The sequence below is a fragment of the Synechococcus sp. CC9605 genome, from assembly GCF_000012625.1.
In the GTDB taxonomy this organism is placed as follows: Bacteria; Cyanobacteriota; Cyanobacteriia; order PCC-6307; family Cyanobiaceae; genus Parasynechococcus.
In genome coordinates this window covers 1-55,243 of the sequence record NC_007516.1, presented here as the reverse complement: position 1 = coordinate 55,243, position 55,243 = coordinate 1, and the positions used below count along the sequence as shown (strand labels likewise).

Annotated in this window: 59 protein-coding genes, 1 tRNA gene and 1 pseudogene (1 of these 61 cut by a window edge); 28 read left to right on the top strand and 33 right to left on the bottom strand. The window is 61.0% G+C overall.

The annotated features are described in order from the left end of the window. A protein-coding gene (locus SYNCC9605_RS00305; RefSeq protein ID WP_011363099.1) for a SpoIID/LytB domain-containing protein crosses the window boundary here: on the bottom strand, window positions 1–915 show its 5' portion. Its footprint begins 645 nt before the window's first position; only the first 915 of its 1,560 coding nucleotides appear in the window; it begins with the start codon at window positions 913–915; its stop codon lies off the left edge, out of view. Between the two features lie 57 nt (window positions 916–972). Here SYNCC9605_RS00305 and rpmI point away from each other — a divergent pair, with 57 nt between their 5' ends. The 3 genes from rpmI to SYNCC9605_RS00290 are packed head-to-tail and all read left to right on the top strand — an operon-like array spanning window position 973 to window position 2,104. Continuing rightward, window positions 973–1,170, top strand: a complete 198-nt coding sequence (gene rpmI / locus SYNCC9605_RS00300; protein WP_006852081.1) for a 50S ribosomal protein L35 — start codon at window positions 973–975, stop codon at window positions 1,168–1,170. A 56-nt stretch (window positions 1,171–1,226) separates the two neighbouring features. Further along, window positions 1,227–1,574, top strand: coding sequence for a 50S ribosomal protein L20 (rplT, locus tag SYNCC9605_RS00295; protein ID WP_011363098.1), 348 nt, complete (start codon window positions 1,227–1,229; stop codon window positions 1,572–1,574). A gap of 11 nt (window positions 1,575–1,585) precedes the next feature. Beyond that, on the top strand, window positions 1,586–2,104 hold the full coding sequence (locus SYNCC9605_RS00290; protein ID WP_011363097.1) for a hypothetical protein: 519 nt from the start codon (window positions 1,586–1,588) through the stop codon (window positions 2,102–2,104). A gap of 38 nt (window positions 2,105–2,142) precedes the next feature. On the opposite strand, the gene SYNCC9605_RS00285 is transcribed toward SYNCC9605_RS00290, so the two are convergent. Beyond that, window positions 2,143–2,688: a hypothetical protein gene (locus SYNCC9605_RS00285; protein ID WP_011363096.1), complete on the bottom strand. Its 546-nt coding sequence runs from the start codon at window positions 2,686–2,688 to the stop codon at window positions 2,143–2,145. Window positions 2,689–2,739: 51 nt separating this feature from the next. Here SYNCC9605_RS00285 and SYNCC9605_RS00280 point away from each other — a divergent pair, with 51 nt between their 5' ends. From SYNCC9605_RS00280 to SYNCC9605_RS00265, 4 genes are all read left to right on the top strand, one after another. Next, window positions 2,740–3,558, top strand: coding sequence for a thiazole synthase (locus tag SYNCC9605_RS00280; RefSeq protein WP_011363095.1), 819 nt, complete (start codon window positions 2,740–2,742; stop codon window positions 3,556–3,558). Between the two features lie 92 nt (window positions 3,559–3,650). Next, on the top strand, window positions 3,651–3,824 hold the full coding sequence (psb34, locus tag SYNCC9605_RS00275) for a photosystem II assembly protein Psb34 (protein ID WP_011363094.1): 174 nt from the start codon (window positions 3,651–3,653) through the stop codon (window positions 3,822–3,824). 74 nt (window positions 3,825–3,898) lie between these two features. Next, window positions 3,899–5,095 (top strand): NAD-dependent epimerase/dehydratase family protein, encoded by a 1,197-nt coding sequence (locus tag SYNCC9605_RS00270; RefSeq protein ID WP_011363093.1) that lies wholly within the window; start codon window positions 3,899–3,901, stop codon window positions 5,093–5,095. Window positions 5,096–5,108: 13 nt separating this feature from the next. Next, entirely contained in the window at window positions 5,109–6,254 is a 1,146-nt protein-coding gene (locus tag SYNCC9605_RS00265; protein ID WP_011363092.1) for a glycosyltransferase family 4 protein, read from the top strand. Here SYNCC9605_RS00265 and mrdA read toward each other — a convergent pair. From mrdA to cbiD, 6 genes are all read right to left on the bottom strand, one after another. Further along, a complete protein-coding gene (mrdA, locus tag SYNCC9605_RS00260) occupies window positions 6,251–8,038 on the bottom strand; it encodes a penicillin-binding protein 2 (protein WP_011363091.1) in 1,788 nt (595 codons plus the stop codon). The genes SYNCC9605_RS00265 and mrdA overlap by 4 nt on opposite strands. Further along, window positions 8,035–8,418, bottom strand: a complete 384-nt coding sequence (locus SYNCC9605_RS00255) for a hypothetical protein (RefSeq protein ID WP_011363090.1) — start codon at window positions 8,416–8,418, stop codon at window positions 8,035–8,037. The genes mrdA and SYNCC9605_RS00255 overlap by 4 nt, the downstream gene beginning before the upstream one ends. A gap of 9 nt (window positions 8,419–8,427) precedes the next feature. Beyond that, entirely contained in the window at window positions 8,428–9,039 is a 612-nt protein-coding gene (locus SYNCC9605_RS00250) for a hypothetical protein (RefSeq protein ID WP_011363089.1), read from the bottom strand. Between the two features lie 357 nt (window positions 9,040–9,396). Further along, window positions 9,397–10,287, bottom strand: coding sequence for a class I SAM-dependent methyltransferase (locus SYNCC9605_RS00245; RefSeq protein WP_011363088.1), 891 nt, complete (start codon window positions 10,285–10,287; stop codon window positions 9,397–9,399). Window positions 10,288–10,341: 54 nt separating this feature from the next. Beyond that, the gene (guaA, locus tag SYNCC9605_RS00240) at window positions 10,342–11,928 is read right to left on the bottom strand and encodes a glutamine-hydrolyzing GMP synthase (protein WP_011363087.1); all 1,587 of its coding nucleotides are present in this window, start codon (window positions 11,926–11,928) and stop codon (window positions 10,342–10,344) included. 32 nt (window positions 11,929–11,960) lie between these two features. Continuing rightward, entirely contained in the window at window positions 11,961–13,067 is a 1,107-nt protein-coding gene (gene cbiD / locus SYNCC9605_RS00235) for a cobalt-precorrin-5B (C(1))-methyltransferase CbiD (protein WP_011363086.1), read from the bottom strand. A gap of 38 nt (window positions 13,068–13,105) precedes the next feature. Here cbiD and SYNCC9605_RS00230 point away from each other — a divergent pair, with 38 nt between their 5' ends. Continuing rightward, window positions 13,106–14,254, top strand: coding sequence for a pyridoxal-phosphate-dependent aminotransferase family protein (locus SYNCC9605_RS00230; protein ID WP_011363085.1), 1,149 nt, complete (start codon window positions 13,106–13,108; stop codon window positions 14,252–14,254). A 32-nt stretch (window positions 14,255–14,286) separates the two neighbouring features. After that, window positions 14,287–14,358 (top strand) — tRNA-Gly (locus SYNCC9605_RS00225). 352 nt (window positions 14,359–14,710) lie between these two features. On the opposite strand, the gene SYNCC9605_RS00220 is transcribed toward SYNCC9605_RS00225, so the two are convergent. Together SYNCC9605_RS00220 and SYNCC9605_RS00215 are read right to left on the bottom strand one after the other, a co-directional pair. Next, window positions 14,711–14,929 (bottom strand): hypothetical protein, encoded by a 219-nt coding sequence (locus tag SYNCC9605_RS00220; protein WP_011363083.1) that lies wholly within the window; start codon window positions 14,927–14,929, stop codon window positions 14,711–14,713. 38 nt (window positions 14,930–14,967) lie between these two features. Beyond that, the gene (locus SYNCC9605_RS00215) at window positions 14,968–15,291 is read right to left on the bottom strand and encodes a hypothetical protein (RefSeq protein ID WP_041434305.1); all 324 of its coding nucleotides are present in this window, start codon (window positions 15,289–15,291) and stop codon (window positions 14,968–14,970) included. A 66-nt stretch (window positions 15,292–15,357) separates the two neighbouring features. Here SYNCC9605_RS00215 and SYNCC9605_RS00210 point away from each other — a divergent pair, with 66 nt between their 5' ends. From SYNCC9605_RS00210 to SYNCC9605_RS13520, 3 genes are read left to right on the top strand one after another with little or no spacing between them, the layout of a single operon-like run. Then, window positions 15,358–15,888 (top strand): AbrB family transcriptional regulator, encoded by a 531-nt coding sequence (locus SYNCC9605_RS00210; RefSeq protein ID WP_011363082.1) that lies wholly within the window; start codon window positions 15,358–15,360, stop codon window positions 15,886–15,888. Window positions 15,889–15,922: 34 nt separating this feature from the next. Continuing rightward, window positions 15,923–16,333, top strand: a complete 411-nt coding sequence (locus SYNCC9605_RS00205; protein WP_011363081.1) for a DUF6554 family protein — start codon at window positions 15,923–15,925, stop codon at window positions 16,331–16,333. Window positions 16,334–16,376: 43 nt separating this feature from the next. Beyond that, window positions 16,377–16,715, top strand: a complete 339-nt coding sequence (locus SYNCC9605_RS13520; protein ID WP_011363080.1) for a hypothetical protein — start codon at window positions 16,377–16,379, stop codon at window positions 16,713–16,715. On the opposite strand, the gene SYNCC9605_RS00195 is transcribed toward SYNCC9605_RS13520, so the two are convergent. Then, window positions 16,670–18,256, bottom strand: a complete 1,587-nt coding sequence (locus tag SYNCC9605_RS00195; RefSeq protein WP_083757037.1) for a DEAD/DEAH box helicase — start codon at window positions 18,254–18,256, stop codon at window positions 16,670–16,672. The genes SYNCC9605_RS13520 and SYNCC9605_RS00195 overlap by 46 nt on opposite strands. A gap of 179 nt (window positions 18,257–18,435) precedes the next feature. On the opposite strand from SYNCC9605_RS00195, the gene SYNCC9605_RS00190 reads away from it, so the two are divergent. Then, on the top strand, window positions 18,436–18,831 hold the full coding sequence (locus SYNCC9605_RS00190) for an HNH endonuclease (RefSeq protein WP_011363078.1): 396 nt from the start codon (window positions 18,436–18,438) through the stop codon (window positions 18,829–18,831). Window positions 18,832–18,834: 3 nt separating this feature from the next. Here the strand turns inward: SYNCC9605_RS00190 and SYNCC9605_RS13515 are convergent, their stop codons facing one another. Further along, window positions 18,835–18,960: a hypothetical protein gene (locus SYNCC9605_RS13515; RefSeq protein WP_256359513.1), complete on the bottom strand. Its 126-nt coding sequence runs from the start codon at window positions 18,958–18,960 to the stop codon at window positions 18,835–18,837. A 74-nt stretch (window positions 18,961–19,034) separates the two neighbouring features. On the opposite strand from SYNCC9605_RS13515, the gene SYNCC9605_RS00185 reads away from it, so the two are divergent. Continuing rightward, window positions 19,035–19,988, top strand: coding sequence for an SDR family oxidoreductase (locus tag SYNCC9605_RS00185; RefSeq protein ID WP_011363077.1), 954 nt, complete (start codon window positions 19,035–19,037; stop codon window positions 19,986–19,988). On the opposite strand, the gene SYNCC9605_RS00180 is transcribed toward SYNCC9605_RS00185, so the two are convergent. Next, the gene (locus SYNCC9605_RS00180; RefSeq protein WP_041434302.1) at window positions 19,942–20,127 is read right to left on the bottom strand and encodes a hypothetical protein; all 186 of its coding nucleotides are present in this window, start codon (window positions 20,125–20,127) and stop codon (window positions 19,942–19,944) included. The genes SYNCC9605_RS00185 and SYNCC9605_RS00180 overlap by 47 nt on opposite strands. Before the next feature lie 4 nt (window positions 20,128–20,131). On the opposite strand from SYNCC9605_RS00180, the gene pdxA reads away from it, so the two are divergent. Beyond that, complete coding sequence (pdxA, locus tag SYNCC9605_RS00175; RefSeq protein WP_011363076.1) at window positions 20,132–21,148, top strand: 4-hydroxythreonine-4-phosphate dehydrogenase PdxA; 1,017 nt, start codon at window positions 20,132–20,134, stop codon at window positions 21,146–21,148. Window position 21,149: 1 nt separating this feature from the next. Here the strand turns inward: pdxA and accB are convergent, their stop codons facing one another. After that, on the bottom strand, window positions 21,150–21,635 hold the full coding sequence (gene accB, locus SYNCC9605_RS00170; RefSeq protein WP_011363075.1) for an acetyl-CoA carboxylase biotin carboxyl carrier protein: 486 nt from the start codon (window positions 21,633–21,635) through the stop codon (window positions 21,150–21,152). Further along, window positions 21,632–22,195 carry an elongation factor P gene (gene efp, locus SYNCC9605_RS00165; protein ID WP_011363074.1) on the bottom strand — a complete coding sequence of 188 codons (564 nt, stop codon included), beginning with the start codon at window positions 22,193–22,195 and terminating at the stop codon, window positions 21,632–21,634. Before efp ends, accB begins: the two co-directional genes overlap by 4 nt. Window positions 22,196–22,260: 65 nt before the next feature. Between efp and SYNCC9605_RS00160 the strand changes: the two genes are divergently transcribed. Together SYNCC9605_RS00160 and thiL are read left to right on the top strand one after the other, a co-directional pair. After that, the gene (locus SYNCC9605_RS00160) at window positions 22,261–23,337 is read left to right on the top strand and encodes a peptidylprolyl isomerase (protein ID WP_011363073.1); all 1,077 of its coding nucleotides are present in this window, start codon (window positions 22,261–22,263) and stop codon (window positions 23,335–23,337) included. Beyond that, entirely contained in the window at window positions 23,334–24,320 is a 987-nt protein-coding gene (thiL, locus tag SYNCC9605_RS00155) for a thiamine-phosphate kinase (RefSeq protein WP_011363072.1), read from the top strand. Before SYNCC9605_RS00160 ends, thiL begins: the two co-directional genes overlap by 4 nt. 88 nt (window positions 24,321–24,408) lie before the next feature. Here the strand turns inward: thiL and gap are convergent, their stop codons facing one another. Next, window positions 24,409–25,434 carry a type I glyceraldehyde-3-phosphate dehydrogenase gene (gap, locus tag SYNCC9605_RS00150; RefSeq protein WP_011363071.1) on the bottom strand — a complete coding sequence of 342 codons (1,026 nt, stop codon included), beginning with the start codon at window positions 25,432–25,434 and terminating at the stop codon, window positions 24,409–24,411. 160 nt (window positions 25,435–25,594) lie between these two features. Between gap and murC the strand changes: the two genes are divergently transcribed. From murC to SYNCC9605_RS00135, 3 genes are read left to right on the top strand one after another with little or no spacing between them, the layout of a single operon-like run. Continuing rightward, a complete protein-coding gene (murC, locus tag SYNCC9605_RS00145) occupies window positions 25,595–27,004 on the top strand; it encodes a UDP-N-acetylmuramate--L-alanine ligase (RefSeq protein WP_011363070.1) in 1,410 nt (469 codons plus the stop codon). Continuing rightward, on the top strand, window positions 27,001–27,903 hold the full coding sequence (gene murB, locus SYNCC9605_RS00140; RefSeq protein ID WP_011363069.1) for a UDP-N-acetylmuramate dehydrogenase: 903 nt from the start codon (window positions 27,001–27,003) through the stop codon (window positions 27,901–27,903). Before murC ends, murB begins: the two co-directional genes overlap by 4 nt. Window positions 27,904–27,927: 24 nt before the next feature. Continuing rightward, complete coding sequence (locus tag SYNCC9605_RS00135; protein ID WP_011363068.1) at window positions 27,928–28,269, top strand: YbaB/EbfC family nucleoid-associated protein; 342 nt, start codon at window positions 27,928–27,930, stop codon at window positions 28,267–28,269. Here SYNCC9605_RS00135 and rsgA read toward each other — a convergent pair. Genes rsgA through grpE form a run of 4 tightly spaced genes read right to left on the bottom strand, consistent with a single transcriptional unit; the run spans window position 28,244 to window position 31,188 of the window. Continuing rightward, window positions 28,244–29,125 carry a ribosome small subunit-dependent GTPase A gene (gene rsgA / locus SYNCC9605_RS00130; RefSeq protein WP_198002491.1) on the bottom strand — a complete coding sequence of 294 codons (882 nt, stop codon included), beginning with the start codon at window positions 29,123–29,125 and terminating at the stop codon, window positions 28,244–28,246. The two genes, SYNCC9605_RS00135 and rsgA, sit on opposite strands and share 26 nt — an antisense overlap. A 25-nt stretch (window positions 29,126–29,150) precedes the next feature. Next, window positions 29,151–29,378, bottom strand: coding sequence for a sulfurtransferase TusA family protein (locus tag SYNCC9605_RS00125; RefSeq protein WP_011363066.1), 228 nt, complete (start codon window positions 29,376–29,378; stop codon window positions 29,151–29,153). Beyond that, window positions 29,375–30,511: a molecular chaperone DnaJ gene (gene dnaJ / locus SYNCC9605_RS00120; protein ID WP_011363065.1), complete on the bottom strand. Its 1,137-nt coding sequence runs from the start codon at window positions 30,509–30,511 to the stop codon at window positions 29,375–29,377. The genes SYNCC9605_RS00125 and dnaJ overlap by 4 nt, the downstream gene beginning before the upstream one ends. Then, a complete protein-coding gene (grpE, locus tag SYNCC9605_RS00115; RefSeq protein WP_011363064.1) occupies window positions 30,511–31,188 on the bottom strand; it encodes a nucleotide exchange factor GrpE in 678 nt (225 codons plus the stop codon). Before grpE ends, dnaJ begins: the two co-directional genes overlap by 1 nt. Window positions 31,189–31,278: 90 nt before the next feature. On the opposite strand from grpE, the gene SYNCC9605_RS15305 reads away from it, so the two are divergent. The 4 genes and pseudogenes from SYNCC9605_RS15305 (at window position 31,279) to SYNCC9605_RS14210 (ending at window position 34,888) form a co-directional block, all read left to right on the top strand. Continuing rightward, window positions 31,279–31,437, top strand: a complete 159-nt coding sequence (locus SYNCC9605_RS15305; protein ID WP_257929660.1) for a general secretion pathway protein GspE — start codon at window positions 31,279–31,281, stop codon at window positions 31,435–31,437. A gap of 90 nt (window positions 31,438–31,527) precedes the next feature. After that, window positions 31,528–33,128 (top strand): annotated as a pseudogene (locus tag SYNCC9605_RS00110) (GspE/PulE family protein). A gap of 10 nt (window positions 33,129–33,138) precedes the next feature. Then, window positions 33,139–34,221, top strand: a complete 1,083-nt coding sequence (locus SYNCC9605_RS00105; protein WP_011363063.1) for a type IV pilus twitching motility protein PilT — start codon at window positions 33,139–33,141, stop codon at window positions 34,219–34,221. A 19-nt stretch (window positions 34,222–34,240) separates the two neighbouring features. Beyond that, complete coding sequence (locus SYNCC9605_RS14210) at window positions 34,241–34,888, top strand: type II secretion system F family protein (protein WP_011363062.1); 648 nt, start codon at window positions 34,241–34,243, stop codon at window positions 34,886–34,888. On the opposite strand, the gene SYNCC9605_RS00095 is transcribed toward SYNCC9605_RS14210, so the two are convergent. Both SYNCC9605_RS00095 and msrB read right to left on the bottom strand, forming a co-directional pair. After that, window positions 34,863–36,131: an NAD(P)/FAD-dependent oxidoreductase gene (locus SYNCC9605_RS00095; RefSeq protein WP_011363061.1), complete on the bottom strand. Its 1,269-nt coding sequence runs from the start codon at window positions 36,129–36,131 to the stop codon at window positions 34,863–34,865. The two genes, SYNCC9605_RS14210 and SYNCC9605_RS00095, sit on opposite strands and share 26 nt — an antisense overlap. Continuing rightward, complete coding sequence (msrB, locus tag SYNCC9605_RS00090; RefSeq protein WP_011363060.1) at window positions 36,103–36,606, bottom strand: peptide-methionine (R)-S-oxide reductase MsrB; 504 nt, start codon at window positions 36,604–36,606, stop codon at window positions 36,103–36,105. Before msrB ends, SYNCC9605_RS00095 begins: the two co-directional genes overlap by 29 nt. Before the next feature lie 40 nt (window positions 36,607–36,646). Between msrB and dusA the strand changes: the two genes are divergently transcribed. Continuing rightward, window positions 36,647–37,642, top strand: a complete 996-nt coding sequence (gene dusA, locus SYNCC9605_RS00085; protein WP_011363059.1) for a tRNA dihydrouridine(20/20a) synthase DusA — start codon at window positions 36,647–36,649, stop codon at window positions 37,640–37,642. A 13-nt stretch (window positions 37,643–37,655) separates the two neighbouring features. On the opposite strand, the gene SYNCC9605_RS00080 is transcribed toward dusA, so the two are convergent. The 7 genes from SYNCC9605_RS00080 to SYNCC9605_RS00050 all read right to left on the bottom strand — a co-directional run bounded on the left by SYNCC9605_RS00080 (window position 37,656) and on the right by SYNCC9605_RS00050 (window position 44,808). Further along, window positions 37,656–38,177: an RNA recognition motif domain-containing protein gene (locus tag SYNCC9605_RS00080; protein WP_011363058.1), complete on the bottom strand. Its 522-nt coding sequence runs from the start codon at window positions 38,175–38,177 to the stop codon at window positions 37,656–37,658. A gap of 126 nt (window positions 38,178–38,303) precedes the next feature. Further along, window positions 38,304–39,722 carry an argininosuccinate lyase gene (argH, locus tag SYNCC9605_RS00075; protein ID WP_011363057.1) on the bottom strand — a complete coding sequence of 473 codons (1,419 nt, stop codon included), beginning with the start codon at window positions 39,720–39,722 and terminating at the stop codon, window positions 38,304–38,306. Between the two features lie 28 nt (window positions 39,723–39,750). Then, window positions 39,751–41,163: a PP2C family protein-serine/threonine phosphatase gene (locus tag SYNCC9605_RS00070; RefSeq protein ID WP_011363056.1), complete on the bottom strand. Its 1,413-nt coding sequence runs from the start codon at window positions 41,161–41,163 to the stop codon at window positions 39,751–39,753. Between the two features lie 35 nt (window positions 41,164–41,198). Further along, window positions 41,199–42,737 (bottom strand): signal recognition particle-docking protein FtsY, encoded by a 1,539-nt coding sequence (gene ftsY / locus SYNCC9605_RS00065; RefSeq protein WP_011363055.1) that lies wholly within the window; start codon window positions 42,735–42,737, stop codon window positions 41,199–41,201. After that, a complete protein-coding gene (gene nusB / locus SYNCC9605_RS00060; protein ID WP_011363054.1) occupies window positions 42,737–43,372 on the bottom strand; it encodes a transcription antitermination factor NusB in 636 nt (211 codons plus the stop codon). Before nusB ends, ftsY begins: the two co-directional genes overlap by 1 nt. Before the next feature lie 3 nt (window positions 43,373–43,375). After that, window positions 43,376–44,110 carry a DUF502 domain-containing protein gene (locus tag SYNCC9605_RS00055; protein WP_011363053.1) on the bottom strand — a complete coding sequence of 245 codons (735 nt, stop codon included), beginning with the start codon at window positions 44,108–44,110 and terminating at the stop codon, window positions 43,376–43,378. 50 nt (window positions 44,111–44,160) lie between these two features. Then, window positions 44,161–44,808, bottom strand: coding sequence for an HpsJ family protein (locus SYNCC9605_RS00050; RefSeq protein WP_011363052.1), 648 nt, complete (start codon window positions 44,806–44,808; stop codon window positions 44,161–44,163). A gap of 36 nt (window positions 44,809–44,844) precedes the next feature. Between SYNCC9605_RS00050 and queG the strand changes: the two genes are divergently transcribed. The 3 genes from queG to SYNCC9605_RS00035 are packed head-to-tail and all read left to right on the top strand — an operon-like array spanning window position 44,845 to window position 49,225. Next, a complete protein-coding gene (gene queG, locus SYNCC9605_RS00045) occupies window positions 44,845–45,810 on the top strand; it encodes a tRNA epoxyqueuosine(34) reductase QueG (protein WP_011363051.1) in 966 nt (321 codons plus the stop codon). 37 nt (window positions 45,811–45,847) lie between these two features. Further along, window positions 45,848–46,711 carry a tetratricopeptide repeat protein gene (locus SYNCC9605_RS00040; protein ID WP_257929647.1) on the top strand — a complete coding sequence of 288 codons (864 nt, stop codon included), beginning with the start codon at window positions 45,848–45,850 and terminating at the stop codon, window positions 46,709–46,711. Between the two features lie 45 nt (window positions 46,712–46,756). Continuing rightward, the gene (locus tag SYNCC9605_RS00035) at window positions 46,757–49,225 is read left to right on the top strand and encodes a DNA gyrase/topoisomerase IV subunit A (RefSeq protein WP_011363049.1); all 2,469 of its coding nucleotides are present in this window, start codon (window positions 46,757–46,759) and stop codon (window positions 49,223–49,225) included. 7 nt (window positions 49,226–49,232) lie between these two features. Here SYNCC9605_RS00035 and purF read toward each other — a convergent pair whose 3' ends face one another. The 4 genes from purF to dnaN all read right to left on the bottom strand — a co-directional run bounded on the left by purF (window position 49,233) and on the right by dnaN (window position 55,013). Further along, window positions 49,233–50,690, bottom strand: coding sequence for an amidophosphoribosyltransferase (gene purF, locus SYNCC9605_RS00030; protein WP_011363048.1), 1,458 nt, complete (start codon window positions 50,688–50,690; stop codon window positions 49,233–49,235). 61 nt (window positions 50,691–50,751) lie between these two features. Beyond that, on the bottom strand, window positions 50,752–53,058 hold the full coding sequence (gene purL, locus SYNCC9605_RS00025) for a phosphoribosylformylglycinamidine synthase subunit PurL (RefSeq protein WP_011363047.1): 2,307 nt from the start codon (window positions 53,056–53,058) through the stop codon (window positions 50,752–50,754). A gap of 40 nt (window positions 53,059–53,098) precedes the next feature. Then, complete coding sequence (locus tag SYNCC9605_RS00020) at window positions 53,099–53,854, bottom strand: hypothetical protein (protein WP_011363046.1); 756 nt, start codon at window positions 53,852–53,854, stop codon at window positions 53,099–53,101. Window position 53,855: 1 nt separating this feature from the next. Further along, window positions 53,856–55,013 (bottom strand): DNA polymerase III subunit beta, encoded by a 1,158-nt coding sequence (gene dnaN, locus SYNCC9605_RS00015; RefSeq protein WP_011363045.1) that lies wholly within the window; start codon window positions 55,011–55,013, stop codon window positions 53,856–53,858. Between the last annotated feature and the right edge of the window lie 230 nt (window positions 55,014–55,243).

Below are 55,243 nucleotides of genomic sequence, written 5' to 3'. Positions count from 1 at the left end.
GGTGGCTGCAATCGCCTCGCGCACAGCAGATCCCGCATGGCGGGGATCGCTGTAGACCTGGCATTGCGTGTCGCTGCAGAGGTGATAGCCATCGATGCTGAAGCGATGGCTGTTGGCCAGAGCCCAGGTGCGCGCCAGAACGGTCTGAGCCTGCAACGCCGCCATCGGCGAACCCGCACCGATCTCATGGGGCACCACCCCCTCGAGGTAGCGCTCCAGCGGCACCTGCTCCACCAGGGTCCAACTGCGGTAGGCATCCCGTTGCAGGCGGAAGGGCCCCTCAAAGCGTCCACCCGCCCAGAGCAACCCATCCGAGGCCTCAATCAGAAGAGGTCCCTGCAGGTTGCGTCCCCCCTCCGGCGTCTGCAACACCGGTTCGACGGTGCTGGTGAAGCTGCCTTGCCAATCACGCACGGCCAGACCCTCGGGCACAGGCGAACCTTCCGGCGCCCACACCTCCCATTCCTTGGGATGGGCCACCTCAGCTGAAACCCCCAGGTCTCGCCAGCGGGAGGCGACACGATCCGCCGACTCAAAACTGGCGTAGGGACCTGCGATCCGGCGGGCCAACGGCAGCGGTCGGTCCAAAGGCACGCTTCGCCAGGAGATCACGAACCCTGAACCACTGCCTTGCTCCCCGGTGGCGTCGCGAAGGCTGAGCGATCCAGCAAAGGCCCGCAGATTCAAAGCAGCTGCCGTTTGCGCAGCACCGAGATGATCTCCCAAGGCAACCCACAACACCGGTTCAGGACCCTCAACGGGCGGTGGGTCGGCCACGGAAGGATGCGTCGCCCGTTGAACCTGTTCCACCACAGCGGGCTCAGTCTCAGTGGGTTGGAGGGCATCAACCTCCTCGCGGGTGCGGCAGCCCAGACCCATGCAAAGCAGCAATGTGAGCGTCAGCAGCCGAATCATTCAACGGGGGGCACGTCGGGACGTATTGTCGTCGTTTGTGTCCGAGCGAGCAGACCAATGCCCAAGCTGAAGACCCGCAAAGCTGCCGCGAAGCGGTTCAAAGCAACCGGCACTGGCAAATTTCTGCGTCGTCGCGCTTTCCGGAACCACCTGCTGGACCACAAAACCCCCAAGCAGAAGCGTCATCTGGCCACCAAGGCTGTGGTGGACCGCACCGATGAAGAGCGCGTGACCCTGATGATGCCCTACGCCTGAGCACAGCAGCTCAGACGAGACCGTTCAACAAGACCTGATCCAACCCTTCCAACCTCATGGCCCGCGTCAAGAGAGGCAACGTCGCCCGTAAACGCCGCAACAAGATCCTGCGGCTGGCCCGTGGCTTCCGTGGTGGCAACGGAACCTTGTTCCGTACAGCAAACCAGCGGGTGATGAAAGCCCTCTGCAACGCCTACCGCGATCGTCGTCGTCGTAAGCGCGATTTCCGTCGCCTCTGGATTGCTCGCATCAACGCCGCTGCCCGTCTGAATGGTGTGAGCTACAGCCGTCTGATGGGCGGTCTTAAGAAGGCCGATGTGCGCCTGAATCGCAAGATGCTGGCTCAGCTTGCGGTCGTTGACCCCGGTAGCTTCACCAACGTCGTGGCTGCAGCTAAGAGCTGAATTTCCCAACTGTGAACCTGCTGCCCCAGACCTACCTGCTGGGCCTGGTCGGCCTGCTTGCCATCGTTGCGGTGGTGGTAGGCCGACAGTTTTTGCTTGTGCGTCGCGATGAAGCACGCCTGATCGAGCTCGAGAAATCCGACACGGCCTCGTCACGACAGGCGTCTGACCTCTACGAGCTCGGATCCGTTCAATTACGTAAGAGGCTGTATCCACAAGCAGCTGCCACCTTGAAGCAGGCCCTGAAACGCCTCAGTGGTGAGCCGGATGAAGCCCGTGCGCTGATCGAAAACGCTCTCGGTTTTGCTTTGGCCGCACAAAAGGATTACTCCGGGGCCACCAAGCACTACAAGCTCGCCCTCAAGGCGAAAGCGGATTACCCCGTCGCCCTCAATAACCTGGCTTTCGCCCAGGAAAAGTTGCTGAAGGACGCTGAAGCGATTTCCCTCTACGAGAAGACGCTTCAACTGGAACCCGACAACATCAGCGCAAAGAAAGGACTAAAGAAACTCAAGCGTCGGAACAGCTGAGTTCTTTCAGATGCCCTCAGAACCTCAAGAGATTGGGGTCACCATAGCGGCTGAACCGGAGGTTCTTCCTTGCAGCTGGGGGTCATTGCCAGGCGTCCACCCACTCCAGTGCTGGGGTCGGCCACATTGATCAATCGAGGTGTCTGCCAGCTGGTGGGACTGAACATTTGCAGGCCGAGAAAGACGCCGCCGGGCTCAACGCCCGCAATCAGGGGATCCGCCAAGGGGATGAGGTCCAGCTGATCCGACTTGGCATGGACATTGCCTTGAACCGGTGTGGTGACGGAACCAAGGGTCATCGTGCCCCGGAGATCCACCATCTGGCCCATCGCCGTCATCTGGGTGATGTCCAACGTGACCTCGACGGTGGGATTGCCATCAAAAGGCTCAAATGTGCCGCACCATTGACGGGGCAGCGATATCGCCAGCTCTGCAGCGCGTGCGACTGGGTCAAAGCTCTCCACTGAGCCTTGATCAATCTCCATAGGCACCGCCAACTGAATCGGATCCAGAGGCAACTGGGGATTGGTCTGGAACGACACCTGGCTGCCAGCCGGGAGATCCATGGCAAGCAGGAACGGCATGGAAGACGATGGATGATGAAGAAACGCTAGGCCCTTTTGCTCAGACGCGTCATGGATTCGCCCTCCCCCAACTCCGACCCCCTAACCATTGGCGGGCGTCAGTTCAACAGCCGTCTGTTCACGGGCACCGGCAAATATCCATCCATGACATCGATGCAGCAGAGCATTGAGCGATCCGGCTGCGACATGGTCACAGTGGCTGTGCGCCGGGTGCAGACCGTGGCTGCAGGCCACGAGGGCCTGATGGAAGCCATTGATTGGCAACGGATCTGGATGCTGCCCAACACCGCGGGCTGCACCAATGCGGAGGAAGCTGTCCGTGTCGCCAGGCTTGGACGGGAGCTCGCCAAGCTGGCGGGACAGGAGGACAACACTTTCGTAAAGCTGGAAGTGATTCCTGACGCCCGGCATCTTCTGCCCGATCCGATTGGCACCTTGAACGCTGCAGAACAACTGGTGAAAGAAGGCTTCACGGTGCTGCCTTACATCAATGCCGACCCTTTGCTTGCCAAACGGCTGGAGGAGGTGGGATGCGCCACGGTGATGCCTCTGGGCTCTCCGATCGGCTCGGGCCAGGGGCTCAACAATGCCGCCAACATCGGCTTGATCATCGAGAACGCCGGGGTGCCGGTGGTGGTGGACGCCGGCATTGGTGTTCCAAGCGAGGCGGCACAGGCCCTCGAAATGGGCGCCGATGCCGTGCTGGTCAACAGCGCCATCGCCCTGGCGGGCGACCCCGCCGCCATGGCCTCGGCCATGAGCCAGGCGGTGATGGCCGGGCGGACCGCCCACCTCTCCGGGCGCTTGCCGCGGAGGGATCAGGCCTCTGCCAGTTCACCGACCACGGGCCTGGTGCAGTCACCCCAATGAAGTGAAGAGACGTGAAGTGAGGTGAAGCCTGCTTCACAAAGGCAGGCAATGAGCATTTGGACCCATAAGGTCCGACCAGTCGCATTGGACCCATGTCGGTGACCACGGAAGACGGCGGTCGTCTCAACGCCTTCGCCAAGGAGCCACGCATGGAGGTGATGGACGTCAACACCAGTCAGAGCCGCAACCGCAGCTCAATGATGATGCTGGTCAGCGGTGGATTGATCGTGGCCGCGATGGTGGCGGTGACCGTCGCCATCAGCTGAGACGGTTCGCACTGAAAATCCCTGTAGTAGCTTGCCAGGATTGAGCATCACGCTCGTTCCAGCAGGAGTTTGGGGTGAAAGTTCTCGTTCTCGGCGGTGACGGCTTCTGCGGCTGGCCCTGTGCGGTGAACCTGGCGGATCAGGGCCACGATGTTCTGATCGTGGACAACCTCAGCCGTCGCAAGATCGACATCGACCTTGAAGTTGAGTCGCTGACGCCGATCGTGAGCATCGGTGAGCGCCTCAAAGCCTGGGAGGAGACCGGGGGCAAGCCGATGAGGTTTGTCCACATGGACATCGCCCATGAGTACCAGCGGTTGCTGGATCTGCTTCACGAGGAGCGCCCGGATTCCGTGGTCCACTTCGCTGAACAGCGGGCCGCCCCCTATTCGATGAAGAGCAGCGCCACCAAGCGCTACACCGTCGATAACAACGTCAACGGCACCCACAATCTGCTGGCCGCCATCGTTGAAAGCGGTCAAGACATCCACGTGGTGCATCTGGGCACCATGGGCGTCTACGGCTATGGCTCCCACCGCGGCGCCACCATCCCCGAGGGATATCTCAAGGTGGAAGTGCCCCAGCCCGACGGCAGCCGCTTCGAAGAGGAAATCCTCCACCCGGCAAGCCCAGGCAGCGTCTATCACATGACCAAGACGCTCGACCAGCTGCTCTTCCTCTACTACAACAAAAACGACAAGGTCCGCATCACCGACCTGCACCAGGGCATCGTCTGGGGAACCAACACCGATGCAACCGACCGTGACCCGCGGCTCACAAATCGCTTCGATTACGACGGCGATTACGGCACGGTGCTGAACCGCTTCCTGATGCAAGCCGCCATCGGCTACCCGCTTACCGTTCATGGAACCGGGGGCCAGACCCGGGCCTTCATCCACATCCGCGATTCCGTGCGCTGCGTTCAGCTGGCGCTGGAAAACCCTCCGGAACAAGGGGAGCGGGTAAAGATTTTCAACCAGATGACCGAAAGCCATCAAGTTGGCGAACTGGCCAAGAAGGTGGCCGCCCTCACCGGCGCTCAGGTCAATAACTTGCCGAATCCCCGCAATGAAGCGGTGGAGAACGATCTGATCGTGGACAACCGCTGCTTCATCGAGCTGGGCCTCAACCCCACAACCCTCGATGACGGCCTGCTGAAGGAAGTGTTGGAGATTGCCACCCGCTACGCGGACCGTTGCGACCGCAACCGCATCCTCTGCACCTCCGCCTGGACCAATACCCAGGCCCAGGCCATCGGCACCGCGTCCTGATCGAGCTTCATCCTTGAAAGTCGCCTTCTTCACCGAAACCTTCCTGCCGAAGGTCGATGGCATCGTCACCCGTCTGACCAAGACGGTGAAGCATCTGGTGGACGCCGGCGATGAGGTGGTGGTCTTCTGCCCGGAAGGCTGTCCGGAGGAGTACATGGGGGCACGCCTAATCGGCGTGCCGGCAATGCCGCTGCCGCTCTATCCCGAGCTCAAACTGGCCTTACCTCGCCCGGCGGTGTCCGACGCGATCGATGCGTTTCAACCCGATCTGATCCACGTTGTAAACCCGGCGGTGCTGGGTCTCGGCGGCATCTGGCTCGCGAAGAATAAGGGCATCCCTCTGGTCGCGAGTTATCACACCCACCTGCCGAAGTACCTCGAGCACTACGGTTTGGGAATGCTGGAGCCACTCCTGTGGGAGATGCTCAAGGCCGCCCACAACCAGGCCCTGCTGAATCTGTGCACCTCCACCGCCATGGTGAAGGAACTCAGCGACAAAGGCATTCAGCACACTGATCTGTGGCAGCGGGGTGTGGACACGGAGTTGTTCCGTCCCGAGCTGCGCAGCGCGAAGTTGCGCCAGCGGCTTCTCGGCGGGCGTGACGACCGCGGTGCGCTGCTGCTCTATGTGGGCCGCCTCTCCGCAGAGAAGCAGATCGAACGGATCCGCCCTGTGCTAGAGGGCCTTCCCGATGCAAGGCTGGCCCTGGTGGGCGATGGTCCACACCGCCAACAACTGGAGAAGCATTTCGAAGGGACAGCCACCACCTTCGTCGGTTATCTCGCCGGACAAGACCTGGCAGGGGCCTACGCAAGCGGCGATGCCTTCCTCTTCCCCTCCAGCACGGAGACGCTGGGGCTGGTGCTGCTGGAAGCCATGGCGGCCGGTTGTCCCGTGGTCGGGGCCAACCGTGGCGGCATTCCCGACATCATCACCGATGGCGTCAACGGCTGCCTCTATGAACCGGACGGCGCCGACGGCGGGGCCGCGAGCCTGATCGAAGCCACCCGCCGCCTGCTGGGCAACGACCTGGAACGTCAGGCCCTGCGCAGTGCTGCCCGTGCCGAAGCCGAGCGCTGGGGCTGGGCAGGTGCCACCGAACAACTGCGGACCTACTACCGCACGGTGCTGTCAGCGCCTCAACTCACGGCCGCCTAGCGCTGCCAGGTCCGCTCCCACTCCGTCAGCACTTTCTTGGCCATCGGCAAAGCGTGGACCGACCCACCTCCAGGGGTGTTCTGGGCAAAGGCCACCACCACGATCTTGCCGTCGGGATAGGGGGCATAGCAGCCGAACCAGGCATGGTCAGGCCCTCCCGTGCTGTCTTCTGCCGTTCCGGTTTTGCCCGCCGCCGGTCGAATACCAGGACCATTGAGGCCGGCACCGGTACCTGCCTCAACCACCTTGCGAAGGCCCTCCCGGATCGTCTGCAACGTCGACGGCTGAATCGCCACCTTGGTGCGGTGCTCCGGACTCATCCAGTCGATGTCACCAGCGGCGAGATGCGGCGTCACCAACCAACCGCCATTAGCGAACACCGCATAAGCACGGGCCAACTGCAGGGGGGTGATCTGCACAACGGACTGACCGATGGAAGCACTGGCCATGTCCTCAGGGATCCAGGGCACCGTGCCGGGCTCCGCCCAACCCCGGCCACGATCGGCCCAGGGCTCATCTCCCACCAGCCCGACACTCTCTTCCCAGCCGATCTCAATGCCAGTTTTCTGCTGAAACCCAAGCTGATCAGCAGCCTGCTTCAACGCCAGGGATCCAACCCCGACGCCCACCTGATAGAAGAACGTGTTGCTCGAGTGGCGCAGGGCATCGACATAACCGATGGTGCCGAAACCCTTGCCGTTGTGGTCCGGGAAGCAGTGGCCGCCGTAGGTGATGCAAGCCTTGGTGTGCAGCTTGGTGTCGGGCGGAAATTTGCCGGATTCCATGCCCGCCATCGCCGTCACTGGCTTCCAGGTGCTGCCGGGGTCATAGGGATTCATGGCCCGGGACAGCAACGGTTTTTTCGGATTGGAGAAGAGGGCGTCGTACTCCTTCTGGGTGGTGATCAGCTTGGAGAAAAAATTCGGATCAAAGCTGGGACGACTGGCGAGGGCCAGGACCGCACCTGTTGCGGCCTCGAGAGCCACAACAGCGCCACCTGGCTTGTCGGCCAGCGCCTGCTCCGCCACCCGCTGCAAATCCAGATCGAGGGTAAGTACCAGATCCTTTCCTGCTTGAGACGGTCGATCGCCCAGGTTGCGCTGCACTTCGCCCATGGCATTCACCTCGAGCATCTGACCACCCCACTTCCCGCGCAAATGGCCCTCGTAGGCCGCTTCAACACCGGTGCGACCAATGCGGTCTCGGATCTTGTAGCCCTTTTCCGCCAGGATCTCGAATTCGTTTTCCGTGATCGGCTGGGTATAGCCGAGGGCATGAGCCGCTAGGGTTCCGTTGGGATAGGACCGCAGAATGTCGACATCCACCTGGGCGCCCCGCAGCCCGAGAGCCTGTTCACGGAAGCGCAGCACCTGTTCCGGCTTGAGATCGAGGGCCAACGTGGTGCGGTAACCATCCCGATCCAGGCCCTTCTGCCGGCGCTGGTCGAGCAGATCAGGCTTCAAATTCAGCAGCCGCGCCAAGCGATCACGCAGACCAGGCCAGTCGTCATCGCTGACCAGACGCGGCTCAAGGTAGAGGGAGTAAGTGAGTTTGCTGGTGGCCAGCACCCGGCCTTTGCGATCAAGCAATCGACCGCGGATCGGCGAGCGGGGCACCAGACGAATGCGGTTTTCGTCCGCCAGTTCGCGAAAACGCGATCCCTCCAGCAGCTGCATCCACACCAGGCGACTGACCATGGCGCTGCAGAACAGCAAAACCAGCAGCAGCAGCACAAGGGGTTGCTGACGCAGACCGGTCTGACGCTGCTGGGCGGAACGGGTCATTCCTGCTGCTGCGCTGGCAAACGGCGGCGCAACTCCTCGAGGCGTTCTTCAATCCGCCGCAGGGTCGGCAGCAGGTCGTCGGGGCCGTCCTGTTGAACCACTGTTGGTTCATCCACGGAGACCGAAACCGGCATCACCGGATTGCCCAGCCCAGGGCTCACAGCATCCAGCTGTTCCCGCACGTCACGGGCCACCGGCTCACCTTCCTGGCGTAGGTCTGCAATGGGGTCCTCCGACCCCGCCGTGAACACCTCCACCACCTTTCCAGGCCCCCCCTTCCGGGCCCGCTCCAGCACGGCCAGCCCCACAGGGAGCACGTCTTGCATCAGGGACAGACGCAACTGGTCAAGCGGATTATCCGAGTTGGAATCAGCGGCCATTGGGCCAAATCAACGGACCCCAGTCTGTCCTGAAGGAAGCGCCAATGTCGGACAAGCGGAACGGTCAGCCGCCAGGGACCAGCCCATCACCCCGCTGAGCACCATCAGCATCACCACAGGCACCAGGGCTTTCTGGGTGGTGTCCAGCAGGATCCACTCGCGCCAGGCACGCCAGAAGCGGCTGCGCTCAAAGCGCCGATGCTCACGGGATTCATCCCGCTGACGCCGACGCATGGCCTTGTCCACCCAACGCTCAAAGGCCCGCTTCTTGGTGATCGTCATCTTGCGTTCCACCTCGAGCATCTGCCCGGAGCCCAGCTCGGGATGGAAGGTGCTGATCAGCTCCAGACTCTTAAGGAACATCTCCACAGCGCCATCGTGGACAGCGGTGGCGTGATCATCCAGCTGGCCCCAGTCAAGTTCGGGGTAAAACCGGCTGCGATTGGCCGTGATCTGATCCTCCGTCAGCTGACCGGGCTCCCGCAGCCAGCGATCGGTGTTGCTGTCGAACCGCCGCCAGTAAAGAAAGGGGTTCAGATAGATCGTGCGTCCACGCAGCTGAATGCTGTCCTGCTGCAACCGGCGCTGCAGCTGAAAATCCTGCTGTTGTGTCGCCGTCATATCCCAAAGGCCGGTGGCCCAAGGTATCGGTGATGCGGGGCCGTCGCCAGCCGTGGATCAGCCTGGATTTGAGACTAATCCCACCCAAACATGGAATACCTTTCAACAAAGCCAACACCCCCTTACTCCAAAAAAATCGATAAGCCCCTATTGCACTATGCACCGAAGCGAAGTGTTAACACCGAATACAAAAAATATGCAAAGCAAGGAAAATTCCTAAGCCTTAATAATGACACCCGGAACACAACTTAGAGCCCTTTAAAGGCAGCTTTAAATCGTCTACAAAAGCACAAATTTAAGACTTAAGCTCCAACAGAATCAGCGACAATTCTGTTACGAAACTCTAAAAAAGCTGATTTATTCAAAAGAAATCGCGACATAAAACTCGTCAAAGTTAGGGTATACCTTCAATTCATTGATGTTTGGAATGAAATCGAAAGCGGCCAGCTGACTTAAAATCTTTCTCATGCTTTCTGGAGTGAACTGCCAACAGTGAACATCAACATATTCATTACTAGAAAATTCATCAAAAGCCGATTCGATCCGCTTTCTCATGGAAGGCTGCAGGGAATCAAAAGGATTTACCCCATCCTGATAAGTATGCGAGGTAAAGACACGGTGCTCAAGAATAGACTTAAAAGACGGCTTTTCATACTTCAAATAATATGCGGCAATTACGTCAACTATCGTTGACTCTGATATAAAGAAGTCAAAACAACGATATTTGTGTGGCACCGAAAAGAAATACCAACCACCAGGACTCAAAATGGATGTTATTTTAAGTAAATGAGCAATCAAATCGGGCTGATGCTCGACACAGTGATGCGAAACTACTGCATCGTACAGAACATCTATCTGATCATAACCATCAGACAGAATCCATTTAATTTCGGGAACATTCTGGGGATTTCTTCCTACATCACTTGCTCTAGCAATTAATTCATCGCGACTCAAAAAATCAGCGTAATGTATCACAACTGATTCTTCGGAATCAGCAATAAAATCGAGAGTTGGATTATCAAATACGCCGATTTCAAGCAGATTTTTTTTGCCCTGCAGAAGACTCAAAAAATCTCTCTTACTGGAGATAGAAGTTGAAACTCTGTTTTCTTTTTTCCCGTAACTATCATAATGCTTAATTAATTCTTCGTCCGAAAAACTTTCGAGATCAGCGCTACTGGCTCTGTAAGCAGAAGCGGAAAACTGATCAGAAGGAAAACAACTTTCCACAGCTTTTCGGCAGGACAAGTAATCTATTATTAATAATAACCTATTTTACCTCTATTCATAGTTTGAAGCTAACTATTCCCACTCAATCGTGCCGGGAGGCTTGCTGGTGATGTCGAGCACCACCCGGTTCACCCCCTTCACCTCATTCACGATCCGATTGGAGATGGTCTCCATCAGGTCGTAGGGGAGGCGGGACCAATCGGCGGTCATCCCGTCCTCACTGGACACACAGCGCAGCACGATCGGCCAAGCATAGGTGCGCTTGTCGCCCATCACCCCAACGGAACGCACCGGCAGCAGCACTGCAAAGGCCTGCCAGATGTCGTGATACAGCCCTGCCTCCTTGATTTCCTGGCGAACGATCAAGTCGGCATCACGCAGACAATCCAGCTTTTCGTCGGTGACTTCACCCAGGATCCGTATGGCTAGACCAGGCCCCGGGAAGGGATGGCGGCGCACAATTTCCTCGGGCAGACCGAGGCTGCGGCCCACCTTGCGCACTTCGTCCTTGAACAGCTTGCGAAGGGGCTCCACCAGCTTGAACTGAAGATCCTTGGGCAGGCCGCCCACGTTGTGGTGGCTCTTGATCTTCACGGCAACCCGTTCACCCGTCTTCGGATCAACGTTGGTGCCGGCACTTTCGATCACATCGGGGTAAAGCGTTCCCTGGGCCAGGTAATCAAAGGGTCCGAGGCGCTTGCTCTCCTCTTCGAACACCCTGATGAACTCGGTGCCGATGATCTTGCGCTTCTCCTCCGGATCGGTGATGCCCTCCAGCTTGCCGATGAACCGCTGGCGCGCATTGATGTACTCCACATGGATGTTGAACTTCCGATCGAAGAAGTCCATCAGGAACTCAGGCTCGCCCTTCCGCATGAAGCCCTGATCGATGAACATGCAGGTGAGCTGATCACCGATCGCCTTTTTCAGCAGAAAGGCGAGAGTGGATGAATCCACACCGCCGGAGAGGGCCAGCAGGACGCGTTTGTCGCCCACCTGCTCCCGAACCAGGGCAACGGCTTCATCGATGAATGCCGCGGTGGTCCAATCCGGGTCACAACCGCAAACGTGATACACGAAATTGCGGATCAGGGCCATGCCGCAGGTGGAATGCACCACCTCGGGGTGAAACTGCACGCCGTAGAGCTTGCGTTGCAGGTGCGCCACCGCCGCTTCCGGGGTGTTGGCGGTGTGGGCCAAGCGCACAAACCCCTCGGGGAGGGCCTTCACCGAGTCGCCATGGCTCATCCACATCGTCGAGCCGTTGTCGACGTTGGTGAGCAGGTCCGTTGGGTCATCCACTTCCAGGGGCGCCTTGCCGTATTCGGCCTTGCCCGTGGCGGCTTCCACAACGCCACCAAGCTGCTGCACCATCAACTGCATCCCGTAGCAAACCCCCAGCACGGGAATGCCCAGATCCCAGATGCCGGGATCGCAGAGCGGCGCATGTTCGGCATACACGGAGCTGGGGCCACCGCTGAGGATGATTCCCTTCGGAGCCATGCGTCGCAGCTCCTCCGCCGAAGTGCTGTAACCGAGCACCACCGAAAACACCTCGGTCTCGCGCACCCGTCGGGCAATCAGTTCCGAATACTGGGAGCCGAAATCAAGAATGACGATGGCCGGCTGACGCTGAGTGTCGGACGAGGGCTGGGACATCGATCCTGGGAGGTACCGCTCGCAGACGAGCGTCAATCCCTCAATGTAAAGAAGCGCTTCTCCGCCTCAGGTCCCCACCAGCGCAGGGTGCGGCTCCGGTCGAACAGGGCAGCACCAATCCGCATCGACCAGGCGCCGTAGCGGGCCAAATAGGAATGGCTGCGCTGCTCCACGATCGCCGCCAGATGCTGCCCGAGGGCCCTGGCTTGATCAGGATCCAGCGCCTGAAAGGCTTCCTCAACTGAGGCAGCGCCGCGACATTGCAGCAATTCAGCCGTCGACAGGCCGGCATCCAGCCCCAGCGCCACCAGCACCTCCAAACGGCCATCGGCCAGGTGGTGATGGGTGTGAAAGATGCCGCCGGCCAACTTGATCAATTTGCCGTGGTAACCGAGCAGCAGCAGGTCACGGACACCAGCCTCCGCCGCGGCCACCAGCACCGGTCCGACCCAGTTCCCCACCTTGAGCACAGGCCCCAAACCTTGCTGACGGGCCAGGTCCAAGCCGTTCTCACCGATCACCAGAACGAGGCGTCCCTGAAACGCTGGATCCGCAGCGCGTGCCTCCAGCTCGGCAAGCACCTCCTGCAGCTGATCCGGCGCTGCGCTGCGCTGCACCTCCGCCTGGGTGCCAATCAAGGCCAAACCATCCACGACGCCGAAGGCGGCATTACTGGTGCGTTGGGCCAGGGAGCGGCCCCGCGGAAGAATTGGCTGCACCATCAAGCCCCGACCGGCAGGCAGCAGGGGAAGCAGATTGCGCTCCAGCAGCTCACGGGCGAAACCGGAGAGACAGATGTCTCCCTCGGGACCGAGCCGGCCCACACCTTCTCCGGGCTGCAGCTCAAGCACCGGCTGGGGTGTAGCGATCCAGGCCACCCGCACCCAGACCTCAAGATCGCGCGTCAGATCAAGTCCTGGCCCTGGATCACAGCGACTGATCCCCAGAGCCTGGCCATCGGATAAGGGGGCTGCCGAACAAACCGGGACCTGCAAAGAGGGTCGATCCGATCCCTGATTCAACTGCTGCTCAGCGTTGAACGGCTCATCAAGCAACACCTGCAGGGCTGCCTTCGCCGCCGCCGCCACCCACACCGGCAGGGTCAATCCAGGGCTGGAGGGGGCGATGGAACCGGACAAGCTGTTTTCTAGAGTCGCCGATTGGCATCCCCCGCGCCATGCAGGACAAGCTCACCCTGATGATTCCGGGCCCCACCCCGGTGCCGGAAACGGTACTGAAGGCCATGGGTCGTCACCCCATTGGCCACCGCAGCGGGGAGTTCCAGGCCATCGTGCGGCGCACCACCGAACAGCTCAAGTGGTTGCACCAGACGACGAGCGACGTCCTGGTGATCACCGGCAGCGGTACCGCCGCCATGGAGGCGGGAATCATCAACACCCTCAGCCGCGGCGAGAAGGTGCTCTGCGGTGACAACGGCAAATTCGGCGAACGTTGGGTCAAGGTCGCCCGCGCCTACGGACTGGATGTTGAGGTGATCAAGGCGGAGTGGGGCCAACCCCTCGATCCGGAGGCCTTCCGCTCAGCATTGGAAGCCGACAGCGCCAAAGCGATCAAGGCCGTGATCCTTACCCACTCGGAAACCTCGACAGGGGTGATCAATGACCTGGAGAGCATTGCCCGTCACGTGAAGACCCACGGCACGGCGCTGACCCTGGCGGACTGCGTCACCAGCCTGGGTGCCACCAACGTGCCCATGGACGCCTGGGGACTGGATGTGGTGGCTTCAGGCGCACAAAAGGGCTACATGCTCCCGCCGGGCCTCAGTTTTGTGGCCATGAGCGCACGGGCCTGGGAGGCCTACGAGCGCTCCGATCTGCCCAAGTTTTATCTGGATCTGGGCCCCTACCGGAAAACAGCGGCGAAGGACAGCAACCCCTTCACACCGGCAGTGAACCTCTACTTCGGCCTGGAAGCTGCTCTGGACATGATGCAGAAGGAAGGCCTGGAGGCGATTTTTGCCCGCCATGCCCGCCATCGCGCCGCCGCCCAGGCAGGTATGAAGGCCATGGCCCTGCCTCTGTTTGCCGCCGAGGGTTACGGCAGCCCGGCCATCACCGCGGTGGCTCCCGAAGGCATCGACGCCGAACAGTTACGCAAGGCCGTGAAGGAGAAATTCGACATTCTTCTGGCTGGAGGACAAGACCATCTGAAAGGGCAGGTGTTCCGTATCGGCCATCTCGGCTATGTCTGCGACCGGGATGTTCTGACCGCAGTCGCTGCGATTGAAGCCACCCTTCAGTCCCTCGGCCTGCACAAAGGCAGCATGGGAGCAGGTGTCGCTGCAGCCTCGGCTGCTCTGGGTTAAAACACAGGTGGCGAGAGCGATCTCGCCCCTTTGCGGGTGTAATTCAGTGGTAGAATGTCAGCTTCCCAAGCTGAACGTCGCCGGTTCAAATCCGGTCACCCGCTTGGAAAATTTCAGGTTTTCATCAAGAACGAGACTTGACGAGCTGAAGAACCTGAGGTCTGGCAGACCCAGCACGTCGCTCGTGGCCCAAGGCCTGCAAGATCAACGAACCCGCTTCATTGATTCGGCCATCCTCTGCACATTGACGAGCACTTGCAAATAAAGCTTGGGCTGCAGTTTCATAATCCTGACGATGTTGAGCGGCCGTCTCAGATTGTTTTGTTGTCGTAAGCGTCAAGGCCAACGTTCGAATCCCTTTCTCAACAAAACAATAGCTCTAATTGATATTTAGACCATCTCAGACGCGAAACTCGGAGCTGCTGAACAACAACCGTTCGATTGCTTGAAGTCAGGTCAGGTTCCTGGTTCTTCAGCGTTGCCCCCCAGATCGGCAATCCGGTCCCGCAACTGAGAGCAGCGGCGTTGATCGCCTTTGGCTTCAGCAAGAGCAAGCGCAAACTCCAGCTTCTCGAGCTGATGCCCCCCTTCAAGGAAACCTGACCGGGTCCAGATGGTCATGCCATGCAGGGTGCGAGAAGCACATGCATTGGAGGCAGGGATGGTGATCGCCATAGTTACCTTTCTTTTTATTTTGGCACCGCGCGCCACCCCTACGCGACATCGCAGCTCGCTTCCGTTTCGGCCTCCTGACCCCAGGAATCGTGCTGAGAGGAGTCTTCAGCCATTTCAGGCTCTGTGATCGGAGCTGTGCTGTCCAAAAGCTCACGCGTTTCCCGCAACAGAGCTTCAACACCCTCCAGGGTGGTGATCTCTTCGTTGGGGACAGCATTCAGATCCTTCTGCTGCTGGCGCAGTTGGAGCTCAAGCGCTTCCTGACGCTGTTCCAGTTTCACCAAGCGCTGCGATAGAGCCGTGATGGTTTGCGCGAGATCTTCCGCAGTGCGGGTGATCCGAAAGGACACGGAGGACGTCATCACCGAAAAGCTGGTGGTTGCGCTGATAACAACACAGGAGCGCCGCTGTCTCAAGATCAAGCAGACATGACGCAATCGAGACAGATGCCTTCCTTGGCAACGCTGGCGCTCTACCTGTTGGCGGGAACCGCCATCGGACTGCTGGCTCTGTTCAGCGGCATCCCCGCCGCACCTCTGGCTGGAGCTCTCTTGGGTGCTGGCATCGTCAGCATGAGTGGCCAGTTGGAACCAGCCACCTGGCCACAGGGAACGCGCACGGTTCTTGAGATCGGCATTGGGACTGTGATCGGAACCGGCCTGACGCGAGCATCCTTGGAACAACTGCAAGTTCTCTGGAAGCCTGCGGTTCTGATCACCCTGGCCCTGGTACTGACAGGACTCGTCGTCGGCCTCTGGACCAGCCGACTGCTCGGCATCGATCCCATCGTGGCCTTGCTTGGTGCTGCCCCAGGAGGCATCAGTGGCATGAGCCTTGTCGGTGCCGAATTCGGTGTTGGTGCCGCGGTGGCCGCCCTCCATGCCGTGCGGCTGATCACCGTGCTGCTGGTGCTGCCGTTGGTGGTACGACTGATCGTGCCCTCGACAGCCGGAAGCTGATCGATACCTTGGGGGCCACTCCACAACTGACGTCATGGGTCCCATCAGGTCATCGCTGGTTCTCTCCGCCGCGGCCCTGATCGGCGCTTTCAGCAGCGTTACGCCAGCCCTGCAAGCGGCCGAACCCACTGAAGACAAGGGAGCCAAGATCTATTGCTATTTGCGATCCAGCGGCAACAACCACAAGGTGAGCTGGAATGCCGCCTACGCCGTGATCAAGCGCCAGGGCAGGAGCATGTTCAAAACATCCCCGGAACATGCCTCGGTGATGATTACGGAAGCCGTCGTCAACGACCCCGGCAATTTCCCCGACTGTGGCCAGTTCCTTGGTGATCTGTTCGGCGGAAACACCCAACCAGCCACAGCTGCCACCCTTGGAAAGTCCTCAACCATCTCCGAAAGCACCATCGAAAGCACTGACGACACCACGCGTTACAGCTACTGAGACGCCAAAGCTTCTGGGGCTAACTCTCCTGGGTGCCGTGTTGATGGCTGGCTGCCAAAGCAAGCAGTCCCCGACAACTACCAACACATCAACGCCACTCGTCTCCAGTTGCCTCGGCGACTTCCGGATGCGTGACCTGGAGCTGCTGGTTGAAAGCTGCGATGAGGCCATCGAGCAGACGCCGAATCAGGCCGATCTGCACCGCGACCGAGCCCTTGTCTTGACCCTGCGCGGCGATCAAGCCAAAGCCTGTGAGGACGTCGAGGTGGCACTTTCGTTGCTGAAGCAGTCGAAACAACCCGTCGACCCGATGCTGCAGCACGAACTCCAGGTTCGTCAGAGCACCTGCAAACAATCCCCCACCATGGCGGAGAGTGACTGACGTTGCAGCGAGAAGCGCCGGGGGCCCAGCAACACCTCGATCCGTTCCGCCTTGCTCGCCAACAAACCATCCACCAGCTGATCCGCTGCGCCGAGCTGCAGCCAATGACAGGTCAGACCGTCCCCCATGCCAAGACGATGACAGCGATCTTCAGCTTGGTCGAGGTCGCCTGGCGTCCAGGGGCGTTCCAGCAACACCACATGACGGGCCCGGTGCAGGGTGAAGCCAAGGGCACCGGTGCCGAAGGTGGCCAACAGACAATCGTTCTGACCCTGCTGAAACCGATCCACACTCTCCTGACGTTCAGCTGGGCGCTGGCGACCGGTTAACAACTCGCCGCCGAGGGTTTGCTGCAACAAGTGCAACGGGGCAACAAAGCCACTGAACAGCACCACCGCCTCGCCTTGCCGGCGGAGTGACTCCACCAGCTGCTGGGCCGCCGGCAATTTGAATTCCGCAGCGATCTGACGCATGGAGGTGAGCAGAGCCAGGTGCTCAGCATCCCGTCGCACCTCTCCGAGACGGGCCCGACGCCGGTAGTCATCCAGCACCAGCTCGACACGATGGTCGAAACCTGTGAGCTCAGCCTCCGACAGCATCACGGGGTGTAGACGTCGCTGCTTGGGAGGAAGATCCACCACCTGCTGCTTGCGGCGATGCAGGATCAACGGTCGACTCAAGCGCCGCAGCTCCTCCAGCTGACTCGCCCCGGAAGCCTGCCAGCGTTTGCCGGTTCGACCCTCCCGCCAGTGCCCCTGGCAGTAGCGCTCCTCGAACTGGCGTTGATCCCGCGCAATCGGATGGTCCATGGCCGCAAGCAGGGGATACAACTGGGACGGGCGACCGTTCTTCATTGGGGTTCCCGTAAGCATCCAGATCGCCCGTAGGCGGGGATGACGGGCCAGACGCAGCAAGGCAGCCGTGCGCTGCGCCTGAAGCGACTGGGCGTAATGCGCCTCATCCACCACCAGTAGCGTTCCCGCAGGCGGCAGGGTGTCGGGCAGGCGAGCCCAGCTGACCAACTCCAGCTCAACGCCAAGGGCCTCTGATTCCCGGCGCCAGTGAGGGTGGAGGCCGACGGGAGCCACCACCAGCAACCGCACCTCAGCGCAGCGCATCAGGGCACGGGCCGCCAAGAGGGCTGTGAGGGTCTTCCCCAGCCCCATCTCATCGGCCAGAACGGCGCCGCGACGGGCCAAAAGCCAACGGACCCCGGAGCGTTGATGGCGCAGAGGTCGGCGACCATCCTGCAGGGCTTCGTCAAGATCTGCTGCGGCTACAAGGGTCCGATGCGGCGGCAGCGGTGGCAGGGGGTGCTGGCACCAATCAAGCCACTGCTGCAAAGCAGCGGTGACAGGAAAACGACGCCCGAGGGTCTGCTGAAGTGCACCGGCTGCGGCCAAGGGGAAATCCCAGCCATGGCCGGGGCCGATCCAACGCCCCCTGGGCTTGATCCGACGCAACTGGGACTGGGTTACCGCATCAAACGGGCTGACCACCCGGACCAGTCCTGCCGGAGAGAGATCCAAGCAACAGGTCATTGTGGGTTTTGACGGCACCAACAGGCCCCCACAAACAATTACCTTAGTGAACTCAGATCAGCGCGCAAGCATTGAGATCAAGATTCACATCGCAGGTCAAAAAATTGTCGAAAATGCAGCGCTCGACACATTGACGAGCTTTTCGTTCAAGGCAGAATCACCCCAACCGATTCACTCGGATGCATAGCAAGGACGCGGTTTTTCTCGACGAACTCTGTCCCAAATTGCGCGTCCGAAGATGGCGACAGTCTCTTCACACTTTCACCGGCCAAAGTTGCATTTACTGCGGCAAACCTTCCGAATCAATTGATCACATTCACCCCCAAGCCAAAGGGGGTTCAAGCGTTACTGAAAACTGTGTCCCGGCCTGCTTGTCTTGCAACGGCCGCAAATCTGACTCCGACGTTTTCGACTGGTATCGGCGACAGCGCTTTTATGACCCACGCCGCGCCATGGCTATTCGAGCCTGGATGGATGGCGACCTGCGACTCGCCGTTCGCCTGCTGCAGTGGGCCCAACCGGAACAGCCCATCAACGAGCCGCACGATTTCTCAATTGCAGCTCAGGCTGCCTGAGGCTCACCAAACCCTGCAGACATCCGAGGAGTGGTGACGTTGGCAGATGGAGGCCTGAACGCCAGGGTCTTCAGGCGCCAGCACCACAGCACCGGCGAGCAGGGCAGCCGTCAGGATGGCCCGGAGCACAATGGGTCTGGAGCGGGAGCGATGGAGAGACGACGACGTCACAACAGTACATTTGATCTAATACAGGTGTACTGATGCTCGCCGATCTTGTCAAGCGGTCACGGCCGCTGTCGGCTGACAGCAAGCTGCTGGTGCTGGGCGGCGGATACAGCGGACGTTGTCTGGCCGGCCTGGCCCGAGCCCTGGGAACACCGGTGCTCTGCACCCGGCGTTCCCTCGACTCTGCCGAGGCTGATCTGCTCTTCGACAGCAACGGTCAGGACCAGCTCGACCCTGCTTCCCTCGAAGGCATCACCCATCTGCTGTCCACCATCCCACCGGATCGCGACGGCAACGATCCAGTTTTGTTGAAGCTGCTGCCAACGCTCGGAAACCTGCCGCTGCGCTGGGCGGGCTATCTCTCCACCACAGGGGTTTACGGCGATCGTCAGGGCGGTTGGGTGTCGGAGCATGACGACCCGGCGCCGGCGCTGGACCGCAGCATGCGCCGCTTGAACTGCGAACAAGCTTGGTTGCGCTCGGGTCTGCCGATCCAGATTCTGCGTCTGCCAGGCATCTATGGCCCGGGCCGATCAGTGCTCAACGGCTTAGAGCAAGGGCGTGCCCGCTTGATCGACAAGCCCGGCCAGGTGTTCTGCCGCATCCATGTGGAAGACATCGCAGGGGCCTGCTGGCACCTCATGCATCGCGCTGAACAAGGTGTTCCAGCAAGCCCAGGAAATGGGAGCATCGTGAATGTGGTGGATGACCTCCCGGCTCCCACCGCCGAACTGATGCGACATGCGGCAGACCTATTGGGTTGTGCTCTGCCACCGCTCAAACCGTTCGACCAGATCGTGGAGAGCATGAGTCCAATGGCTCAGTCGTTCTGGAGCGAGAACCGCCGCGTCAGCAACCACAAGCTCTGTCAAGAGCTCGGTTATGCATTGCTGCACCCGAACTACCGCGTCGGGCTGCAGGATTGCCTGAACCAGGACAAACTCAATTCGCTTGACCTGGGTTCTCCCCCTCGATCAGCCAACGGTTGAAATCGAAGCCCTCGCCTTCCTCAGGCAGGGAAAGCCCCACATCCTCAAGAAAACGGGAGAGGTGCAGTTCGATCCAGCCATTGCTCAAACCAGCGGCCAATCCCACCAACAGACACCCCAGCAGCAGCAAGCGCAGCACAGCGATGGGCCCCCACGATTCAACGAACCCTAGGCACGAGCTGGTGATCGCTCTCGGCGATCCCGCAGGCATCGGCATGGAAGTGGTGCTGAAGGCCCTCGCCTCACCCACGCTCCCCCCCGCGCTCCAACCCCTGCTGGTGGGTTGTCGACGCACGTTGATCAGCACCCACGCGCGACTGCAGCGGCAAACGAGCCACCCCCTTGCCGACCCTGCAGCCCTCAGAATTGACGACCATCCGCTGGAAGCGGGCGTTCAGCCAGGACAACCCACCACCGGAGGGGCCGATGCGGGGTTTCGCTGGCTCACCCGCGCCGTGGAACTGCTGCAGGAACGAGGGTCCCGCGCCCTGGTCACCGCCCCCATTGCCAAACACCTCTGGCATGCGGCCGGCCATCGCTATCCCGGGCAGACCGAACGGCTGGCTGAGTTGGCTGGACGCCAGCACTCCTCAATGCTGTTCACCGCCGTCTCTCCAACCAGCGGCTGGCGCCTGAACACCTTGCTGGCCACCACCCACATCCCCCTCAACCAGATCCCTGAGGCGCTGACCCCAGAGCTGGTGCACCACAAACTGAACGTGCTGGAGGAGTTCTGTCGACGCTTCACGAGCACACCCCATCTGCGCATTGCCGGCCTGAATCCCCATGCCGGTGAAGCCGGTCAACTGGGCCACGAAGAAGCCGAATGGCTGCTGCCGCTGCTGGATCAATGGCGGAAGGAGCATCCTCAGGTGCAGCTGGAGGGACCCGTTCCTCCCGACACCTGCTGGATCAGCGCTGCTCGCGCTTGGCAGATGCCAAACCAGGCAGGGCCCGACGGGATCCTGGCCTTGTATCACGACCAGGGACTCATTCCCGTGAAGCTGCTGGCCTTCGACGCTGCGGTGAACACCACCTTGGAACTGCCGTTCCTGCGCACGTCCCCCGACCATGGCACCGCCTTCGACATTGCAGCCCAAGGCATCGCCAGCCCTGAAAGCACAACGGCAGCCATTCAGGCCGCCTGGGACCTGAGCTGACTCAGGCCGGCTTGACCCGCATCAGCACCTGACCGAATTCAACGGGGGTGCCGTTGTCCACCAGGATCTCCACCACTTCACCGCCAACCTCAGACTCCAGCTCATTCATCAGCTTCATGGCCTCAAGGATGCAGACGGTCTGGCCGACGTTGATCCGACTGCCCACCTCAACAAAAGCGGGTTCACCCGGAGCGGGAGCGCGGTAGAACGTGCCCACCATGGGAGCGGTGACTTCGAGCAGGTCACTGCGGGTTGCGGTGGATGCAGGCGGCGCAGCTGCGGGCTCGGCGGACGCAACTGGCGCTGGTGCAGCAGCAGCAGCAGCAACAGGGGCGGGCATGACCGGGGCCATGACGGCCTGAGCCGGCAGGTTGCGACGGATTTCCAGACGGAAGTCATCCCCTTCCAGCCGGAACTCTTGGATATCGCTCTCCCCGAGCGCCTCCAACAGGCGGTGCAGTTGTTCGTGATCCAGCTGCATGCTCATCCGTTTTCGCGCCCGAGGTAGCTGTCGTTGCGGGTGTCCACTTTGATCTTTTCTCCCACAGAAAGGAAGAGCGGCACCATCACTTGTGCACCGGTTTCAAGAATGGCGGGCTTCGTGCCACCGGTGGCGGTATCGCCTTTGACGCCAGGATCGGTTTCTTTGATCTCCAGAACCACGGAGTTGGGCAGTTCAACCTCGAGGGGGGTGTCGTTCCAGGACACCACGTTCACCTCCATGCCCTCCTTGAGATATTTGCGGCTCTCACCGATCTGGTCTGCGCTGAGGCGTGTCTCCTCATAGGTGGCCATGTCCATGAAGACGTAGTCCTCACCTTCCATGTAGGTGTGCTGAAGCGAGGACTTCTCCAACATCGCCTGGGGAAGCATCTCCCCGGCGCGGAAGGTTTTCTCCACCACGTTGCCGGATTTCACCGCCTTGAGCTTGGTGCGCACGAAGGCAGATCCCTTGCCGGGCTTGACGTGCAAGAACTCGACAACGCGCCAAACGGCCCCATCGATCTCAATCGTGGTGCCGGTGCGGAAGTCGTTACTGGAGATCATTCCCACCGAACGGATCAACGGACTATACGGCTGTGCCAAAGTCCCGTCAGCACTGGGGTTCCCCCTTGGTCCATCAGCGTTTGAACGCCGTCCTTGCTGTTCTGATCAGCTTTGCTCTGATCACAATCGCCGCCCCTGCCTGGGCCGCATTGCCCCAGGGCAATGCTGTTAAGGACCCTGCCGCGATTCTTCGGGACGCGCTTCCCTTCGATCAGGACGACATCCGCGAACTGCAGCATCGGCTGGAACTCACCAGTGACGATCTGCGGGCCAAACGCTGGACAGCCCTCGGCAAGACGGTGTCGCGCACTGAATCGCTGCTCAACACCCGCCGCGACACCATCCTGAACGCGGTCCCTGAAGCCAAGCGCGGTACCGCTGAAGCACTGTTTGAGAGCGTGGATCAGGGCCTTGAAGACCTCAAAGAGAAGGTCAAAGCCATTGACAAACCAGGCTTCATCGCCGATCGACGCCGGACGCTGCGCTACATCGGTGATGTGGAGGCCCTGCTGGTGCCCGACGGCTTTGAACGGGAGATCCCCGCAGAATTCGACGCCCTGCCGAGGCTGCAGGGACGAGCCACCCTCAGCGTGAGCACCACCCAGGGGGAATTGACCACCGTGGTGGATGGCTACAACGCTCCACTCACCGCAGGTGCCTTCGTGGATCTCGCCCTCAAGGGCTTCTATGACGGACTGCCCTTCATCCGGGCCGAGGACTTCTACGTGCTCCAGAGCGGTGATCCGGAAGGGCCGGAGATCGGCTACGTGGATCCAAAGACCAAGCAGGAGCGCCATGTGCCTCTGGAGATACGTGTGCCAGGCGAAGACGACACGATTTACAACGAAACCTTTGAAGACGTGGGCCTGTTCATGGCCACACCAACCCTTCCGTTCGCGACCCTGGGCACCCTTGGCTGGGCCCATTCAGACCAGGCCCTCGACGACGGATCCTCGCAGTTCTTCATGTTTCTCTACGAGGCGGAGCTCACCCCGGCTGGTCTGAACCTCGTGGATGGCCGCAATGCAGCCTTCGGCTACGTGGTGGATGGATTCGATGTTCTGGAGGAATTGGGCGTCGATGACCGGATCACCGCCGTGAAGGTGGTTAACGGAGCGGAGCAGCTCAAAGCCCACGCATGAGCCAAACCCTGGCGGAGCTGACTGAAGCGGAGCTGCTCAGGCGGCTGGCTCACTTCGCTCCGCCCGATCAACTCAGTGACGACACTGCAGCCCTGGCCGCCGACGCCCGACCACTGCTGGTTAACACCGACGTTCTGGTGGATGGCATCCATTTCAGCGATGCCACCACAACGGCCGTAGACGTGGGCTGGCGCGCCGTTGCCGCCAACCTATCCGATTTGGCCGCCAGTGGTGCCGTCGACATCGATGGAATCACCGTGGCCCTGGTCGCTCCAAGCCACACCCGTTGGGACTGGGTGGACGGGGTGTATCAAGGCATCAGTGCCGCCTTGGAGGAGTACGGCGGCGTTCTGCTGGGAGGTGACTGCTCCAAAGGAGAGCAGAGACTGCTCTCGATCACGGCACTCGGTCGTCTCGGTCCCCTTCGTCTGCATCGCAACGCAGCCCGCCCTGGCGATGTGCTGGTCACAAGTGGGCCCCATGGGCTCAGCCGACTAGGCCTCGCCCTCCTGCAGGACGACCCAAGGGTGCGTGACATCGCTTTGTGCTCAACCCTGCGGGATCAGGCGGTCACACGCCACCAACGCCCGACACCACGGCTGAAGGACGTCCAACAGCTGCTGGCCTGCAAACCGAAGCATCTGCCCTGGCGGGCTGGGGGAACCGACAGCAGCGACGGACTGCTTTCTGCCGTTGCAGGTCTCTGCAGCAGCAGCGGCTGCGGAGCGGTGCTGCGGCACGACCAGCTTCCTACGGCCGAAGGCTGGCCTGAGGGCGCTCCATGGACGGATTGGTGCCTCGCCGGAGGAGAGGACTTTGAGTTGGTGCTGAGCCTTCCGGAGGCCTGGGCCGATGTGTGGCAGCGATGCGTCTCCGAAAGCAAGCGCGTCGGCCAGATCAATGCTGAAGCGGGCGTCATCCGCTGGGCCCACAACCACGAACCAGTGGACACCAGAGGATTTGATCACTTCGGCCAGTCCTAAGCAGCCCTGAACGACCCGCTAAGCGACCGTACCTGACAAAAAAAATCCCTCCCAGATCGGGAGGGATCAAAAAGCAATAAACTGGCGATCACTTCCAGTTCTTGGCCACCACCTCGGCGAGGTCAACAACACGCTGGCTGTAGCCCCACTCGTTGTCGTACCAGGCCAGGATCTTCACAGCCTTGTCACCCATGGCGTAGGTGAGGTCGGCGTCAAAGATGGTGGACTCGTTGGTGCCGGCGTAGTCGGTGGACACCAGGGGCAGATCGCCGTACTTGATGATCCCCTTCATGCCGTTCTCGGAAGCCGACTTTATGGCGGCCTTGATGTCGTCAACGCTGGCGGCGCGAGAGGGACCGAAGGTGAGGTCAACAGCGGAGACGTTCGGGGTGGGAACGCGCATGGCGAAGCCGGTGAGCTTGCCCTTCACCTCGGGGTAAACCAGAGCCACGGCCTTGGCTGCACCGGTGGTGGTGGGAACCATGTTCAGAGCTGCAGCACGGGCACGGCGCAGGTCGCGGTGGCTGTTATCCAAGATCCGCTGGTCGCCGGTGTAGCTGTGGATGGTGGTCATCAGACCCCAGTCAAGGCCGAAGTTCTGGTCCAAAACCTTGACGATCGGGGCCAAGCAGTTGGTGGTGCAGCTGGCGTTGCTGAGGATGTCCCAGTCCTCGTGGCGGTACTGGTCGTCGTTGACGCCCACAACGAAAGTGCCGACGCGATCACCCTTGCCAGGGGCGGTGAGGATCACCTTCTTGGCGCCAGCCTGGATGTGCATGCTGGCCTTCTCATCGGTGTTGAACACACCGGTGGACTCGATCACCAGGTCAACACCCCACTCCTTCCAGGGGCAGTTGAGGGGATTGCGGTCGGCGAAGAACTTGATCTCCTTACCGTTGACGAACATTGAGCTGTCCGTGGTCTTGATGTCCACCGAGGGATCAAGACGTCCAAGGATGGAGTCGTAGGTCAGCAGGTGAGCGCTGGTGGCGGGGTCGGAGGTGGAGTTCATCCCCACGATTTCCAGGCCGGTGTCAGCGCCACGGCTGATCCATCCCCGCAGAACATTGCGACCGATCCGGCCGAATCCATTGATCGCAACGCGCAGGGTCATGGCAGAAGCGGCAAAGCCGCGCAAGGGTTTTGGCCGCCGATCATACAGAAATCAGCAGAAATACCTTGATCCACCCCGCTTCAATCAGCTCGATCCGGCCCTCAGCACGGCAGACAAGCAGCTGCGACTGACTTATCTTTCACCAGACCGAAACCCTCCGTTGCCGCGCCTGCTCGACCGTCAGACACCAGTCCACTTCATCGGTGTCGGCGGAATTGGTATGTCGGCTTTGGCCCGGATTCTCGTCGACCGCGGTCACTCGGTCAGCGGCTCAGACCCGCGTGACAATGCGACAACACAACAACTGAAGACCCTTGGGGTGAAGGTCTTCCGTCAGCAGGACGCCACCTGCATTGACGCCGTCACGGGAAGAACAGCCGCTGACTCACCGGTTGTGGTGATCAGCACAGCCATCCCCGAAAGCAATCCGGAACTGCAGCGGGCCCGACAGCAAGGGCTGGAGATCTGGCATCGCTCCGATCTCCTGGCGGCTCTGATCGAGCAGCAACCCTCCATTGCAGTCGCCGGCAGCCACGGCAAGACCACCACCAGCACCTTGATCACCACCTTGCTGCTGGAGGCCGATCAGGACCCAACCGCTGTGATTGGAGGCATCGTCCCCAGCCTCGGCAGCAATGGCCATTCCGGCCAGGGGAAGCTGCTTGTGGCCGAGGCGGATGAATCCGACGGGTCCCTGGTGAAGTTCAGCCCCAGCCTGGGGGTGATCACCAACCTGGAGCTGGATCACACCGATCACTACTCCTGCCTCGACGACCTGATCTCCACCCTGCAACGCTTCGCGGGGGGTTGCGATCGCGTGCTGGCCAATCACGACTGCCCGATCCTGCAGGAACACTTCCAGCCAACGGCCTGGTGGTCCAACCAAAGCGACGAATCTGTTGACTTCGCCGCCCTGCCCTTAAGCCTGGACGGTGATCGCTGCGTCGCCCGTTTCTATGAAGCCGGCCAGCCCGTCGGCGACTTCACCCTGCCGATGGCTGGGCTGCACAACCTGAGCAATGCGACAGGCGCCTTGGCTGCCTGCCGGATGGAAGGGCTCCCCTTCAACCAGTTGGTAGAGGGCCTCGCTGGCCTGAAGGCACCGGGCCGCCGCTTTGACCTTCGGGGCACCTGGAAGGGTCGTCACATCGTTGATGACTACGCCCACCATCCCAGTGAGGTGCAGGCAACCCTGGAGATGGCACGCCTGATGGTGCGCAGTGGCCGCAGTCCACTCCCCTCAGCACCACAGCGGCTGCTGGCGGTGTTCCAGCCGCACCGCTACAGCCGCACCAGGCAGTTCCTCGATGGCTTCGCCAAAGCCCTGCAGAACTGTGATCTGCTGCTGCTGGCTCCCGTCTATCCCGCAGGAGAGCAACCGCTGCAGGGCATCAGCAGCAACGCCCTGGCGGATCGGGTGCGCAAGCTGAAACCGGATCTGGAGATCGCCGTCGCAGAAAACCTCGATCAACTCACCGAGCTGGTGATTCAGCACAGCCTCGAGAACGATCTTGTTCTGGCCATGGGTGCTGGCGACGTGAATGGACTGTGGTCAAGGCTGACGTCATGACCCAGTGCGATGCCCGCCTGCCCCAGGGCGGAGTCAAGCTGGCGGACTACACCACCTGGCGGGTGGGAGGAGCGGCCGAATGGCTGGCGGAACCCGCCAGCCTTGACGAAACCCAGGCCTGGATCGAATGGGCTGCTCACCAGGGCATGCCCTGCCGCGTGATCGGCGCTGGGTCGAACCTGCTGATTCACGATGACGGCCTGCCAGGACTCTCGCTCTGTCTGCGCAAACTTCAGGGGCTACAGCTGGATGCCACCACGGGGACAGTGGAGGTGCTTGCCGGCGAACCAATCCCATCACTGGCAAGACGCGCTGCACGCGCTGGATTGCATGGTCTAGAGTGGTCGATTGGCATCCCGGGAACCGCTGGCGGTGCGGCTGTGATGAATGCCGGAGCCCAGGGAGGCTGCACAGCGGAATGGTTGGAGTCGGTGCGGGTCGTGCCCCTGGAGGGGGGCAACTGCTTCGAGCTGCAGCGGCATCAACTGGACTTCGCCTACCGGCACAGCCGTCTTCAAGAGGACAACCTCGTGGTGTTGTCGGCACGGTTCCGCTTGCAGCCCGGTCACGATCCGGATGAACTGAAGCGGGTCACCACTGCGAACCTCAGTCACCGCACCACGACGCAGCCTTATCAACAACCCAGCTGCGGCAGTGTCTTCCGCAATCCCGAACCGCTCAAGGCCGGACGGCTGATCGAAGAGCAGGGGCTGAAAGGAACCCGGATCGGCGGCGCCGAAATCTCAACCGTGCATGCCAATTTCATCGTCAACACCGGTGATGCCCAGGCGAAGGACATCGCCCAGTTGATCCACCTGGTGCAGGACCGCATCGAGGCCAAACACGGAATCCGTCTGCACACTGAAGTGAAGCGGCTGGGATTCGCTTCGGCGGCTTAACCTTCCGGCTCCCACAGGATCGCCATGGCAGGGTTCGGACTCCCCAATTTCGGCCAGCTCACCGAAGCCTTCAAGAAGGCCCAGGAGATTCAACAGAACGCTCAGGCCCTGCAGGACGAACTGGACGGGATGGAGATCGAAGGCAAGAGCAGCGATGGTCGTGCCAGCGTTTGGCTGTCGGGCAACCAGCAACCCCTGCGGGTGCGACTGGACCCAGCCCTGCTGCAGGAGGGACAACAGGCCAGCGAAACGGCCACCCTGGAAGCCCTGCAGGCGGCCTATGAGCAATCCACCGCCACGATGAAGGGCCGGATGGAAGAACTCACCGGTGGCCTGAATCTCAACCTCCCCGGGATGGGCGGCTGAGGCTGCTCTGCTCGATCAACGCGGCCTCGTACAGGGAATAGCGTTCCCAGTCAGTGGACACACCGCAACCGGGCTCACCGCGATGCAGGCAGTCGCGGAAGCGACAGGGCCAGGGATCGAGTTGTTTCCGCAGCTCCGGAAAAAGGACCCCCAATTCCTGGGGATCCTCAGGAAGATCGGGGCGGTTGAAGCCGGGGGTGTCAGCCACCCTTGCGCTGGGTCCCAGGGGAAACAGCTCCACGTGGCGGGTGGTGTGGCGCCCGCGCTGCAGCCGACCGGACACCGCAGCCGTGCGCAGTTGAAGGTCAGGACACAACTGGTTCAGCAGACTGCTCTTGCCCACCCCAGAAGGCCCACACAGCACCGACAGCTGCGCACCAGCCAAACGCTGCCGTAAAGCATCAATGCCCGTTCCGGCTGCACTGGAGAACGCCAGCGGGTCATAGCCCCACCCCTGCAACCGGGTGACAAGCCGCTCGAGCGCTGCAGCTGAGAGGAGGTCTGTCTTGGTGAGCAGCAGGATCACCTCCAGCCCGGTCCGTTCCGCCGTCAACAGGAAGCGACTGGCCTGATCAGGGTCAAAGCTGGGCTGTTCCACCGCCAACACCACAGCCACCAAGGAGACGTTGGCCACAGGTGGGCGTGTGAGAAAGCTGTGGCGTGGCTCGACCTCGGCCACCACGGCACGCCCCTGGCCTGGATCAATCGCCTCCACGCGAACCCGATCGCCCACATAAACGGCTTCACCCCGATGGCTGAGCCGGGTGCGGCGGGTGCAGAGCAGCCGCCCTGGGCATCCATCAGGTGCGACATCCAGCTCAACCTCCAGATAGTTGGCCTGGAGCGCCACCACCATCCCGGATGCCACCGAACGAGCGGTGTCAGCCACCGCAGATCACCTCGATGGTGACGGCATCCGGCGTTTGATCAGTGCACTCCACACGATGACCTGCATCCCTCAGACCGGGAAGGACCATGGCCTCAGGCTCACCTCGATCGAGACAGACCTCCAGGCAGTCACCGCTGTTCATCTGCTCGAGGGTGAGCTTGCAGCGAATGAAATTCACCGGACAGGGCGTTCCCCGCAGATCCAGGGAACGCCTGCTCATCCCTTCTGACCGAACAAACGAGCGAACAGACCACTGTTGTGGTGGTGGTGTTGCTTGCCGCGGGCGGAATGGTGACCTGCCAACTGCTCGAGGAGCTCCCGCTCCAGATCACTGATCCGCTTCGGCAGATCCACGGTGACCGTCACGCGCTGATCACCCCGTGCCACCGGATTCCCGAGCTTGGGAATGCCCAGGTTCGGCAGGGTGAGCACCGTGCCGGGCTGGGTGCCGGCGGGGATGTCCAGCTCCTTGCTGCCATCCACCGTCTCCACCTCGATGGTGTCGCCAAGAATCGCCTGGAGGTAGCTGACCTTGACCTCCGAGAAGATGTTCAGGCCATCCCGCTGCAAGCGCGGATGATTGCGAACGGTGAGGAAGACGTAGAGGTCACCGGATGGGCCTCCCCGGGGTCCGGCGTTGCCTTCACCGGTCACACGAAGCCGTGTTCCGGTGTCCACCCCGGCAGGAATGTTGATCCGCAGCTTCTTGCGCACCTGTTTGACACCCTGGCCACCACAGGACCCGCAAGGATCGGAAATCACCTGGCCCGTGCCTCCACAGTTGGGGCACTCGGCGACCTGGGTGAAGCTGCCAAAGGGAGTCCGGGTGGCACGGCGCACCTGCCCGGCACCGCCGCAGGTGCCGCAGGTGGTGGGCGCACTGCCCGCTTTGGCACCGCTGCCGCCGCAGGTGTCGCAGGTCTCCAGATGCGGGATCTTGATCTCCTGCTCCTGACCGAACACTGCCTGCTCGAAATCAATTGTCAGGTCGTAACGAAGGTCATCCCCCTGCTGAGGGCCCTGACGCCGCGGCCGACCAGCTCCAGCACCCCCGGGTCCACCGAAGCCCTGGAAAAACGTCTCGAACAGGTCAGCGAATCCGCCCATGTCTCCCATATCGGGAGCACCGGCCGCACCGCCGAGGCCGGCTTCACCGAACTGGTCGTAACGGGCCCTGGTCTGGGGATCACTGAGCACCTCATAGGCGCGACCGATTTCCTTGAAACGGTCTTCGGCGCCCGGATCCTTGTTGATATCGGGGTGGTACTGACGCGCCATGCGCCGATAAGCCCGCTTGAGGCTGTCGGGATCCACATCCCGGCTGACGCCGAGCAGGTCGTAGAAGTCGGCCATCAGGCCTCCTCCGCCGTCTGATCCGGTGCCGCTGCCGCTTCAGCAGGCGCTGAGCCTGGATCGGATGGTCCTGGACCCATCGACACCTTCACCATGGCGTGGCGCAGCACACGCCCGTCGCGGTGGTAGCCGCGCTGAAGCTCCTCGCTCACCACGTCCTCAGCGAACTCGCTGCTTTCCTCCCGCAGCACGGCCTCATGCAGATTCGGGTCGAACTCCTGACCAACCACATCCATCCGGGCCACCCCCTGCTGCTTCAGCACCTCCACCAGTTGCTTGTACAGACCCTGGTAACTGCGATGCAGCGCCTGGGCTTCCTCCCCTTCAGGATTCAGCTGCTGACGGGCTCGCTCGAAGTTGTCGACGACGGGGAGAATCTCCGTGAGGGTCGAGCAGACCAGCTGTTTACGCATGTCGTCCTGGTCGCGGCTCTGGCGCTTGCGGAAGTTGTCGAAATCCGCCGCAATGCGCATGTATTGGCTGTTGAGCGTGTCGTGCTCCTGCTTCAACGCGCTCAATTCCTGCTCGAGCTGCTGCATCCGATCCGCCGGATCCACCGCTGCAGAGGCCTGTTCAGACGTCGCCTCGGGCGCATCCGGAGAGGACTCCCGCGTGGCTGGAACAGCACCGGACACAACGTTCTGGTCCTGCTCTGGGGTGGAGGCGTCGCCGCTCATGCTGACCGCTCAGGGATTTCTGTTTAGACATGTTGAAGGGCAACGCTTACCTCCCACAAGCTGCGGAAGCCCGCACCTCGGTCGCCATCCATGACTCTGACGCTGCCCACCCCCGATGCCGGCGACACGGCACGTCAGCGTTTCCCCCTTGAATTGCTGTTGCAGCAACCGGTTCCGAGCCCAGAGCAACTGCTGGCAAGCCGCAACCTGCTCAACGACGCCCTCCCGGACGTCGGCCCGGATCAATGACGGGCACTGCAAGCCATGCCGATCGCCATCGGTGCTGACCACCTGGACATCGCGATCCCCAGCCAGTGGCGAGACCAGGAATGGCAGCGGCTGATCGATCAGCTGCCGGACCAACACCGCACGATCCGCCTGCACCCCGCGATCGAAGCGGATCTGCAGCGAGCCTTGGCCACAGAAACGAACCAGCCAACGACAGAACCAAAACCGCCAGCCACAGAAGAGTTAAGCAACCCTGCTCCGGCAGAGACAGCAAGCACGCTCGATGTGAATGCTGAGTCCTTTCTGCACGACTTCAACCCCGATGGGGTGTTGGAGAGCGACGAGGACAACGACGCCCAACTGGCTCAGGATGCCATTGACCTTGAGGCCAGCCTCAAGGATGCGGAAGCCTCGCCCGTCGTGACGCTGGTGGACCGAATCCTGCTGCAGGCCATGGCCGTGGGGGCCAGTGACATCCACGTGGAGCCGCAGCAGAAGGGCTTGCGTCTGCGGTTCCGCCAGGACGGTGTGCTCCAGCAACACGTGGAGCCGCTCCCCAGTCGCCTGGTGCCAGCGGTGACATCCCGCTTCAAGATCCTGGCGGATCTCGATATTGCTGAACGTCGACAAGCGCAGGACGGACGCATTCGCCGCAAATACCGCGACCGGGTGATCGATTTCCGCGTCAACACCCTGCCCAGTCGCTTCGGTGAAAAGGTCTGTCTGCGCCTGCTGGACAGTGGAGCGACCCAACTGGGGCTGGACAAACTAATCGACGATCCCGATGCACTGGCCCTGGTGCGAGAACTGGGGTCCAAACCCTTCGGAATGATCCTGGTCACCGGACCAACGGGATCCGGCAAGTCGACCACCCTCTGCTCACTTCTCGCCGAGCGGAACGATCCGGGCATCAACATCTCCACAGTGGAGGACCCAATCGAATACACCCTGCCAGGCATCACCCAGTGCCAGGTGAACCGAGACAAGGGCTTCGATTTCGCCACGGCACTGAGGGCGTTCATGCGCCAGGACCCAGACGTTCTGCTGGTGGGAGAAACCCGTGATCTCGAAACCGCAAAAACAGCAATCGAAGCCGCACTGACCGGTCACCTGGTGCTCAGCACCCTGCACGCCAACGATGCCCCCAGCACCATTGCCCGCCTGGAGGAATGGGCGTGGAGCCCTTCATGGTGTCGGCTTCCTTGATCGGAATCGTTTCGCAGCGCTTGCTGCGGAGGGTCTGCCCTCACTGCCGGGAGCCCTGCCGGCCGAATGAATGAGAGCTGGGCCGCTTCGGCCTGATGGCAAGCCGGGAAGCGGATGTCACCTTCTTCAAGGCCCACCATCACAGCCCCAACGAACCGATCTGCCCCAATTGCCAGGGGAGCGGCTACAAGGGCCGCGTCGGCATTTATGAAGTGCTGCGGATCCAGGAGGAGATGGCCACCGCCATCTCCAAGGGCGCCAGCACCGATGTGATCCGCCAGCTAGCCCTGAAATCAGGAATGGTGACCCTGCTCGGCTACAGCCTCGAATTGGTGCGACGGGGCGAGACCACTCTGGAAAAGGTGGGACGGATGGTGCTGACGGATTCGGGACTGGAATCCGAGCGCGGAGCTCGCGCTCTCAGAACAATGACTTGTGAAGGATGCGGTGCCGGCCTGCAGGAAGGTTGGCTCGAGTGTCCCTATTGCCTGACACCACGCCACTGAGGAGCCGGTCATGGATCTGATGATCGAAGCCTTGATGGAACAACTGGTGCAGGGCGGTGGCAGTGATCTGCACCTGGCCACCGGTCAACCGCCCTACGGCCGCTTCAGTGGTGAACTGCGTCCGATGACGGACCGACCCCTGGCCGAGGAGGAATGCAACAAACTGATCTTCTCGATGTTGAACAACAGCCAGCGCAAGACGCTGGAGCAGACCTGGGAACTGGACTGCGCCTACGGCCTCAAGGGCGTTGCACGCTTCCGCGTGAACGTCTACCGCCAGAAAGGCAGCTATGCCGCCTGCCTGCGAGCCCTTGGCAGCACGATTCCCAGCGTTGAACTGCTGAACCTGCCTCCTGTGGTGCTGGAGACCAGCGCGCGGCCCCGGGGTCTGGTGCTGGTGACGGGTCCAACAGGCTCAGGGAAGACAACAACCCTGGCGGCTCTGTTGGATCTCATCAATCACACCCGCAGCGAACACATCCTCACGATCGAAGACCCGATCGAATTCGTGTACCAGAGCGACAAAAGCCTGGTGCACCAACGCCAGCTGAACGAAGACACCCGCAGCTTCGCCAACGCCTTGCGCGCCGCCCTGCGGGAGGACCCGAACGTGATCCTGGTGGGTGAGATGCGGGATCTGGAGATGATTCAACTGGCGGTGAGTGCCGCCGAAACCGGACATCTCGTCTTCGGAGCCTTGTATACCAGCTCCGCCGCCCAGACCGTGGACCGCATGGTCGACGTCTTCCCACCGGAACAACAGACGCAGATCCGTGTCCAGCTCTCGGGCAGTTTGGTCGCTGTGTTCTGCCAGACCCTTTGCCGGCGTCAGAACCCGTCAGAAGGACAGTTCGGTCGGGTGATGGCCCAGGAGATCCTGATCAACACACCTGGACCTGGCACCGCCAACATGATCCGCGAGGGGAAAACAGCCCAGCTCTATTCCCAAATCCAGACGGGGACAGAACAAGGTATGCAGACCCTGGAGAAAGCCTTGGCCAACCTTGTGCTCAATGGGGATGTATCCCGCGCCGAAGCGATGGGCAAAGCCAGCAAACCAGGCGAATTGCAGCGCTTGATCGGTGAAATCTGAAGGGTGGGAGTAAGCATCGATGACCGCCTTCATTGCCTCCTACGCCGGTCCCACCGGACAACCGCGAACGGTGACGATCAAGGCAGCCAATCTGGCTGAAGCCAAAAAGCTGCTGCGGCGTCGGGGCATTCGTGCCGAAGAGCTGCGGCCCGTCAGCCTCGGAAACACCCAGGACGGCAAAGCTAATGGGGCCGACGCGGCAGGTCTCAGATCAATCGACCTCAACCGCTTGTTTGAGAAAGCGCCGGGCGTCAAGGAGAAGGCCGTGTTCGCCAGCAAGCTGGCGGCCCTGGTCGATGCCGGAGTGCCGATCCTGATGTCGATGGAGATCTCGAGCGAAACCGCCGGCAACGCGATCATTTCCGATGCGATCCTTGCCTCGCGGGGCATGGTGCAGGAGGGCGTGCTTCTGAGCAATGCGCTAATCCGCCAGAAGGTGCTGCCCGACATGGCTCTGAACATGCTGGCCATCGGCGAGGAAACTGGCGAGATGGACAAAATGCTCAGCAAGGTGGCGGACTTCTACGAAGACGAAGTCGGCGCCATGGTCAAGGCGCTCACCTCAATGCTCGAGCCCGCGATGATTGTGGTGGTGGGGGGAATCGTGGGATCCATCCTGCTGGCGATGTACCTTCCGATGTTCACCGTGTTTGATCAGATCCAGTAATCACTGCAGCGATGGCATGGCCCGCCAACCAACCACCACTCCAGCAAGCCTGAAAGTTGAAACCTCCGGTCACCCCGTCCACATCCAGCAGTTCACCCGCCAGGTAAAGACCAGGACAGCGGCGGCTCTCCATCGTGGCCAGGTTGACGTCCCCCAGGGCGATACCGCCGGCGGTGACGAACTCCTCCCCAAAGGGTCCGCGTCCCTGGATCGGCACACGCTGCGCACAGAGCAGCTCCACCAATCGACGCTCCGCCTTGATCGGCAGATCCGCCCAACGGCGCTCTGGCTCCACCCCAGCCATGGTCAAAAAGGCTTGCCACAACCGCCGCGGCAGATGCTTGCAGGGCTTCGCTGTTGAAAGGGTTCGCCGGGCCTGCTCCTGTCGCCATTGCTGAAACCGCTCGGTCAGCCCCGACCGCCCCAACCCAGCACTCCAATCCAACTTGAGCTCACCCTTGTAACGGTTCTGATGCAGGGCCCTGGCGGCAAAGGCTGACAGGCGCAACGTGGCGGGTCCACTCAGACCACGGTGGGTAATCAGCACCCGCCCGGTCTGGTGGAAGCGCTGATCGCCCAGCTTGAGATCAAGGGCCACATCGTCGATGGCAATGCCACTGCAGGCGGTCAGGGCCGGTGCCTGCAGGGCGAGGCTGAACAGGGATGGCACCGGCGGCACCACCTGGTGGCCGAGGGCTTCCGCCAGGTTTCGGCCACTAGGATGCCCCCCCGTGGCCAGCATCAAGCAGCCCCCATGCAAGGGCTTGAGGCCGCGGCCCTCGAGCACAAACCCCCCCTCTGGGTGAACGCGCACCTGCTGGACCATGGCCTTCGTGCGCAGCTGGACACCCGATGCCCTTGCCGCCTTCTGCAGGCACTGAATCACGGCCTCAGAACGGTTCTGCTGCGGGAACATCCGTCCATCGGGTTCCTCCACCAGAGTGAGCCCATGCTCGTCAAACCAGGCGATCGCATCACCGCAGGCGAAGCGACTGAAGAGCCCCCGCAGGGGTCGACTGCCACGTGGGTAATGGGTCGCCAGTTCACGGGGGTCCCAGCAGGCATGGGTCACATTGCAGCGACCGCCACCACTGATGCGCACCTTCTGGAGGGGCTCAGGGGTGCCTTCCAGCACCAGCACCTTCCGAACCCCCTGCTCGGCTGCAGTGATCGCCGCCATGTACCCGGCAGGACCACCGCCAACAACGATCAGATCAAGCAGGCTGGAAGCGGAGGGCGACACCGTTGTTGCAGTAGCGCTTGCCGGTGGGTCGCGGTCCGTCATTGAACACATGGCCCTGGTGCCCACCACAACGGCTGCAGTGGTATTCCGTGCGCGGCAGGATCAATTTGAAATCTACTTTCGTGGCGATGGCTCCATCCAGGGGCTGCCAGAAGCTGGGCCAACCGGTGCCGCTGTCGAATTTGGCCTCCGACGAAAACAACGCTGCATCACAACCAGCGCAGTGATACGTGCCGGAACGCTTCTCGCCATTGAGCGGACTGGTGAACGGGCGTTCGGTCCCCTCATTGCGCAACACGTCATAGGCCTGGGGAGACAAACGCTCACGCCACTGGTCGGCATTGAGATCCCAGGAGGGATCACCCGCTTTGGACGCCGCCAGCACAGGCTGAGGTCTCCAGAGACTGCCAAACACCCCTGCCATTGCCGCCAACAGCATCGATCGACGGGACAGAACGGCGGCACTCAAGCTCATCGGTGCTGAAGCGGGGATCACGGGCGGTTCTAATGGATTGATGACTGCCTCCGGATCCACCGCTGCCTACCGCTTCAGTGTGGCCCCGATGCTGGATTGCACCGACCGTCACTTCCGGGTGCTGATGCGGCAGATCAGCCGCAGGGCGCTGCTCTACAGCGAAATGGTGGTGGCCCAGGCGCTGCACCACAGCAAGCGACGCAACAAGCTGCTGGACTTTGATCCTGTGGAGCATCCCATTGCCCTGCAGGTGGGGGGAGACGACCCAGCCCTGCTGGCCGAGGCGGCACGACTGGCGCAGGACTGGGGCTACGACGAGATCAACCTCAACGTGGGTTGTCCCAGCCAGAAGGTGCAGGCCGGGAATTTCGGAGCCTGCCTCATGGCGGAACCGGATCTGGTCGCCCGCTGCGTGGAAGCCATGGTGGGCGCAGGGGGACTCCCCGTGACCGTGAAGCATCGGATCGGCATTGACGATCTCGACAGCGATGTGCTGCTGATGAACTTCGTCGATCGGGTGGCACTGGCTGGGGCCAGCCGCTTCGCTATTCATGCCCGTAAGGCCTGGCTGGAGGGCCTCGATCCCAAGCAGAACCGAACGATTCCTCCGCTGCAGCATGAGCGCGTGGTAGCTCTCAAACAACGTCGCCCTGATCTGGTGATTGAACTCAACGGGGGGCTGGAATGCCCTGAAGACTGCCTTCAGGCACTGGAAGGCTGCGATGGCGCCATGGTGGGCCGAGCGGCCTACAGCCATCCCCTGCGCTGGACCAGCGTCGATGCCTTGATCTTCGGGGAGGAATCACGCCAGATCCTGGCGTCAGACATTGTGGACGGGCTGCTTCCCCATGCGGCCGCTCACCTGGAGCAAGGGGGCCGACTCTGGGACCTTTGCCGCCACCTGGTGCAACTCGTTGAAGGCGTCCGTGGTGCACGGCACTGGCGCCGGGAGCTGGGGGAGAAAGCCCAGCGCCCAGGGGCCGACCTGAAAGTCTTGGTCCAAGCCGGGCAACAGCTGAAGGACGCAGGACTCTGATCAACGGCTGAGGTCAGCCCTCAGCTCCGCCGTAACCGGAATATTCATCGCCACCACCACTGGACGATCCACGGCGACGACGGCTGCGACCTTCGTCGTAGGCATTGCCCTCACCAGCGCTATCGCGGGCTCCATAGCTGCGGTCTTCCCAACCCCGTGCACCGGAGGGACGATCACCAGCACCGCCACCGCCGTAGCCGCCACCACCACCACCGCGATAACCACCACCGCCACCGCCGTAGCCACCACCGCCGCCACCGCCATAACCGCCGCCACCACGACGGGGGGCGCTGCCGCGTGGCTCCGCTTTGTTGATCCGCAGAGGACGGCCCATCAGTTCGGCACCCTGCAGTCCCTCAATCGCTGCCTCTTCGGTGGACTCATCGGCCATCTCAATGAAGGCAAAACCACGCTTGCGGCCTGTGTCCCGCTCGAGGGGAAGCGCGCAGTTGGTCACTTCACCGAACTGGGCAAATAGTTCGATTACATCTTCCTGCTCAGCGCGGAAGGGAAGGTTGCCGACAAAAATGCTCACGTTTTGCGTGGACCGGGTACGAAACAGTGGACCGATGAGGCCTTGAACATTGCCATCGGGCCATGACTCCGGAACGAAGTGACATACCTCTGGCTGATTAAGCGTAGACCCGTTTATGGGTGAGAGTCATCCCACCGGCTGAGTTCCGTTGAAACGCTGTAACCAGCGCTGAAGCTGTTCATCAACACGCTCAAATCCTGTCCCCCCTTCACTACGACGGGCAGCTACAACAGCACGGGGCGCCAGGGCGTCATGCAGATCCGCCTCAAAGGCTGGGTGGAGTTCCTTCCAGGCACTCAGATCAAGGTCCCGCAATAGACATCCCTGCTCCAGACAGCGCCGGACCACAGCACCGACCAATTGATAAGCCTCGCGAAATGGAACACCGCGAGACACCAGATAGTCGGCAACATCCGTTGCGTTGGAGAAATCCTGCTCCACTGCTTCATTGAGGCGCTCGACTCTGAAATCAAGGCCTTCCTCAAACAAAATCGCCATCGCCTCAACACAATCACGTGTTGTGCGGAAGGCATCAAACAGCGCCTCCTTGTCTTCCTGAAAATCCTTGTTGTAGGCCAGAGGAAGACCCTTGATCATGGTCAGCAATCCCTGGAGATGTCCGAAGACCCGTCCGGTCTTGCCCCGAACCAGCTCAGGAACATCAGGATTCTTCTTCTGGGGCATCAGACTGCTGCCCGTGGCACAGCGGTCGCTGAGCCGCACGAACCCGAATTCCTCGGATGCCCAGGCGATCACCTCTTCTGCCAGACGGCTGAGGTGCACCATCACCAAGGAAGCGGCAGCGGAGAACTCAACGCAGAAGTCACGGTCACTGACCGCATCGAGGCTGTTGGCATAAACCGCTGAAAAACCAAGCTCCTTCGCGGTGCGCTGGCGATCAATCGGGACCGGCGTGCCCGCCAGGGCAGCAGCTCCAAGCGGGCAGATGTTCACGCGTTTCCGCGCATCCTGAAGTCGCTCACGGTCGCGCTCCAGCATCTCGACATAGGCGAGCAGGTGATGGGCGAGACAGAGCGGCTGGGCCCGCTGCAGGTGGGTGTACCCGGGAATCATGGTGCGGCGATGTCGATCCGCCTGGGTCAGCAGTGCCCCCTGCAACCGCTGCAGATCCTGATCCAGGCCATCCAGCCGTCGCCGCAGCCAGAGGCGTAGGTCAGTCCCAACCTGATCGTTGCGGCTGCGTCCGGTGTGCAACTTCTTGCCCACAGGTCCCAGCAAGGCAATCAGCCGGCGTTCCACTGCGAAATGAACATCCTCGTCGGCCAAACCGGGCTGGAAACTGCCGGATGCAGCCTCAGCACGAACGGTCTCCAGGCCCTCCACCAGCTGCTCAGCCTCCGCCTCCGTGATCACCCCCACGCTGGCGAGCATCCGGGCATGGGCGATCGACCCATCGAGATCCTCCTGAAGAAGGGTCAGGTCAAAACCGATGGAGGCGTTGAACGCCTCGATGAAGGGATGCAGACCCTGCTCAAAACGATCGCTCCAGGTGCCTGCAGCACCACCGGTCACCCCACCAGCCATCAAGTCATCCGTCGATTTCCTCAGCTTGTCAGGCGATTGTCCGTACCTGCACAATCGGCAACGTGACGGCCTCCGGAACTTTCAGCACCACAAGCGACGCGTCATCCTCCAACTGACGATCCGGACCAACAAAACGATCCAAGCGTTCAAACAGGCTGTCCAGAATTCCCTGCGCCCCCTGACCGCTGCGACAGGCCGTTTCAAGGGCACGAATCAGCCGCGCCTCGTCGAAACGATCGCCCGTGATCCCCGGTGCTTCGGTGACACCATCGGTGTAATAGAGCAACACGTCTCCCGGTTCGAGGCGAACCTCACCGAGGGCGAACTCAGCTTCAGGTTGGAGACCGATCAGGAGCCCAGCGGCGTCGAGCCGCATGATCACCCGTCGCTCGGCGCGCCAGAGCAGGGGCGGGTTGTGGGCCGCATTGGCATAACGCAACCGCAACGTGCGCGGATCCAGGTCGGAATAAAACAGCGTCACGAACCGGTGCGACTGCGCAAGGTCTTCCTGCGCCAGCTGGTTGAGGTCGTGAAGAATCCGATCCGGTGGCAGACCGCTGAGAACCTCAGCGCGCAGCATCCCGCGCAGCATCGTCATCAGCAGACCGGCTGGAACGCCCTTGCCCATGACATCGCCCATCACCAGGGCCCAGCGACCACGCTCACGGCGGCGGCCGATGAGTTCCGGACGGGTGGGAATGAAGTCGTAGTAATCACCGCCCACCTGAAAAGCGGGCCGGCAGCGCGCGGCCAGATCAACGCCCTCGATCACGGGGCAACGGTCCGGCAACAACTGGGCCTGAATCTCCGCGCCGATGCTGAGTTGTCGATCCACCCGCTCATGCCGGCGGGCATCCTGCAGCATCTGATCGTTTTCGATCGCAACACCAGCAAGATCCGCCACCAACTGAACGTGCCGACGGTGCACCTCGGTCCAGACCAACGCGCCGTTGCGGGCATAAACGTAAAGGCGACCCCGCGTCCGACCACGGGCCGTCACAGACGTGGCGAACAAAGCCGCTTTGGGCAAGCAGCGTTGCACCAGACGGTCGAGCGCCAACAACTGCTGATCGTCGCTGCCGAAACCAACGGCAGATCCGGGTTCAAAGGCGGCTAAGCGCTGCAGAAGATCCTGGGACAGCTCAGCTGGACTCCCCTGCAACTGATCACGCCAAAGGCGACCATCCGACTGAAACGGAACAAGCAAAGCCCCCTCAACACCAACCAGACGGGAGGCCACGACAGGCACAAGCTCAAGAAAACGCTGGAGGTTGGTGAAGCTGCGGAGAGCAAACCCCAGGGAGACCAACAGATCCTGATTGCGGCGCTGTTCACTGCTGAGGCTGTCAAACAGCTGACGCAACGAAGCCATCGCCTCGGGCGAGGGGTTCCCGGTCCGCTGCGCAGAGCTGGGGTGACGTCCGGGCGGCTTGCTGCTCAACCTCGCACCCCCAGGATCCGCAAGGTAGCAACGCTTCAGCGTCCAGCCAGCAGAGCCTCAACGAATTCGAAACTGTTGAAGGGGCGCAGATCGCGGATTCCTTCCCCAGCACCGATGAAACGAATCGGCAATCCCGCCTCAGACGACACCGCCAGAGCAACTCCGCCACGGGCCGTGCCGTCGAGTTTGGTGATCACAACGCCGGTGAGGCCGGCCGCCTGGGCAAAGGCCATGGCCTGGCGAAGACCGTTCTGACCCTGGCTTGCATCAAGAACCAGCAAGGATTCGACCTTCGCCTCCGGCGCCAAACGGTCGATGATCTTCCTGACTTTTTGAAGCTCCTCCATCAGGTTGTGCTTGGTCTGCAAGCGTCCGGCAGTGTCCACCAACAGCAGATCAGACTTACGCGAGCGGGCGGCGCCAATCGCATCGAAAACAACGGCAGCGGGGTCGGCATTGCTGCTGGGGTTGGACACCACCGGAACATCACTGCGCTCTCCCCAGACCTCAACCTGCTGCACAGCTGCAGCCCGGAAGGTGTCTGCGGCCGCGATCAGAGCCGAATAACCGCTGCGAACAGCAAGGTTGGCGAGTTTTCCCAGGGTGGTGGTCTTGCCAACCCCATTAACCCCCACCATCAACCAAATGTTGAGGCGATCCCGTTCCGGCGCCAGTAATGGAACACCACTGGCCTGGATCGGCGCATCCAACAAGCCACGCAGCTGTTCCTTCAGAAAGCGAATCCCTTCCGCAGGGTCGACCACCTCCTCATTCATCCGCTGACGCAAGGCATCCAGCACCTGATCGGTGGCCTGAACGCCAGCATCCGCTCTCAGCAGGAGAGTTTCCAGATCATCGAGAACCTCCGGCGTCAGCGGGTCATCACCGAGATTCTCCAGAAGGCTGGTAACAAAGCCCTGACGGGTCTTTTCAAGGCCGCGGCGAAGCCGACCCAACCAGTCGATTTCCTCGAGGGAAACCTGATCGACACGACGGCCCTGGGCTGCAAGCACCTCAGCAGACCAGGTGAAATCCTGATCAAAGTCGCCCAACTGCGGCTCTTCTGAGTCGACAACTGGCGCAGGGGTCGGAGCCGGCGTGGGTGCAGGGGGAGCCTCAACAGCCCTTTGATCCAGATCCTGCTGTCGCTGCTGGCGCTGTGCTGCAGCCTGCTCCAGCAGCGACAGTCCGGGGGCTGGTGCTGGAGACGGCGTCGGTAAAGGTGATAGAGACGGCGTTGGTAACGGTGCCGGTCCTGGGGTTGAGGTTGGGGTTGGGGTTGGTGGAGGTGTAGGCGCTGGTTCTGGACTTGGCGCAGGGGTGGACTCGGGAGCCACTTCAACGACAGAAGCCGCAGCATGTTGTTGAGCCTTCAGGCGGGCATAGGCCTCACGAGCCCAAACCAGGGCTTCGTCTTCTTCCTCAGTGGCTGCGGGAGCTGGAGTCGGCTCAGGCGCTGCTGAAACGGGAGCTTCCGTTCCAGCATCTGTCGGTTCTGGCGTCGGCGCAGGGGTGGGCGTCGGCTCCGGCTTCAGAGACTCCTCGGCCTGTCGTTCGAACCAGTTGAACACCATCAGGCCGATGCTTTCGATTGAGCGTCGTGGAAACGACGCAACACACCATTGATCATCCGGCGACCCTGCTCATCGCTGTAACGGTTGGCCAGCTCAACCGCCTCGTTGAAGGCCACCGGAGCAGGAGTGCGCAGGCTTTCCAGGTCAACGACAGCCAATCGGAGGATGTCCCGATCGATCCGCGGAAGCCGGGTCAGTCTCCAGCCCTCCATCACCTGATCCAACCGTTTGTCGATGCCCTCGCGCTGGGTGAGCACCTTCTGAACCCGCTCCATGGCGCCGCGGCGGATCTGCTCCTGGTCGCCAAGCAACAACAGCCGAGGCAACTCAAGACTGGCGGACAAACCATTCAAGACCTGTTCAGCAGAACTCAAAGAGGCGCGAAGATGGGTGCGGACGGTGTCATGGGTTCCTGGTTCGCCCTGCTGCAGCTCGCTGTCCAGCAGGGACTGCTGCGCCTGATCGAGCTCTGCAGCACTGGCATCAAGCGACTCACGCCAGTGCTGAGTGAGGGTGTCGAGGGCTTGGTCCAGGATCGAATCAAGGGCCAGGTCAGCGACTGAGGCTGACCTCTGTTCCGGCACCTGACCAAGCACCAGCAAGGCCAGCTCGCGTGTGAGGGATCGTGTGGCCATGACTCAGCTGGAAGGAGATGCAGAAGCCCGTAACTGGGCCATGAGGCTGGAGAAACTCCGATTCACAGGAGCTTCACGATCATCGGGGTTGACAATGCCGGCCGAAATGATCGTTCGGAAAGCTTCTTCAACGCTGATCTCGAGCTCTCGGACGGATCCAGCTGGAACAAGGGTGTACCAACCGGTGGTGGGATTCGGTGCGGTGGGAATAAACACACTTAACAAGGGCTCCTTCAGATCAGATTTAAGTGAAGGCCCCACCTCCCCGGTGACAAAACCAACGCTGAACAATCCCTCCCTGGGGTACTCAACGAGAACGACACGACGGAAGCGGGAGGAGTTGTCGCGGAAGAAGGTCTCGAGCAGCTGCTTCAGCGTCTTGTAGACCGATCCAGCCAGGGGAATCCGGCTCAAAGTGCCTTCACCGAACTCCAACAGCCAGCGACCCACGATGTTTCGGGCCATCAAGCCGATCAGAAGGATGCCCATCAGAGGCACCGTGAGACCGAGAGCAAGATTGATCAGATCCTGAAGCAGTGGATTCAGGGTGATGAACGGATTGAACTGCTTCGGTATCGAGGTCAGAAAAGCCAGAACAAAGCGACTGACGATCGTTGACAGCCAAATAGTGGTCGCCAGCGGGATAACCACCAGCAACCCTGCAATCAGGTCGTTTTTCAGATCTTGCCGAAGCCTTGCGGACAACGGCAGATCAGGTCTGGGATTGGACTGGACCAAGGAGCTACTGCGCCCAGCTTTGAGTGAAGTCTGACCAACTTAACCAGCGGTCAGAGCACTGCCGTGAACGCAAGGAGCGCAAACGCAATCGCAAGAACCACAGCCGAGATGGTTCCACCGATGAACCGCTGCTGGGATTCGCGGGCCTGGCCGGCCTCAAAGGTCTTGAGTTGGGCCTCCATCTGGGCGATCTGATCGTCCACCATCTTTTGTGCCGCCCGCAGCTTGTCGTCCTCTGTGGCATCGGCTGCGAGTTGACCGGCCTGGGCCAACTGCTCACCAAGGGAGGTGACCTGCGCTGCATCGGCGCGGAAGGCTCGAGCATCCTTCAGCGCTTCGCGGCCCTGTTCCAGATTCTGCTGGCGGGCCACGTCACCCGCACCCCCATCTAGGGACATGGGCACGGCTATCACCATGCCGAAGGCCAACAGCGCTGAAAGGACGGCAATGAGCAGACGCAAAGGAGTGCGCTGCTGACGGGGATGATCCAACCTTGATCCGATCAGGCATATCAACAAACCGGCAAATCCCAGAGGAGCAAGGGCAACAAGCGGTCCGGTGACCTGCGGGCGTGGAGCATCCGCACCCCAGTCGACACCGACAAGAACAGCCAGCATCTGCAGGACAAGGATCACCACGAGGGTCAAACCAAGCCAGCGCAGCAAGGAAGCAAGCCGTCCTGTCTCAGTGCTGGTCACAGAGAAGATGCTGATAAGCGCCCAACCTTAAGGTCGATGCAAGGGCATGTCACCGATCAACAAACTCGTTTAAGCGAGGCTCTGAAGCGTCGCGCCGCTGAGGAAGGGTTCAATCCCGTTGGCATTGCCAGAATCCCGGGAAGTCCACGGCTGCAGCTGCGCACGAAAGCCCTGCAGCGATGGTTGGACCATGGTCATCAAGCTGACATGGCCTGGATGGCCGCCCCCCGTCGGCGAGACCCCAGGCTTCTATTGGACGGAGCCAACAGCGTGCTCGCCGTTGGCCTCAACTACTACGTCGACGCCCAACCCTCCCCCGGCTCCCTCAAAGTCGCCCGCTACGGCTGGGGGCGGGACTATCACCGGGTTGTGGATCAACGGCTGCGACGGATCGGTCGCTGGCTTTCGGAACAACGGCCCGACTGCGGTTGGCGCGCCTGTGTTGACGCCACACCGCTGCTGGACAAAGCCTGGGCTGAGGAAGCCGGCCTGGGCTGGATCGGCAAACACAGCAATCTGATTCACCCCGAACGGGGCTCGTGGATGGTGATCGGCCATCTGCTAACAACGGAGCCCTTGAACGCCGACCCACCAGCCCGCAGCCTCTGTGGACGCTGCAGCGCTTGCATCGATGCCTGCCCCACGCATGCGATCCGCGAACCTTTTGTGGTGGATGCAAGGCGTTGTCTGGCCTTTCACACGATCGAAAACCGTGAAGATGACTTACCGGAGAACATTCGCGCCGCTCTTGGGTCGTGGGTGGCGGGCTGTGACATCTGCCAGGACGTCTGCCCCTGGAACCACCGAAGCTTGCCCCAGAGCAACGATCCCGACATGCAGCCACGCCCATGGCTGCTGAATCTGCACAAGGAGGAGATTCAGACCTGGGATGACAGCGTCTGGGAGCAAAAGCTGCGGGGGTCGGCATTGCGCCGGATCAAACCCTGGATGTGGCGACGCAACGCCGCTGCAGCACAACCGGATCCCACACCTACGCTTTAGTGACTCCATCCTCGCTCCAGTGCTTCGTCGAATTGGCTTGCGTCGAACGCTGGCGGCTGCACTGGTCGTTCTGGGGAGTTGGTTTGGTGCCCCATCAGCCAACGCCCTGATCCCCTACGTCTACTTGCCCACAGAAGAGGAGCTCAAGGGCTCGTCGATCGGCATCGGACGGACCGCTGCACAGCTGCTTCAGCTGGGGCAAGCCAAGGACGCTGCACGACTCGCGGCGCTGGCGGTGCGGCTCAACCCCAATGACGAACGGTTCTGGTCGATCCTGGCGGAGGCTCAACTCCGCAACAACAACCTCCAGGATGCAAGCCGATCTCTGGCCCGCGCCAAGCAGCTGAATCCCGAAAAGGCAGGTCTGTGGTTCGCCGAAGCGGCGATCGCATTGCGGGCAGAACGACCGGATTATGCCGTTCCCTTGATCACCCGCGGACTGCAATTGGATCCGGACAACGCTCCGGCCTATTTCGACCTCGGCAACGCCAGGATCATGCAGGGCGAACTCCCTCTGGCCCTGAAATCATTCGAAAGAGCCACCGCTCTGAAGCCGGAGTTCTGGGAAGCCCTGAACAACCAAGCCCTGGTGCTTTTTGAGATGGGCCAGCGTCAGGAGGCTGTACGACGTTGGCGCCGCGTGTTGAAGCTGGAGAACAACGCAGAACCGATGCTGGCCCTGGCCGCAGCTCTGCATCAACGGTGTGAGCAGAGCGAAGCGATCCAGCTTGCGGCCACAGCGTTGGCCAAGAATCCCAACTACGTCTTGCCCCTGCATCAAGCGGAACAGCTTTGGGGGGTGCGCATCCGTCAGGCGACGGCACAATTGCTGAGCGAGCCGCAGCTCACCAACAGCGTGGAACGAGCCCAAGCCAACGCAACGTGGAAGAAAAACCAGTGATCATCTGTAGGCTGAGCGCCTTCCGGTCGGAGAACGACAGACCGAATGGCTGAGGAGCGCGTTCAACCGATCGCCCTGCATCAGGAGATGCAGCGCTCCTACCTCGAATACGCGATGAGCGTGATCGTGGGTCGGGCCTTGCCCGATGCCCGCGATGGTCTCAAACCCGTCCAACGACGCATCCTCTACGCGATGCAGGAACTGGGGCTGACCCCAGACCGTCCATACCGCAAATGCGCAAGGGTCGTTGGTGATGTTCTGGGCAAGTACCACCCCCACGGTGATCAGGCGGTCTATGACGCCCTGGTGCGGCTTGTTCAGACGTTCTCCAGCCGTCATCCCCTGCTCGATGGCCACGGCAATTTCGGCTCGGTGGACGACGACCCACCGGCGGCGATGCGGTACACAGAAACCCGTCTGGCACCCATCTCCCATCAAGCAATGCTTGAGGAGATTGGTGAGGACACGGTTGATTTTGCGCCGAACTTCGATGGGTCCCAACAGGAACCCACCGTTCTTCCGGCCCAGCTTCCCTTCCTGCTGCTGAACGGCTGCTCTGGCATCGCCGTCGGCATGGCGACCAGCATCCCTCCTCACAATTTGGGAGAAGTTGTGGATGGTCTGGTCGCCCTGATCCGCAAGCCGGAGCTGAGTGACGAGAAACTGCTGGAACTGATCCCGGGACCCGACTTCCCCACCGGCGGTGAAGTGCTGATCAGTTCAGGCCTGCGGGACACCTACCTGCATGGCCGCGGCAGCATCCCCATGCGCGGCGTCGCCCACACCGAAGAGGTGCAACCCGGCAAAGGGCGCCACAAACGAAATGCCGTTGTGGTCACGGAACTGCCCTATCAGCTCAGCAAGGCCGGCTGGATTGAAAAACTGGCGGAATCCGTCAACGACGGAAAAATCGGCGGAATCGCCGACATCCGCGACGAAAGCGACCGCGAGGGCATGCGCGTGGTGGTGGAGCTGCGCCGCGATGCAGATCCGGGGAAGGTGCTGAAGGATCTGCAGCGTCGAACAGCGCTGCAGAGCAACTTCGGAGCCATCCTGCTGGCCCTGGTGGATGGACAACCCCAGCAGCTTTCGCTGCGCCAACTGCTGCAGACCTTCCTTGATTTCAGGGAACTGACCCTGATCCGGCGCACCAGTCATGCCCTGCGCAAGACCGAAGACCGGCTTGAGGTTGTGGAAGGGCTGATCACAGCCCTGAACAATCTTCAGGCCGTGATCGCCATGATCCAGGAGGCAAATGACGCCGCCTCAGCCCGCGCCAGCCTGATGGTGCGCCTCGACCTCAGCGAACGTCAGGCCGATGCGGTGTTGGCCATGCCCCTGAGGCGCCTGACCGGACTCGAACAGGAAAGCCTGCGCCAGGAGTTGGATGAGCTTCGGGCGAAACGTCAACGCCTCAAGTTGCTCCTGGACAACCGGGACCAACTGCTGGACGCGATGGTGACGGAACTCAAAGGATTGAAAAAACGCTTCAGCACCCCGCGGCGAACACGCTTGGTGGAAGGCGGTGATGCCCTTATGGCCGAACGAGCGGCCAGCCAACGCCCGAACACAGAACTGCTGCGTCAGCAGGCCCTGGCTGCACTGCCCGGAGATGGTCGGGTGCTGATCCAGGCCGATGGACAAGTGAAAATCTTCACCCCCCAGGTGCTGGGCCGGCTGCACCTCAATGATCCCTGCCCCGTTGGTGATGCACCATCTCCCGCACGGGTAATCCTGCCCATCGAACCACCACCGCGACTGCTGGCGGTGAGCGCAGGGGGACGCATCGCCCAGGTGCGCTGGGAATTTGCCGGCCAGCAACCCGGCCCAATTGACCGTTTCCTGCCCACGGGCCTGGATGGCGACCCTATCGTTTCGCTGCTGTCTCTGCCCAGCCAAAACATCGATGAATTGAGTCTCGGCTTGCTCAGCAGCGATGGACGCTTTAAGCGCCTCCCCGTCAGTGAAGTGGTGGACCTTTCCGGTCGAGCCACCAGCGTTCTTAAGTTGAAAGAGGGCGTTGAGCTCAATAACGCGGTGATCTGTCGCAACCAGGGAACACTGGTGCTGATCAGCGACATCGGTCGCCTGTTGCGGCTGCGCATCAACGAAGAATCCCTGCCGCTGATGGGTCGGTTGGCGCAGGGACCCATGACCATGCGATTGCTCCCCGGAGAACAGATCGTCGGAGCCGTCTGCACGGAACAGGCACCACTGATGCTGTTCAGTCAGCGGGGAATGATCGGCCGCATCGATTGTTCAGGCATGCGCTACAACCAGCGGGGCGATCTCGGCAGCATGGCGGTGCAGGTTGATGCGGAATCAGATCGCCTTGTGGGAGTCAGCGCTGGACCAGGTCTTGTGGGTGTGCGCACCAGCAAGGACCGTCACGGACGCTTGAATCCGGACAACATCACCATCTCAAAACCCGGAGACAAACTGATGGAGAAAATGTCTCTTCAGAGCGGAGAAACCATCGTTGAAGTGATCAACGCCATTCAACCGAATCCCTGAGCGGCGATCAGGAGCTGCAATTCCGCTCCAGCCATTGGAAATAATCTTCATCGATTCCGCCGGTCACATAGTGGCCATCAAAACAAGACATCTCGAGGTCCTTGATCTCAGTGTTTTCAACAATGCTTTCCAGCAGATTCTCAACGGTCTGGTAAACAACATGATCAGCACCAAGGACATCTGAAATCTCATCACTGGTTCGGCCGTGGGCCAGGAGTTCCGCCCGGGTTGGCATGTTGATCCCATAAACATTGGGATAGCGAACCGGTGGAGCAGCCGACGTGAACGTCACCTTGTTAGCACCAGCGCTGCGTGCCATCTGAACAATCTCGCGGGACGTTGTGCCACGAACAATCGAATCGTCCACAATCAAGACATTCTTGCCGGCAAATTCAGTACCGAGAGCGTTGAGTTTCTGCCGAACTGACTTCTTACGTTCAGCTTGACCCGGCATGATGAAGGTTCGGCCGACATAGCGGTTTTTGTAAAAGCCTTCGCGATAATCGAGACCCAATCGCTTGGCCACCTGCATCGCCGAAGGCCTAGCTGAATCAGGAATCGGCATCACAACATCGATATCACCCGCAGGCAACGTTTCGGCAATGGTTTGAGCCAAGCGATCACCCATGCGCAGCCGGGACTCATACACCGAAATACCGTTCATGACGGAATCCGGCCGCGCCAAATACACGTACTCAAATGCGCAGGGAATCAATCGTGGAGAATCCGCACACTGACGCTGATGCAAGTTCGAATCAACATCAATGAACACCGCTTCTCCAGGGTCAACATCACGAACGATCTCGTAGCCGCTGTTTTCAATCACCAGGGATTCACTGGCGACAATCCACTCCTCTCGTCCCTGTTCAGACAACCGCCTGCCGAGAATCAGAGGACGAATTCCATAGGGGTCCCGAAACGCCAGCATTCCGTGGCCCGCTATCAAAGCGATCGCTGCGTAGGAACCCTGAACGCGGTGATGCAGTGATGCCACCGCATTAAACAACTGATCCGGTGTCAGATCACGGCCTGTGAGCTGAGATTGAATCTCCGTGGCCAACACATTGACCAGCATCTCCGTATCACTGGTCGAATTGGTGTGACGACGATCAATCTTGAACAGATCCTGCTCAAGCTGATGGGTGTTGGTGAGATTGCCGTTATGAACAAAAGTGATGCCATACGGGGCATTCACATAGAACGGCTGAACTTCCTCTTCTGATGCAGCAGCACCACGGGTGGCATAACGAACGTGACCGATCCCGGCATTGCCCAGAAGCTTTCGCATGTCTCGTGTGCGAAAGGCTTCACGCACACGTCCCCTTTGTTTGTGCACGTGGAATGTGTGATTGTCCATCGTGACAATCCCTGCTGAGTCCTGACCACGGTGCTGAAGCAGAAGCAGATTGTCGTAGATCTGTTGGTTGACTGAGTCAACACACAACATTCCGATAATGCCGCACATGATGAATCCGAAGTCAGAGAGATAAGGAAGAGAAACGACAGTCAGGCAACGGCTGACTGAATCACTCCGAATGCATCCGTCGGGGCAACGCATCACGGAAAACAGCAGCACAGCGTTCCACCTCAAGATCGAGCTGAACAGCTGATTCCGATCGGATCACCAATCGAGCCTCCAGGGTGACGCTGCCGAGTTGGGTGACGCAGAGCGCTGGATTGGATCCGATCAACTGCTCCCATGCAGGGAAGGATGCTGCATTCACCGACACAATCACCCGGCTGCCGCCTTCGGCGAACAGCACCCGCTCCAGGCGTGCCGAACCTGTGGACAGCGTCACACTGATGCCCAGATCAGAGGCGATGCAGGATTCAGCCAACGCCACCGCGAGGCCGCCATCACTGCAGTCGTGAGCGGAGGCCAACAGACCTTGGGCAATGGCCTCGCGCACCAGACTCCCCACCGCTGCTTCAATGGCAAGATCGGGCTTGGGCGGTCGTCCGGCCAAGGATCCAAGGGTCTGCTGCTGATAGGCACTGCCCGCCAAACCAAGGCTGGGATCAGCACCATCCTCCGGCGGAACACCGATGAGGAAGATCGCATCGCCGGGCTGTTGCCAGGCCAAGCAAGTCACACGGCTGATGTCATCCACACCACCAACCATGCCGATCACCGGCGTGGGGTGGATCGGTTGCATCGTGCCGTCGTCCTGTTTGGTCTCGTTGTAGAGCGAGACATTGCCGCCGGTGACGGGGGTGTTGAGGGTGCGGCAGGCATCGGAGATCCCGCGGCAGGCCATGGCCAGCTGCCAGAACCCCTTGGGTGTTTCCGGTGAGGGGAAATTGAGGTTGTCGGTCACCGCCAGGGGCTCCGCCCCCACACAACTCAGGTTGCGTGCTGCTTCGGCGACGGCCGCCTGAGCGCCGCGTTCGGGATCCAGGGCAACCCAACGGTTGGGGCAGTCCACCGTGGCGGCAACACCACGATTGGATGCAGCCATGGATCCATTGCCCTGCTGGGGTCTCAAACGCACCACAGCGGCATCAGCGGCACCGGACGAGACCACCGTGTTGGCCAGCACCTGCTGGTCGTACTGACGGTGAACCCACTGCTTGCTCGCAATGGTGGGGTCATCCAGAAGCTGCAGCAGGGCTGCCGCGGCATCGCTCAGCACCGGAAGCTCCTGCTCGGTCCAACCCCAGAGCGCCTGAAGATCTGCCGGGGGCTCCTGCAAGAGGGCATGTTTTTCAATCGGCGTGTCATCGGCAAGAGCCGTGGCCGGCACCTCAGCGGCGACGGCACCGTGATGCAACACCCGCACAATCGGTTCCTGGAGCACCTTGCCCACAAGCGCCGCCTGCAAGCCCCAGCGACGGAACCGCTGCATCAAGGCATCCTCCCGGCCAGCCTTCACCACAAACAACATCCGTTCCTGGGATTCCGACAACAGGAACTCGTAGGCCGTCATCCCGGTTTCACGGGCCGGAACTCGGTCCAGGTCCAGTTCCACCCCCAGGCCCCCTTTCGCAGCCATTTCCGAACAGCTGCAGGTGAGACCAGCGGCGCCCATGTCCTGAGCGGCCACCACATCACCACTGGCGAACGCCTCAAGACAGGCTTCGATCAGCCCTTTCTCCAGAAACGGATCACCCACTTGAACGGCGGGGCGATCATCCAGGGAATCAGCACTGAGCTCAGCGCTGGCAAAGCTGGCTCCCCCCATACCGTCCCGGCCGGTGGTGCTGCCCACGTACACCACAGGATTGCCGACGCCGATCGCGCCGGATTTGACGATCTCCTCGGTCTCCATCAACCCGAGGGCCATGGCATTCACCAGCGGATTGCCGGAATAGGAGGGATCAAAAGCCACCTCACCACCCACCGTCGGCACCCCAACGCAGTTGCCGTAATGGGCAATGCCCGCCACAACACCTTCCATCAGGCCAACGTTGGCGGGATCCTCAAGGGGACCGAAGCGCAGGGCATTCAACAACGCGATCGGACGAGCTCCCATCGTGAAAATGTCGCGCAGGATGCCGCCCACCCCTGTTGCGGCCCCCTGAAAGGGTTCAACGGCGGAGGGGTGGTTGTGGCTTTCGATCTTGAAGGCCAACCGATGGCCCCCTCCGAGATCGACCACGCCAGCGTTTTCACCGGGACCCACCAGGATGCGTGGCCCCTCCGTGGGGAAGCCACTCAGCAACGGCCGGGAATTGCGATAACAGCAGTGTTCGGACCACATCACGCCGAACATGCCCAGTTCGGCTCGATTCGGCTCGCGGCCGAGCCGCCGACAGATCTCATCCCAGTCACTGGGCTTGAGCCCTTCCTGCTTCAGGGCTGCAGCTATGTCGTACGCAGGGGAGGAAACCACGAATCGCGGAGCACCTCCCCCCAGTGTTGCCGACCGCCCGTCAGACCCAGGGGTCTTCATCCTCGCGACGGCGTCGGGAGGAGGTCTCGTCCCAGCTTTCTTCGTCCCAGACCTCTGGTCCGGACACGCCCTCTGGTTCGACGTCGTCGTCGGCTGTAGAGCGCACGCTTTCCGATCGCAGCTCATCGATGGGCGAGTCGTCCAACCAACCCTCCAGACGATCGGTTGCACGGTCACCCATTGACCGCAACTGGTCTCGCCAGTGTTGGGTGCGTTGGAGCAGATCCTGACGAACGCTGGCGCGGGCCATCGGCAGATCATCCAATCCCATCAGGCCGGTTTGGATCTGACCCGGTTGTTGATCAAGGATGCGATCGGGAGCCAAACGCCATCGGGAACTTCCTGGTAGACGCGGATCGCTGCGGGCGATCAGGTAGTGAAGAATCGCGCCATCAGCAGGTCGAAAATCAAGGTCCACAACGCTGCCGATCCGCTCACCGTCGCGATCCAGCAAGGCTGCATCCATCAGCGTCGGCAAGCGCTCCAAGGTCACCTGATCGGTGACCGCCGGTTCGCCACGCACGAACACCTGTTGATCGCTCAAACCACAACACTGGTTCAAACGCCACACATCCCGTGACATGCGCAGGGCCGATGGGCGACTTACCCAACCGAGCAAACGATGCACCGGCGGATGCATCCAAGCCATGACCCCTGGCCCGTGATCAAGGCCCAGATCACAACGGACCGTGTGACTCAGAAGATCACTCAGAAGCAGCTGATCCGGTAGCGACACATCAGGAACGGATCTGAACGGGCATCACCAAATAGGTGAAGGCTTCGGACGCGTCATCGGAACGGAGCACGGCTGGCGTGGTGGGGGCATTGCAGTGCAGAACAATTCGATCAGAGCCCATGGCTTTGAGGCCATCCAGCAGATAGCGAACGTTGAAGGCAATCTGCATGGCGTCACCCTCCAAGTTGGCGGGAAGCGACTCGGAACCACTGCCCACATCCTGCGCATCGGCGCTGATCTGAACAACACCGTCCTCAGGCTGACTGCTGAACTTCACAACGTTGTTGTGTTGATCAGCAAGCACAGCAATCCGCTCCAAAGCGGCGATCAAGGCACGACGGTCCATTCCAAAGGTGCGGGCGAAGCCGTCAGGGATCAGCTGGCCGTAATTGGGATAGGTGCCTTCCAAGGTGCGACTGGTGACCATCTGGTCGGCCGCAAGAAACACCACCTGGCCGCGATCACAGAACAAACTGACCGGTTCATCGGACCGCCAGGACGCCATCAGCCGCTCCACCTCCCGCAGCGAGCGCGATGGGAGTGTCACCGCGAAACCGTCGTCATCAACGGCGTCGGTGACGGCCTCATCCTGCAGGGCATCCTCAACATTGAGCACAGCAAGGCGGTGACCATCGGTGGCAGCCGCTTCCAGAGCCCGCTGGTTGAACTTGAGATGCACGCCTGTGAGCAGTTGCTTCGCTTCATCAGCACTGCTGGCAAACAGGGTGCCTTTGAGCGCCTGCACCAACCGTTCCGGTTGCAGCTTGAGCGTCATGCCACTCTCCACCATCGGAAGATCGGGATAGTCGTCGGCGCTCATGCCGCGCATCTGATAACTGCCGCTGAGGCTGGTCAGCTGAACCTGCTCACCGGAATCATCGACGGCGAGAGTGACTGGAGAATCGCTGGACAAGCGGGACACGATCTCTCCCAGCAGCCGAGCCGGAAGTGTGATGGCACCGCTGATTTCCACACTGGCGGCGAGAGATGTCTGAATTCCCAGACTCAGGTCAAAACCGGTGAGGCTGAGGCGATTGCTGCCGGCATCGGCGGTCAGCAACACATTGGCCAGAACCGGGTGTGTGGGGCGTGTGGCGACCGCACGGCTCACCAATTGCAGAGCGCCATTCAGTTCGGACTGTGAACAGACCACCTTCATCGTCCTGAAGACCTGAGCGCGCTGAGGTGTCCCACGGTTTCACAGGCTGAGGGGAAGTGCAATGGCCAACGCCTTGGAAGCCTCTGTTCGGCTGTTTGGTTCTTATGGATTTAAAAAATAAAAGAGAAAAACAGCCGTCGTAGGGCCTGGGGAAAAGGGGGAAAGCCACTCAAAATCCAGTTTTCACAACAACTCTCGACGAACCAAGGCTGAGGAGAATTTTTCACAGG

Excerpts from the sequence above, each read along its gene's own strand:
- argH (WP_011363057.1), bottom strand. The coding sequence starts at position 39,722 with ATGGCTGGTGGGGTGACCGGTGGTGCTGCAGGCACCTGGAGCGATCGT.
- murB (WP_011363069.1), top strand. The coding sequence starts at position 27,001 with ATGACCCAGTGCGATGCCCGCCTGCCCCAGGGCGGAGTCAAGCTGGCG.
- gap (WP_011363071.1), bottom strand. The coding sequence starts at position 25,434 with ATGACCCTGCGCGTTGCGATCAATGGATTCGGCCGGATCGGTCGCAAT.
- SYNCC9605_RS00035 (WP_011363049.1), top strand. The coding sequence starts at position 46,757 with ATGGCTGAGGAGCGCGTTCAACCGATCGCCCTGCATCAGGAGATGCAG.
- psb34 (WP_011363094.1), top strand. The coding sequence starts at position 3,651 with ATGTCGGTGACCACGGAAGACGGCGGTCGTCTCAACGCCTTCGCCAAG.
- efp (WP_011363074.1), bottom strand. The coding sequence starts at position 22,195 with ATGATCTCCAGTAACGACTTCCGCACCGGCACCACGATTGAGATCGAT.
- SYNCC9605_RS15305 (WP_257929660.1), top strand. The coding sequence starts at position 31,279 with ATGACTCTGACGCTGCCCACCCCCGATGCCGGCGACACGGCACGTCAG.
- SYNCC9605_RS13520 (WP_011363080.1), top strand. The coding sequence starts at position 16,377 with ATGGCTGGCTGCCAAAGCAAGCAGTCCCCGACAACTACCAACACATCA.
- nusB (WP_011363054.1), bottom strand. The coding sequence starts at position 43,372 with ATGGCCACACGATCCCTCACACGCGAGCTGGCCTTGCTGGTGCTTGGT.
- rsgA (WP_198002491.1), bottom strand. The coding sequence starts at position 29,125 with ATGGTGGTGGCGCTCCAGGCCAACTATCTGGAGGTTGAGCTGGATGTC.
- SYNCC9605_RS00185 (WP_011363077.1), top strand. The coding sequence starts at position 19,035 with ATGCTCGCCGATCTTGTCAAGCGGTCACGGCCGCTGTCGGCTGACAGC.
- msrB (WP_011363060.1), bottom strand. The coding sequence starts at position 36,606 with ATGAGCTTGAGTGCCGCCGTTCTGTCCCGTCGATCGATGCTGTTGGCG.
- rplT (WP_011363098.1), top strand. The coding sequence starts at position 1,227 with ATGGCCCGCGTCAAGAGAGGCAACGTCGCCCGTAAACGCCGCAACAAG.
- SYNCC9605_RS00135 (WP_011363068.1), top strand. The coding sequence starts at position 27,928 with ATGGCAGGGTTCGGACTCCCCAATTTCGGCCAGCTCACCGAAGCCTTC.
- SYNCC9605_RS00255 (WP_011363090.1), bottom strand. The coding sequence starts at position 8,418 with ATGGCCGCTGATTCCAACTCGGATAATCCGCTTGACCAGTTGCGTCTG.
- rpmI (WP_006852081.1), top strand. The coding sequence starts at position 973 with ATGCCCAAGCTGAAGACCCGCAAAGCTGCCGCGAAGCGGTTCAAAGCA.
- SYNCC9605_RS00215 (WP_041434305.1), bottom strand. The coding sequence starts at position 15,291 with ATGACGTCCTCCGTGTCCTTTCGGATCACCCGCACTGCGGAAGATCTC.
- pdxA (WP_011363076.1), top strand. The coding sequence starts at position 20,132 with ATGGGCCCCCACGATTCAACGAACCCTAGGCACGAGCTGGTGATCGCT.
- SYNCC9605_RS00250 (WP_011363089.1), bottom strand. The coding sequence starts at position 9,039 with ATGACGGCGACACAACAGCAGGATTTTCAGCTGCAGCGCCGGTTGCAG.
- dnaJ (WP_011363065.1), bottom strand. The coding sequence starts at position 30,511 with ATGGCCGACTTCTACGACCTGCTCGGCGTCAGCCGGGATGTGGATCCC.
- queG (WP_011363051.1), top strand. The coding sequence starts at position 44,845 with ATGCAAGGGCATGTCACCGATCAACAAACTCGTTTAAGCGAGGCTCTG.
- SYNCC9605_RS00190 (WP_011363078.1), top strand. The coding sequence starts at position 18,436 with ATGCATAGCAAGGACGCGGTTTTTCTCGACGAACTCTGTCCCAAATTG.
- SYNCC9605_RS00280 (WP_011363095.1), top strand. The coding sequence starts at position 2,740 with ATGGATTCGCCCTCCCCCAACTCCGACCCCCTAACCATTGGCGGGCGT.
- purF (WP_011363048.1), bottom strand. The coding sequence starts at position 50,690 with ATGTGCGGCATTATCGGAATGTTGTGTGTTGACTCAGTCAACCAACAG.
- accB (WP_011363075.1), bottom strand. The coding sequence starts at position 21,635 with ATGAGCATGCAGCTGGATCACGAACAACTGCACCGCCTGTTGGAGGCG.
- SYNCC9605_RS00125 (WP_011363066.1), bottom strand. The coding sequence starts at position 29,378 with ATGAGCAGGCGTTCCCTGGATCTGCGGGGAACGCCCTGTCCGGTGAAT.
- dusA (WP_011363059.1), top strand. The coding sequence starts at position 36,647 with ATGACTGCCTCCGGATCCACCGCTGCCTACCGCTTCAGTGTGGCCCCG.
- dnaN (WP_011363045.1), bottom strand. The coding sequence starts at position 55,013 with ATGAAGGTGGTCTGTTCACAGTCCGAACTGAATGGCGCTCTGCAATTG.
- ftsY (WP_011363055.1), bottom strand. The coding sequence starts at position 42,737 with ATGGTGTTCAACTGGTTCGAACGACAGGCCGAGGAGTCTCTGAAGCCG.
- SYNCC9605_RS00285 (WP_011363096.1), bottom strand. The coding sequence starts at position 2,688 with ATGCCGTTCCTGCTTGCCATGGATCTCCCGGCTGGCAGCCAGGTGTCG.
- SYNCC9605_RS00210 (WP_011363082.1), top strand. The coding sequence starts at position 15,358 with ATGACGCAATCGAGACAGATGCCTTCCTTGGCAACGCTGGCGCTCTAC.
- SYNCC9605_RS14210 (WP_011363062.1), top strand. The coding sequence starts at position 34,241 with ATGACCGCCTTCATTGCCTCCTACGCCGGTCCCACCGGACAACCGCGA.
- SYNCC9605_RS00230 (WP_011363085.1), top strand. The coding sequence starts at position 13,106 with ATGCAGGACAAGCTCACCCTGATGATTCCGGGCCCCACCCCGGTGCCG.
- guaA (WP_011363087.1), bottom strand. The coding sequence starts at position 11,928 with ATGTCCCAGCCCTCGTCCGACACTCAGCGTCAGCCGGCCATCGTCATT.
- SYNCC9605_RS00205 (WP_011363081.1), top strand. The coding sequence starts at position 15,923 with ATGGGTCCCATCAGGTCATCGCTGGTTCTCTCCGCCGCGGCCCTGATC.
- SYNCC9605_RS00105 (WP_011363063.1), top strand. The coding sequence starts at position 33,139 with ATGGATCTGATGATCGAAGCCTTGATGGAACAACTGGTGCAGGGCGGT.
- SYNCC9605_RS00195 (WP_083757037.1), bottom strand. The coding sequence starts at position 18,256 with ATGACCTGTTGCTTGGATCTCTCTCCGGCAGGACTGGTCCGGGTGGTC.
- grpE (WP_011363064.1), bottom strand. The coding sequence starts at position 31,188 with ATGAGCGGCGACGCCTCCACCCCAGAGCAGGACCAGAACGTTGTGTCC.
- thiL (WP_011363072.1), top strand. The coding sequence starts at position 23,334 with ATGAGCCAAACCCTGGCGGAGCTGACTGAAGCGGAGCTGCTCAGGCGG.
- SYNCC9605_RS00220 (WP_011363083.1), bottom strand. The coding sequence starts at position 14,929 with ATGGCGATCACCATCCCTGCCTCCAATGCATGTGCTTCTCGCACCCTG.
- mrdA (WP_011363091.1), bottom strand. The coding sequence starts at position 8,038 with ATGACCCGTTCCGCCCAGCAGCGTCAGACCGGTCTGCGTCAGCAACCC.